We start from the raw sequence: 57,671 nt of genomic DNA, 5'->3' as shown, positions 1-57,671 counted from the left end.
AAGATATATTTTCAAAAACTCGCGTCTAGTATACCTGTTATTGTTATTCAAGATTGGGGGATAAAAATCCAAATAAAGGGATATTCTTTCGTTTGAAATATCTTTTTGCCTCAACGTTACATTACTCTTTTCCATGGCTTTTTGTATTAAATATTATATCTATATCATTCTTGGCTAGATAATTATATTTGCCTACTGCATACTTTACTATACCTTGTCTTTGAATAAGCATGTACAATGCACCAGAAGAAATCCCATACTTTTGCTGTATTTGCGTTATTGTATAGCAATTCTCCAAACCCGGAAATTCTTGAGTTGGGCGAAGAACAGATTGATCCAAAGGAAGCGAAAAAAATGAATCAATATCGCACCTTCTAATTACCGTTCTGGTACCAAATTTTGCTACATCAAGTTCTCCTCTAGAAATAATTCTGTAGAATGTTCTTCGACTAATTCCAAATAAAATGCTCGCTTGGCTTATGCTAAGGAAATCTTTAACTCGTACTATCTCAAGTTCAGGATTTTTGGCACTCTCGGTCTGCTTATTACTTTGTTTGATCTTCGACTGCCTTACGATCGATTTGTAACCTTTGCTATTGCAGCCTTAGGAGCAGTAGCGCGTTCTTGTTGTGCGTGCCATAAATTCATTTTTGCAGAATTCACAGATGCGCGTAATCTTAATGTTTGTACTCATAGTAATGTGACTTTAGGTGTCCCACTGTGACTATGTGTGTCTCTGTGTGCCATAAATTGGTCAAAAAAAAATATTTTTTGTACCTCAAATTTTGAGGTACAAATAAGGTACAAATCTAATCAAAATAAAACATAATATCAAAAAGATAATATAAATAAAAACGAACTAAAATATTGTTTATCAATAGTTTAACTCGTTTATTTGTTGTTGTTTTGTGATTCTTTGTTCTGCTACTTTCCGATACAGAAATTAACAGCCCTGTATTTATTGGGGTTTACAGATCTCGAGGTACAAATAAGGTACTAATCTGAACAAAATAACGAGTCAAAAACAATAAACAAACCTTTATCAAATTTCAAATAAAATATAGCTTTGTAGATTTTGAAGTACTAAATTTCTAAGAACACATTAATCCAGTGGTTATTACAAAAGTATAAAATTTTATATTCATTTATAATATTTTTTAATGGTTCTATAAGATATTTTTAATTCCATAGGCACTATGGTTCGAACCCCTTATGGACCACAATAAAAACAAAAAGCCTGAGAATATAGATTCTCAAGCTTTTTTGATGGTTCGAAAATCCTTTCGAGATTTTTTTACTTTTAACAAAGACAGTGTTTGTGGGTAATTTCGGTTCGAACTCCGACTAGGATCTTCAATCTCTAAACCTAAGTTTTTGTTAAAATATAGAGATTTTCGATCCCTCTTAACTTTACCACTACTTTTTGTTTGCATATCCACTGCTAATAGGTAAAATAAATTACACCCGATTTCACATCCAAAAATGGAAAATCAAGAGCTTAAAATAGAATAGTCAAATGGATAGATTTGAATATTAGTTTGTGGTTTTATTTCAATTTAATCATTAAAGGATATTCACTCAATAAATAGAAAATCATTATTTAAACCAATCCTTGTTTATTCCATAAATCATAATACTTCCCTTTTTGTTCTAATAGTGCATTATGATTTCCAGACTCTACTATGGTCCCATTTTCCATTACCAAAATAGTATCTGCGTTAGCTATAGTACTCAATCGATGGGCAATGACAATAACTGTTTTTCCCTGAGATTTAAAATTATCAATCACTTCTTTTACAATGCGTTCCGAATTAGTATCTAATGAAGAAGTTGCTTCATCCATTAATAAAACTTCCGGGTTTTTATACAAGGCTCTTGCTATAGCAATGCGTTGTTTTTGTCCTCCAGAGAGCATGGCACCATTCTCACCAATTTGGGTTTCAAAACCATTGGGTAATTTTTCAACAAATTCTGTAATTCCCAATTGTTTGGATAAATCTAAAATACGTTGAATATTAGGAAAGGAATCTCCTAAAGCTATGTTTTCGATAATATTTCCCGAAAACAGATTGAGCTGTTGCGGAATGACACCAATACAATTACGTAGGCTTTGATAATGAATAAATTGAGAATCATACTCTCCAATATAAATTTTTCCTTCTTTAATGGGATATAAGTTTTGTAATAATGAGATCAGTGTTGTTTTACCACTTCCGCTTTCGCCAACGATAGCCGTGGTTTCATTTTTCTTGAAAACAGCATTAAAATTTTTGAAAACTTCTGTTCGAGATCCATAACGGAAAGTTACATTTTCGAATTTTATATCGCCTATGTTTTCTCTTTGTAATTCGATTTTATTTTCTGTTTCTTCCCGTTCTAAATCCATTATCTCAAAAAGTCTGTCGGCTGCTATCAGTGCATTTTGTGCCGTTTTGTTCATGCCAATCAAGGAAGCAACAGGCGAAGTAAAATACCCAATCAAAGCATAAAATGAAAATAATTCCCCAGGAGTAATGGCTCTGTCAATAACGTAACCCGAACCAATCCACATGAGAATTACTGTAAATATAGAAGCGAGAAACTGCGTTGAAGTCCCAGCAAAAAGACCATTTAGTCCAGATTTGTAGCCAGTAAAAAGTAATTTGACAAACTTATTTTCTGTTTTTAAGTTTGAAAATTCTTCAATGCCAAACTCTTTAACAGTTCTAATATGGGTAATACTCTCGACCAATTGTGTTTGCAATTCCGCAGCATTCTCCATGATGACGCGTTCCACTTTTTTATTGAACTTATTTAAAATAAAATAGATGGCTCCATAAAATGGAATTACCAACAGAATCACCAACGCTAATTTCCAATAATAGGTAAACATCAACGTAAAAGAAAAAATCACAATGAAGATATTTACAATCATATCAATCGCCACTTCATTGATAAAGGATCTAATTTTTACCGCATCGCCAATCCTCGATGTGATTTCTCCCACTTGCATTGTGTCGAAAAAACGTTGTGGTAGGTGTAGCAAATGTTTGTAGTATCCTAAAATTAATTTGGCATCAATTAATTGCCCCGTTTTCATAACAAAAACACTCTTTTTAGAACCGATGTAGGCTTGCAGTATGATGATTATAATCATGGAAACACTCAGCAGATTCAGTAAGTTTCTGTTGCCTTCCACCAAAACATAATCAGTGATTTTTTGGATGTAAATGGACATAGCCAGTCCTAAAACGGTAAAAAGTATGGCGCCCACCAAAGCCTGAATTAATATGGTTTTATGCGGCTGTACCAAATGCCAAAAGCGTTTTAGTGGAGTAACTTTTTCGTTGTATTCCTTGAAATCATCATTCGGCGCAAAAAGAATTAATACACCAGTCCAGATTTTTTGAAATTCTTCATACGTATAGGTTTCCATTTTGCCATAGGCAGGATCCATTGCTTCAATTTTGGTCTTGTTAACGGAATAGATAACAATGTAATGATGCAATTGTTCTTTTACTATAACGTGAGCGATAGCAGGCAGCGGAATTTTATCAATAGCATCTATGCCTCCTTTTACACCCTTGGTAGAAAAACCCATTTTTTCGGCAGCTTCAATTATCCCCAGCACATTGGTACCTCGTTTATCTGTATTGGCAAATTGACGAATTCGGGCTATTGGCAGATTAACTTTGTAATGATTGCCAATAGAAGCGAGACAAGCAGCACCACAATCTTTGATATCATGTTGTTTTATTTTTATAGAGGCCATTAATAGAAAGTAGATAAGAGAGAATAGACAAAAGACTTTCTCTGAATTAAATTATTGTTTTTATATTCCATTTCCTTTTTGAGGTTATTGGGCTAGTTGTTTCGGGTTGAGCCAATCATCTACTTTGTCAAACAATAAATCAAATAAACTTCTTCTCGTAATGATGTACCGCGTAGTGAGTGTCATTCCTTTTGTAATTTGGGTTTTGTAACCGGATTGCAATTGCATTGCGGTAGAATTCAGAGCGCATCGTACTTTAAAAAAAGCTTGTTCCCCTTGAATAGTAATATTACGGTCAATATCGATTACTTTTCCTTCAAGCAGGCCCCATTGATTGTAATTGAAAGCATCCAATTGGAATTTTACTTTTTGGTTTTTCTTTATCATTCCAATATCGTTAGGTGAAACGGTACTTTCTACAATCAATTGATCTACTGCCGAAATAGTGGCAATGGGTTGCGAAGCATTCAGGAAAGAACCGGTTTGAATCCCTGAGAAATTTTCTATAGTGCCGGATAAAGGCGCAGTAATTACATAATTTTTAGATTCAACGTTAATTTTTTGGAGCGTTCCGTTTAGGTTTTTGAGTTGCTCTTCGAGTTCTCTTTTTTTGTTTTGCCACACACTGCGTTGGTTTTTCTCGAATCCAGAAAGTGCTTGTTGGGCATACGTATAATCGAAGCTGTATTTTTCGAATTCGGCTCTGGCAATCACGCCTTTGTCATACAATTGCTTGTTGCGATCATAGCCTATTTTGGCTTGGGAAATTTTGCTTTGCAGTTCACTTTGTTTACTCGCATAGCTGTACCACTCCTGTTGTATTGCAGGTGTTTTCAGCGTATTACTTCTGCCTAAAACTACAAGCGACAAATCATTAACCTGATCTTGAACAGTTGATGAAACCTCCTGATTGGTGGCTTTCTCCGTATCCAGGTTTTCCTGGGTCAGTTGCACCAATGTATCGCCTTTTTGCACGATACTATTGTTTTTGAGATGAACAAATGTCACTTTTCCATTGACCAGGCTGGTTAACGGAACATTATCGGTGGTACTGCGCACTATGCCACGACTCTGGCTGCTGATATCAATTTTAATAACAGGCAATAGTGCCAGAAAAATAAGTATAGCCAGAATCAACACCAAGTAAATAGAAATACTCTTGGTTTTGTTTTTGGCGATAAGATTTTCGAGGGTGTTTATGGGGTCTGAACTGAAGTTCATTTGTTTGTTTTGTTAGTTTAACTTTGATAAGATGGGTTTTTACTTGTGAAAAATGTTGTCACGCAAATCGAGAGGATTGATAATTTTTTTTTGTATCATCGATAACTAATCTGCAATTTTATATAATTTTTAACAAATCTGACATAATGAATATTGATAAATTATATGAAAAATGAAGTAAAATAGTGTATTTTATTGCTCTCATTTCATCCTTTGTAATCATGACAATTATAAAATAAAAATTTAAGAGAAGTGCTGACAGAAAAGCAAAAACCATATAAAAGCAACTATAATTGTGTAATAATGAAAAAAGAACGCTATTAAAAATTAAAAAAACGAAATTGTTTCTTGTGAAATTTTTTAATATTAAGATAGGAAGATAATTTAGAAAAAGTGTTTCTAAGATGGGCCCAAATATTAAAATTAAAAATAATTTTTCCCAAATCTGAATATTATTAAAATTAGAACCATTTGTTTCTTTTATCTTATCAATTACAAAATCAAATCCAAATGCTAATGAAATTGACATAGCTAAGATTATAAATAGCAATCTTAGAGGATTTAATCCAAATAAATATTTAATTAGCTTTTCTAATACCATTTTCAAATATAAATAAATCAGTCAGCGTTAACTGACTGATTAGTTTTTTTAAATATAAACATATAATTAATAAAACATTACTGAACCATCTGTATAAACAGTTGTTGAAGAGCTGTTACTATGATAAAAATGATGGCTTATATCACGAATTAACCAATACCATCCAGACTCCCCTGCATTTATGTTTTGAACTTCTTCGTTTGACAATTTCTCTAAACCTAATTCTTCTATTTTTAAATTCATTTTAAATATTTTTAATGATTAAACGTATTATTGAAGGCAAATTTTCAATAAGCCAAATTGTAGCAAAAAAAACAAATCCATTAACTAAAATTTTCTTCAATAATTCTATATTAATTAGATTTTTTTTCATTTTTAATATCTTGTAGCACCTGTTTTACCATCTTCCCAACCATCACGAATGTCACCAACATTTTCCCAAGCAGACCAAGCTACGGCGCCTAAAAATGCAAGAACCGCACCAAGAATTCCACCTTCAGTTTCCTTTATTTCCTGAGCATTAAGCTCCACTAAATTCAAATTATCTAAATTCATTTTTTTAAGTTTTTAAAATTAAACATTTATTGTTGTGACAAAAGGAGTTTCTCGAGAACTTTCTTTTTATTTACATTCTTTATTCCGGCAGCTGTGCATTCCGTTTGCTTTGTTTTTAAGGATTACAAATTAGCTTTATCAAATCCCATGCTTTGTTTTTTATAGGGTTACAAAACAGCTGTATTATTCCCTCACAATCGGCCTGATTATAATTTACAAAATGATTCCGTTTTTACAGTAACGTCTTACTAAGAAACTTTGTCACATTTTCTGAAGCCAAAACTAGAATAAGAAGTGGTTCTACGCAAACTGATGTTATCGGAATTCCTGAATTTCGATATGTTTTTCCTGAATTTCTTACTTTTTAAATTATAAAACACTAAAAATCAATAGATTATAATTTGTATTAAAAACGTAGAAAAACCAGTAATTAGTGTTTGATTCTTGTTGTTTGGTGTAGTTTTGTAAAAAACAAAAAACAATGCGTAACTTTCTATGGAATAAAAATTTATTTTTATTTCTATTACCTATTATTTTATCTGCGCAAGTAAAAAAGATGGATCTTACAAGACTCCCTTACGATGAGTTGAAAGAGTTATTTATTAAAAACGATAAAAATAAAAAGAAACAATTAGAATATGTAAATGCATTTTTAGCAAAAGCTAAAAATGACAATAGTCCGATTTATAAAGCAAGAGGTTTCTATTTATTATCATTGTTATACAAAGGCGATAAGGCTATTCAATATTTGGATTATTCAATTAGTTTCTCAAAAAATACGAATGATTTAAAATTTCCAGCATATGCTTATTCAAGAAAGGCATATGAACTCAAATCACAATCACGATATAGAGAAGCAATAGATAATTTTATTTTGGCCGAAAATAGTGCCCGTATAAACAATATTGATTTTTATTTTGATGCCAAATTCTCAATAGCATTATTAAGATCAGAAGAATTAGGTGAAGTGGAAGAAGCATTAGTTTTATATAAAGAATGTTTTAATTACTATAAAAACAAAGAGATTAGGACACCTGAATATTCATTTGTTTATCATGATATTATTTTTGCACTAGCTGACGCGCACAAGGCACTGAAGCAAGCAGATTCATCAACCTATTACAACAAATTAGGGTATCAAGAGGCAATAATCACCAAGGATGAAAGCTACCAATACTTATTTATCCTTAACGAAGGAGCTAACCACGTTTTAAAGAAGAATTACCGAGTGGCTTTAGACAGTATCTACAAAGCTTTACCCAAGATGATCGCTTTTAAAAACCAAGGTAATACAATAGCATCCTATTATTATTTAGGCAAAGCACACGAAGGTTTAGGCAATACACAAGCAGCGGTTCAAAATTTTAGAAAAGTAGACTCCATTTATAAAATAGCAAAACAAATTATTCCTGAGTTTATGGGTGGGTATTCGTTTTTGATACAGTATTATAAGACAAAAGGGGATAAAGAAAATCAATTAAAATACATCAATACCTATATGACTATTGACAGTACTTTACAAAAAAATTATAAAATACTAACTAAAAAATTGAAGAAGGAGTACGATACTCCGAATTTATTACAAGAGAAAGCTACATTAATCGAATCATTGCAAGAAGAAAAAAACCTTTCTTATACCGCTATCGGTATTTTAATTGTTTTGATAGTAGCGACAGGAGGCTTTGGTTTTTATCAACACCAACTCAAAAAACAATATCGTTTCAGATTTGAAGAAATCATGCAGCAAACTACAGAAATTGTGAAGTTTAAAACTCAAGACATCCAAGTTATTGAAAGTGACTATAGCAGTAAACGATATGAATCTATTGGTATTTCTGAAGAAGTGGTGCAGCAAATTCTGGAAAAATTGCAACTTTTTGAAAACCAAAGAGCTTTTTTAGACGCTACCATAACTATACAGAAAGTAGCTACAACTTTAAATACAAATAGTAAATACCTGTCTAAAATTATTAATGAGTACAAAGGCAAATCTTTTGTTCAATACATTAATGACTTCAGAATAGAGTATGCCATAATACAGTTAAAAAATGATCCCAAATTGCGAAATTACACGATACAAGCATTGGCTTTAGAGTTTGGTTTCAATAATGCTGAATCTTTTTCAACGGCTTTTTATAAAAAAAACGAGATTAAACCTACTTATTTTATTAAGGAGTTGGCTTTGATTAAAAATGCCTAAACGGTTTGTAATCATTGTTTTGTGCAATTTATCGATATCGAAATTCACGGAATATCGATAAGTGCAAATTCCAGTGATATTGACCACCCAATTCCAATTTAAAGTGACCACCTGATTCCAATTCAAAATGACCACCTAATTTCGGAGCAAAATGACCACCTCCATTTTTCATTAAAAACTACTTTTTTTCATCTGTTAATTAGTATTCAAATATACTTATAAATTACCCTTTGTTTAACCCTCTTTTTTTTCTCATAGATTCACCATGTAATTCGAGTCGGTGGGATTGATGTATAAGCCTGTCCAGAATCGCGTCAGCTATAGTTTTTTCGCCAATTATATCATACCATCCTTGCACTGGGATTTGTGATGTCACGATTATGGAACCATTATTATGCCTGTCTTCAATGATTTCCAAAAGAGTAATTCGGTTATGACTATCTAATGCTTGTAGCCCAAAATCGTCCAATATAATGACATCTTGTCTTTCAATTTTGGCAAGTTCACGCAGATAAGAACCATCTGCTTTGGCCATTTTTAATTTAGCAAACAACTTCGAAGTATTAAAATAACTCACCTTAAAACTTTGTATACAGGCCTGATAACCCAATGCAGTGCCTAAATAACTTTTACCGACACCGGTACTTCCTGTGATTAAGATGTTTTCGTTTTTTTCTACAAATTCACATTCTGCTAAACGCAGAACCATATTTCGATCAAGATTACGCGATAAATCAAAATTGACACTTTCAATATTTGATTTGTAATGGAATCGGGCATTTTTGATACTGCGTTCAATACGACGATTGTGTCTTTCGTCCCATTCCGCATCAATAATCATTGATACAAACTGATCGAGCGTGTAATGGTCTGTTTTTCCGCTTTCAATGGCTGTTTTAAAAGCATTGAACATGACATAAAGCTTCATTTGTTTCATTTTTGTTACTGTGAATTCATTCATGATTACTTGGTTTTAATTTAATTATAATACTGTTTTCCTCTGATGTTACTGTGACTCGGGAGTTCTTGCTCGGATTCTTGTTCAAAATCAATATGGTCTAAGTTGTTTTCTAAAATATTTTGTATGGTCTTAAAATTGTAAATTCTAAAATCAAGTGCCCGTTTACAGGCATTTATTAATCGCTGCTTACCAACCTTTTTTTCGAAGTTTAATATTCCTAAACAACTTTTATAAGCCTGTTCAGGATGGTTTCTACTTTCGATTATCTGCATAATATATTCTCCTACTGACTCATCAATACTACTTGCCCAATCAATAAATCGAGCAGCACTCCATTGGGCTACAAATTGATGTGTACTGGCTAAATGCTCTGGGATTGTGGTATAGACATAAGGTTTATAATTTCGCTGATGGACAGCTATTCGATTGTATTTATAATAGATCTCCACGGTTGATTTGGTATACAAGAGTTTCGCTTTTTTCTTTACATATTGATATGGAACACTGTAATAATTTTTGTCATGGCTTAATTGAACATGACCATTTTGCATTACCGTTGCAAAGGATTGGTATTTGATTTCAAAGCGTTCTTGTGGTAGTGGGTGTAGGTTTTGTTTCTCATCTTCTAAAAACAATTCTATACGGGAGTAAGGACGTCCTGTGAGTTTTCTACCATTATGAGAATCGAGTAAATTCCATATCTGCTGGTTTAATTCTTCCAGAGAAAAGAATTTAGTTTCTTTAAGATTTACATAAATTCTTCGGTACAATATCTTAACAGCTCCTTCAACTAATGATTTATCCCTAGGTTTATAAGCTCTGGCAGGCAAGATTGTAGTTTGATAATGCTCGGTTAAATCAGCCAAGGTCTCATTAATTGTTGGCTCAAAACGACTGCTTTTTATGACCGCAGATTTTAAATTATCCGGAACAATTGCTGCAGGAGTACCTTCAAAAAAACGCATGGCATTTTCTACCGAAGTAACAAAATCTTCTTTTTGCTGGCTCATAGAAGCTTCGGCATAGGTATACTGACTAGCTCCCAATATGGCTACAAAAAATTGTACTTCTTTGATTTCTCCCGTGTCTTTATCAATGATGGAGAGTGTTTTTCCAGCATAATCCACATACATTTTATCACCGGCTTTGTGATTCATGTGCATCACTGGATTGACTCGTTTACCCCATGTTTTGTAATGATGAGCAAATTGTGAGCTCCTGTATCCATCAGGGTTTACGGCAATATATTGCTCCCACATATGTTGTATGGTAACGCCAACTTTTTTTAGTTCACGTTCCATTTTAGGGAAAAAATTATGAAGTTTCTGCAATTTGGGACTAATTGATTCAACGGTAGTCTGTGAAAACAAAAGCTCTAGTTCTGCATCTGTTTTTTTATCAATTAATTCAAAGCTTAATCCGAGGACTTAAAATAAAGAAATATATTTCTTTACCGTATTTCTGGAAAGGGATAAGTAGCTACTTATAAATAACTTACTCTTTCCATCACAATAGAATTTAATTACTTTTCTAATTTTACTCATGTCTGTTATTTTGTTTGCCATAATCCGTGTTTTTTTTAACGAATGTATGGTTCTAATAACATGAAAAAGTCAGTAGTTTTTAATAATCAATTTGCCCCTAAATTAGGTGGTCAATTTGAATTGGAAAGTGGTGGTCAGTTTGCTCCGGAACTGGTGGTCAATTTACACTGGAAAGTGGTGGTCAATTTGACCGGTTTTTCCATTAATGGCGAAAAAGATCGGGAAGATTTATTCTATTCGATCTTATATCGAGGATTACAAGCTCCGTTTTTAGTTTCGGAAACTGATGGAACTTACAAAGCTATTGATGGTTCCATTCAAAAAGCTACAAGTCCTATATACAACGGTTGGGCCATTTGGGATAATTATCGCGAGCAATTACCCATGCTTTCGCTGGCTTATCCGGAGCGTTTTGGTCCCATTGTAAAATCTATTGCTAATTTATATCCTTATGGGAAAAATAATTGGGCCACAAAATACGAATCCTCACCCACTGTGCGAACGGAACATGCGATTGTCGTTTTATTGGACGGCTATAAAAAAGGATATCCTGTAGATTTTAATACCATCAAAGATTCCTTAATAGCAGAAGTGGACCGACTGGAATACACCTCACCTGATAAGGCTTTGGAGTCTTCGTATGACAGTTGGGCACTTTCGGAAATACTGAAAATTACCAAAGACTCTGTATTGAGTACCAAATATTTGAATAAAGCAAAAGACTATAAGCGCTATTGGGAAAAAGATTTTGCCGATTTATCCCAAAAAGATATTGATAAAATGCCCGCTCGCGGGATGTATCAGGGTACGGTTTGGCAATATCGCTGGTTTGTTCCTTTTGATGTATTAGGACTGAAAAAATTAACAGGCGTAGAAGTTTCTTTTTTAAAACAATTGGATCAATTTTTTGCCGAGGACAATTACAACCATGCGAATCAGCCGGATTTACAAGTTCCCGGATTATATAATGCAAGTTCCCAACCTTGGAAATCACAAAAATTATTTCGGAATATTATGTTGGACACCGTGGTTCAGACTTATTTTAATGACAATAGCAAAGGCATAGATTCCTATATTGGAAGGATCTATAAAAATGAGTCTCAAGCTTATGTCCGCACTATGGATGATGATGCTGGAACCATGTCCTCTTGGTTTGTACTTCGAAGTATAGGGCTGTCTCCGGCAAACATAGGAAGCCCGATTTACTATTTGACAGCTCCGATCTTTGAGTCTGTACAATTAAATTGGGAAAACGGAAAATCATTTCATATTCGAGTGAGCAATTACAATAAAGAACATTTCTATGTTCAATCGGTTCAATTAAACGGTCAGTCTTTAAATAGAAATTGGTTGACGCAGGAAGAAATCAGCAATGGTGGAACCCTAGTCATTGAAACGGGAGCATTACCAAATGAAAAGTGGGGAAAAGAGAATCAGTGGATTTCAGCAGCCGACTAATAAAATGGATTAATAAATTCTTGTCAGTTTTTTTAAAGATTCACTAGCCATAAGGTGAGAAGCTTAGTTGAAAGAGAGGCTTCTCGCATTTATTTATTAGTTGCAATAGCTATTAAAACTAATTATTTTTGACTGGTTTAAAACAATTTTCATCCAATTATCAATGGTTTAACCTGTTTGATTTTTAGGCAAGTGTATTGACAAAATTCCTCGATTGACACAAACTCATTTTGCAGCTTATTTAGGTCCTTTCTTATTATTTGGAGTAGTCTAATGCATTGACGATAATTTTTCCTGGTTATAGATTTTAGATCTTTAGGGTAGATGCACAATCTCCTGTTTTGGGTTTTCATACTCTATTGATAGATTTTTTTTTGACTTTTATAACTTTAAATCCTTTTAACTAGTGTTCGTACAAGGCATATAGGTATTAAATAAGATCTTTGATTCAGAGGCGAAAATTTATTTGCATTAAGAGATTTAAGTAAATAGTCAATACTATTTTTAGTATGGCTATTGTATCGCAAATTTTTTTTATGTTTTTACATAAGCCACACCTTCATTAAAAGAAGCAAGAGTAATTTTGTGAGCTAAGAAGTTGAATTAATTAGTCTAGTTTTTTTTGGACTATATTTAAATTTATGATTCTACAATAGGTATAAGAATTTAGGAACTTAATTATGGGAAATTTATTCAATCATCGTTGTGCAGTTGCTTGATTTCAAACTTTTTATTCTTAAGACTTAAGAGGAAATATTTGCGAGGTGTCAATTATTATGATCGCTTTTAGTTTGTCAAATAAAAAATAAAGACGAATAACACTCTAGCATTTTACAGATCTGTATAGTAAATTCGATAGCAATCTTTTGCACGGTTTTAAACTTTTGGCTGGTCTTCACTTTAAAGCTTCAGACGTTCCATTAAATATCTTAATTATAAAAAGTAAATAGTCGGTGAAAAAAATCGGATAATTAGAAGTGTATGTATTGAAGCAGTCTGCGTATTATTTTACAATAATCTTCGTTATAATAGAAATTGATTCAAGCAAAAGCGCCTCGAAAAGAGTCCGACGCAGTACGGTGCGATTTCGGTGCGGCGAGCCTGTATCAGTGGTTGCTATGTTTTAAAAAGAAATAATTTAATATACTTATACGCAATTATTAGATTGTAAATTGTTATTATACTATCAATTCTAAAAATATTAAAAAGTTATTTTTACTTTATTTTAATTTAATTTTTTTTGAATGATACTAAAAAATTTTTTGTTACTTTTTTTTCTATACTTTGGTTTATCCTGCTCTTCCCAAAAAGATAATATAAACGATACTTTTCATTATGCTGGAAGAGTAGAGTTACAAGAGAATAACAAAGTATTATTAATAGCTTCTGCTTCCTCAGTTTCTTTTGAATTTGAAGGAAGTACTTGTATTATAAACTTGCAAAGTGTCGATACTTATGAGCATCATAATTTTGTTTCATTAGAATTAGATGGTGAATATATAGGAAGAGTTCGAATTGAAAAAGGGACAGCCCAAAAAATTCCTATAACTATTACAAACAAAAATAAAAAGCACCATTTAACCATATATAAAGCTACTGAAGCGGCAAATGGAGCCGTATTATTCATTGGAACTACCGCTAAATTAGTAGAAAGTATAGCGCCAAAGAAAAAGAAAATTGAATTTATAGGTGATTCTATTACTTGTGGTTTTGGCAATGATACGGCTGAAATTCCATGTGGAACTGGGGAATGGTATGATCAACATAATGGGTATTGGGCATACGGACCTATAGCGTCACGAAGTTTAGATGTTGATTATGTATTGAGTGCTGTATCAGGATTTGGGATGTATCGCAACTGGAATGATGAGCATAACGACGAAGCTATTATTCCTGATGTTTATGAAAATTTATATTTAAATAAAGACAATTCTAAACCATACAATTTTGCTTTTCAGCCGGATTTAGTGAGCATTTGTTTGGGAACAAATGACCTTTCTGATGGAGATGGAAAAAAAGAAAGATTGCCTTTTAATGAAGAAAAATACGTGTCAAATTATATTGCTTTTATCAAAACGGTATACAAACATGCACCTAGAGCTAGAATTGTTCTATTGAACAGTCCTATGGTTTCTGGAGATAGAAATGTAGTTTTAGTACGTTGTTTGAAAAAAGTAATTGAGGCTTTTGAGCATGACACACAACATAAAACGATTGCTTTATTTGAATTTCAATCGATGAAACCAAACGGTTGTGGCTTTCATCCTGATATTGCCGATGACAAAATAATGGCCGACCAATTAATTCCTTACTTTAAAAATTTACTTGATGAAAAATAATCTTCTTGCCCTAACTCTTATAGTACTGTTGTCAAATACTGTTTTCTCAAATGTGACGCTTCCAAATGTGTTTTCAGATAATATGGTGTTACAGCGCAATACCGAAGTTACTATTTGGGGTTGGGCAAATCCACAGGAAGAGGTGGTGGTCACGCCAAGTTGGAATTATCAAGAATATAAAATTAAAGCCAACAATCAAGCCAAATGGGAAATTAAAATTCCGACTCCAAAAGAAGGAGGGCCTTACACTCTAATTGTAAAAGGGTATAACGAAATCATATTAAAAAACATCCTAATTGGTGAAGTATGGATCTGTTCAGGACAATCTAATATGGAGATGTCAGCAGCTTGGGGAATTGAGAATGGAGATGAAGCAGTAAAAATGGCAATGAATCCCAACATCCGATTTTTCACGGTTCCAAAATTAACAGCAACATCACCACAAAATAATGTGCCAGGAAGTTGGACCGAAAGTACTCCGGAAACCATGAGAAATTTTAGTGCTGCTGGTTACTTTTTTGCAACGCGATTACAAGAAGAATTAAAAAAAGTACCAATTGGTTTGATATCATCCAATTGGGGAGGAACGCCAGCAGAGATTTGGACTCCAGAAGAAGTTATTCAAAATGACGCAATTTTACTAGAAAGTGCCAAAACAAGAAAAGAAGAATTATATGGACCTAATCAGCCTGGACGTGCTTTTAATGCAATGATTTATCCGCTAATAGGGTATAAAATTGCAGGTGTGATTTGGTATCAAGGGGAATCAAATGTTGGATCTGTAGTTTACGATAAAACATTTTCGGCTTTAATTGCTTCGTGGAGAAAATTATGGAATTACGAGTTTGCTTTTTATTATGTACAAATTGCTCCTTATCAATATGGTGATGATCATTTTGGCGGAGTAGAAATTAGAAATGCACAACGTAAAGTGTTGCAAGAAATTCCTAATACCGGAATGGTACTTACTACTGATATTTCACCAATTGATGACATACATCCTAAAGATAAGAAAACGGTAGGAACTCGATTGGCTAATTTAGCGTTAGTAAAAATATACAAAACCAACTCAGACTTAGTTAATGGACCACTCTATAAAGGCATTAAAATAGAAAAGAATAAAGTAATTGTTGCTTTTGATTATGCTGAGGGATTGCATTTTTCAAATAGAAAATCAAATCAATTTGAAATTGCAGGTGCTGATAATGTCTTTTATGTTGCAGATGCAAGTATAAAAAACAATGCTGTTTTATTGAACTCTAACAAAGTTCCAAATCCATTAAAAGTTCGTTTTTCATGGAAGAACAAAGCACAATCTGATTTATTCAATAAAGCAAATTTGCCTGCATCGTCTTTTATAACAGAATAGTAATAGGAAATTATGAGTGCGTGAGGGATATTAGGCGATATCCCCGTAACGAAGTGAAGAGATAAAGCTGTATAGCCCGACCCGAAGTTTTCACGAAGGGTCACGCCAATAAAAAAACCAAACCAAACCAAACTAAAATAAATAATGAACACAAAAAAATTAATTACAACGGGGATTTTTACCCTGATTACCATTGGAACTATGAATGCACAGAATAAATCTTATTTAGATAAAACAAAGCCTACTGAAGAACGTATCGATTTGTTGATGAAACAAATGACCTTAGAAGAAAAAGTGGGGCAAATGAATCAATACAACGGTTTTTGGGAAGTAACTGGACCGGCTCCAACGGGAGGAAATGCTGAATTGAAATACAAACAATTGCGCGCTGGATTAGTTGGATCCATGTTATCTGTTCGTGGAGTGAAGGAAGTAAAAGCGGTACAAAAAATTGCTGTAGAAGAAACCCGTTTAGGGATTCCATTAATCATAGGGTTTGACGTAATTCACGGCTATAAAACCTTGAGTCCAATTCCGCTTGCCGAAGCAGCGAGTTGGGATATGGAAGCGATTAAGAAATCGGCTCAGGTTGCTGCAGCCGAAGCATCGGCAGTGGGAATTAACTGGACTTTTGGACCTAATGTTGATGTATCACATGATGCACGTTGGGGTCGAGTAATGGAAGGAGCGGGTGAAGATGCGTATTTAGGAAGTAAAGTTGCAATAGCTAGGGTTACCGGTTTTCAAGGTGATACTCGAGCTGATTTGCTAAAAGTAAATACGATTGCGGCTTGTGCCAAACACTTTGCAGCTTACGGTTTTGCCGAAGCAGGTAAGGAATATAATACTGTGGATATTAGTAATTCTAGATTGTATAATGAAGTATTGCCTCCATTTTATGCTGCTAAGGAAGCAGGTGTTCGTACTTTTATGAACTCATTTAATATCTTAAACGGGGTTCCTGCTACAGGAAATGCTTTTTTGCAAAGAGATATTTTAAAAGTAAAATGGAACTTTGACGGATTTGTGGTTTCAGATTGGGCTTCGGTTCGTGAAATGATAATTCATGGTTATGCAAAAGATGGTGCAGATGCCACACAAAAAGCCGTAACAGCAGGATCTGATATGGATATGGAATCCTCTATGTATGTAGTTGAATTGGCAAAATTAGTTCATGAAGGAAAAGTAAAAGAATCATTAGTTGATGATGCCGTTCGTAGAATTTTAAGAGTGAAATTTGAATTGGGATTATTTGATGATCCGTATAAATATTGTGACGAGAAACGTGAAAAAGCTACAATTGGTAATAAAGCCAATAATGAAGGAGTTTTGGACATGGCCAAAAAATCGATCGTGTTATTGAAGAATGAGTCTAATTTACTTCCGTTAAAAAAATCAGGACAAAAAATTGCTTTAATTGGTCCTTTGGCAAATGATAAAAACAGTCCATTAGGAAGCTGGAGAATTGCTTCTGATGATAATACTGCAGTTTCGGTATTAGAAGGAATGCAAAAATACAAAGGGAATCAGTTGACTTTTGAAAAAGGAGCTGATTTGACTATAGGTAAAACTGCATTTATCGAAGAATTGGTTTTCAATACAACTGATAGAACTGGTTTTGCTTCAGCTAAAAAAGCGGCAGCTAGTGCTGATGTGGTAGTTATGGTATTAGGAGAACATGGATTTCAATCAGGGGAGGGACGAAGTAGAACAAATCTTGATTTACCAGGTTTGCAACAAGAATTATTAGAAGAAATTTATAAAGTAAATCCAAATATTGTTTTGGTTTTAAACAACGGAAGACCCTTAGCTTTACCTTGGGCAGCAGCGCATATCCCTACTATTGTTGAAGCTTGGCACTTAGGGACTCAAACTGGAAATGCGGTAGCTCAAGTTTTATATGGGGATTATAATCCAAGTGGTAAATTACCAATGTCATTCCCAAGAAATGTAGGGCAAGTACCAATTTACTATAACAATTACAGTACAGGAAGACCAACTAATGGAGAGGGAAATGTGTTTTGGTCTCACTATACGGATGTGGAGAAAACCCCACAATTTCCTTTTGGTTTTGGATTAAGCTATACAACTTTTGAGTACAAAAACTTAAAATTAGATAAAACTGCTATTGCTTTGGGAGAAGCGGTAAAAGCATCTGTAGATGTTACTAATACAGGAAAGTATGATGGTAAAGAGGTCGTTCAATTATATATTCATGATGAGGTAGCAAGTTTAGCTCGTCCGGTAAAAGAACTGAAAGGTTTTGAATTAGTTGAATTGAAAAAAGGGGAAACTAAAACAATAACATTAACATTGACAGACAAAGAATTAGGATTCTTTGATAATAATGGAAATTACCTTGTAGAACCAGGGACTTTTAAAATCATGGTAGGTGGAAGCTCAGACAAAGGTTTAGAAAGTCGTTTTGAGATAAAATAATTTTATATAATTTAATATTTAAACCCGACAGCTTAAGAAACAGGTCGGGTTTATTTGTATTATAAACTTATGAATGCGAATTTTACGAATGAGAAAATTGAAAAGCAAATCTTTAAATTAATACAATGGAATACAATAGATGCGGAAAAAGTGGTTTATTATTACCACAAATTTCTTTAGGTTTATGGCATAACTTCGGTTCAGTAGATAATTTTGAAAATGGGGAAAATATTGTCAAAGAAGCTTTTGATAAAGGAATAACACATTTTGATTTAGCCAACAATTACGGACCAATACCAGGTTCTGCAGAGACTAATTTTGGTAAAATTTTAAAGAATAATTTCCAAGGCAATTTGCGTGATGAAATGGTGATTGCTACTAAGGCGGGCTATAAAATGTGGGACGGTCCTTATGGAGAATGGGGATCAAGAAAATACTTAGTAACGAGTTTGAATCAAAGTTTAAAGCGAATGAACCTCGATTATGTAGATATCTTTTATTCGCATCGTTATGACCCAAATACGCCTTTAGAAGAGACTATGAATGCATTAGACTATGCAGTTCGAAGCGGAAAAGCGTTGTATGCAGGAATTTCTAATTATCCTGCAGAACAAACGAAACAAGCTACCGAAATTTTACAACAATTAGGGACACCTTGTTTAATTCATCAAGAAAAATACTCCATGTTTGTGCGTACCTGTGAGGAAAGTTTACTGGACGTTTTAGAAGATAAAGGAGTAGGATGTATTGCTTTTTCACCATTGGCACAAGGACTACTGACCGATAAGTATTTGAAAGGAATTCCAGAAAATTCTCGTGCTTTTAATCCTAATGGTCATTTACAATTAGATGAAGTATCTGATGCGAAAGTGCTCAAAATAGTGGACTTGAATGAAATTGCAAAAAACAGAAATCAATCTTTGGCACAAATGGCTTTGGCTTGGCTGTTAAAAGATAACCGAATCACTTCGGTCTTAATTGGAGCGAGTTCAATAGGGCAGCTAAACAACAATATTGATAGTTTGCAAAATCTTGCTTTTACTCCAGATGAGTTGAATGAAATTGAGCAAATTTTAAAATAAACAAACGCTATTCCGTCTTACCAATTTTAAGATTAAAAACTAAGGCTCCGTTTTTTAGAATTGGAGCCTTTTTTAATTTTAGGGTAAATTGATTTAAAACGATACCTAATTTTGAGGTATTGTCTAATCAACTGTATTAGTTTAAAATTAGTCTTTAAAAAAGTGTATTTCGGTAATTTACTTAAATTTGAATTAGAGTTGGTTTTAAAAATAATGGATTGGTTTTTAAATGTTTTTTCTTTTTTCACCTCGTACGTAGCTGAGTTAAATATGTTGTCGATTTAGGGGCGGTGATCGCTTCTTTGGTTCCCCATCACTCATTTATAAATTGAGTAAAAATAAAACAAATAAAAGCCAAAAAAGTTGTGTTTTTTTACTGTATTACAGGCTTGTTAGTTTGAGTAATATGCTTGTATGATTGGTGAAAATTATAGATAAAAAAATAATATCCGCAGGGAAGATCTTATCTGAGAATCAATTGACAAAAAAGTATCATCATATTTAGGTTTATAAGCTTAATTTTTAGAATTCAAATAAATATTTATAATTATGAATAAAAAACGATATTATAATACTCTATGTACAGTAACCTTTTTATTGGTAGGAAATTTTGTTTCCGGTCAGATCGACAAAGATGCAACTAAAGAAACCAAAGCCTTATACAAAAACCTGAAGGATATCTCTAAAAGGAGTATACTGTTTGCACATCAACATGCTACTGAATATGGCCATGGTTGGAGTGGTGATGCCAATCGCTCTGATGTAAAATCGGTTACGGGATCATTTCCTGCAATGGTTGGTATCGATTTTAGCGGATTATCTGGTAGATCAGAAGCAGATATCGAAAAAACTAAACAAGGCTTAAGAAAAAATGTTGTAGATACCTACAATAGAGGTGGTGTAACTACAGCTGCATGGCATTTTTCAAATCCAGCTTCTAAAGATGGGTTTTATTGGAAAGAGGGGGTATCTCTAGCTTCAATGTCACTGATCAGGCCTGGAGGTTCAAAACACGAAGAGTATAAAAAAATTCTAAAGAATATTGCAGATTTTGCTAATTCTGTAAAAGGGAGTAATGGCAAGTTGGCACCTATAATTTTTAGGCCTTATCATGAATTTGACGGAGAATGGTTTTGGTGGGGAAAACCATATACCTCTCGTGAAGATTTTATGGCTGTCTGGCAGTTCACAGTTTCTTACTTAAGAGATACTTTAAAGGTTCATAATTTCATATACGCATTTTCACCCGATAACAAATTTAATACGGAAGAGGAGTTTTTAGAGCGTTTTCCTGGTAATGATTATGTGGATATGGTAGGGATGGATAATTATGGTGATTTTGGAAGAGATGGGAATTATAATATTGAAAGAGCTATCAAGAAGCTTAAAATAGTTTCAGACTACGGTATTAAGAATAATAAATTAGCGGCGTTAACAGAAACTGGATTAGAATCGATTCCAAATCCAATATGGTGGACAGAAACTTTGCTAAAAGTATTGAAGTCTGAAAACATGCAATTGTCATATGTGTTAGTTTGGAGAAATGATACACAAAGTCCAACACATTATTATGCGCCATTTCCCGGGCAAGATAGTGCTCCTGATTTCTTGAAATTTTATAATGACCCCTTTACTATTTTTGAAAAAGATTTAAAGAAAATATACAAGCGTAAATTTTTAGGAATATTCTAATTTTTCAAAATACACTGTCCAGAGCTGAAAGAGGGATAGTGGACTAATAAAAAATAAAAAGCATAATTTTTTAAACAGTAGTAAACCAACGTTAACTACTGTTTTTTTGTGTTATAAGTTCTTATTTTGATTTTAAAATTAACCCATTGGTCATAATTCGAAAAATATTTCTTTTTATTAATGATTTTGGAGAAAGAATTCTTGCTGCAAAAGTAAATTTAAAACTATGTCCGGAACAATAAAAAATTCATGAACTGGAAAAGACTCAAAATGTTGAGTTGGAGCGAGAGATATTAAAAAAAGCAATAGGTGTTTTTGCCAATAGCGGTCGATAATTTATAGTTTCATTAAAAATCGGAAGTGCTAAAAAATAAGAAGGACGACATTAAAACCTATGTTTTTATTTTATGAATTTAAAATAGTGGGCTACCTTTCTATTTAAGTTTCAAATTATATTCTTTTACCAATTCCAGTGTTAATTTGTCTGTCGAGAAAACAGTATTCAAACCTTGTGGTTCTTGCGGTGGATCAGTAGTAAAAGGGTCACCAAAATTCCATTTTCCTGAAGTATTAACAGCTTTTCCTTCGCCGCCAAAACCCCAAAAATTAACACCCTGCAAAGTCTCATTATTGCTGCGACTTAAAACTAATTTTTCAAATAAAGCATTGTAAAATGCGTTTCTATCCAATACCGAGGAATTTGTTAGTAGGATTTCATTGGCTCTTGGTAATCCAAATTCTTCAATAACAATGGGGCGACCTAATTTTTTGGCTACTTCGACATGCTCGTTTATGTATGCTGTAGCTTTTTCAATCGCAATTGGCAAAGTAGTTTTTGCGTCTTCAGCGTTGAACCAACCCCAGTTTTTTGGCCAGATATGCATAGTTAAATAATCAATTTTCGGATTCATATGCGTGCGTTCATAGGTAGCCAAATCATCATTTGATCCCGCTTTACCTTCAGAACCTGTCGAAATCAAATGATTGAAATCTAAACTATCAATCAAATCAACAGTTTTGTTCAACCAAGCAGTAAATTTTTTTTCGTTTTCGATACTAAGAACACGGGGTTCATTGCCTATTTGCCAAGCCATAATCGCATTGTCTTCAGTATATTTCTTGTTCGTATAGGCATTTGTTCGGCCCAAAATATATTTTATATGATTTTCAAAAGCCACCATACAAGGCTCACAACTGTGGTACTGTTTCACATAATCCATGAATTGAGGCCAAGAGTTGGGTTTAATGTTTGGATTCGGAATTTTGCCGAAGCCGTTCCATTCTAAATATTGCGACATCCCACCTGACCATTCCCAGTTGTTGTTGAGGTATAAAACCGCATACATGTTGCGTTTTCCCATTTCAGCAATCAGGAAATCCAAACCATCCAGCAAATCGGCATTGTATTTTCCTTGTTCGTATTGCAAAGCCGGACTAACGGTATAATCATAGGTTCCACCATCAGCACCCACTAAGATTCTTAAATTGTCAATACCATTTTTCTTCATTAAATCCAGTTCGCGAAGTAATCGTTTACGATCACCCACTTTTTTGGAACCTAGTAAACTGCCATACCAATAATTAGCACCCACATACGAATACGGTTTGTCACCTTTGAAAAATTGCGTCCCTTTTACGGTTATTGGCGCTTGTTTTTGTGCTGAACAAACAGTTGCAGAAGCACAAATAGCGAGTAGCATTATTTTTAAAACTAAATTCCTCATATTTTTTTATTTAGGGGATATTTGCAGCTATACTTTTTAATCTTTTATTTTTTAAAGAAAAAAATAAAAGGATTTACACTGCTATCTGGGCTAGGGCAATTGTTGTCGTCAAATATTTATAGGTTCCTTTGTATGCCTAATTTGGTAATACATACATTTTAGGCAATGTATTTACTAATACCGACTTTGGTTTACTGGTAAAACTTATGAAGTCAGGTGCATTTGACAAAGAAGGAGTTGGCACATAATAACCATCTCGAGTATTGTTCCAAAACATTACAAAACTAATCTCGACATTGTTTACAGTTAGAGCATTATATAAATAATTAGAGAACCATCCAGATATAGGAGTATTTGTAGTTGTTACTTGGTAACCAGTTTCGGTCAATGCGGCAATTTTTACCTTGCTTTTAGCTAAATCGGAGACCATTTTCAATTTTGAATTGGCTCTGTCTGAACCGGGTTGTCCTTGATTGTTAAAATCACCATAATTATCCATACCTAAAACATCAACAAAAGCATCGCCTGGATAGCGACTCAAATAATTAGCTGATGTTGTGTATGTATTGTCAGGAGAAAATGCATACAATACATTGTGCAGGCCTTTACTGTTTTTAAGATAATTGACAGTAAACTGAAAACCAGTTTTGTAATCCTCGGGTGAGCAATAATCAGCACCCCACCAAAACCAATTTCCGTCAAACTCATGAAAAGGTCTAAAGATGACAGGGATTAACTCACCATTGCTTCCTTTTAAATTAGAAATTACCGATGCTATTCTATCGAGTTTTAATTTATACCAATCATGCTTTGAGCCTCCCGGCAAAATACTTTTGAAAGCAGTAGCTTTTTCGGCTGCACTCATGTCATTAGCATAGAAACTGTCCTCTTTGTTTGGCTCTCTCAAATGCCAGCAGAAAACATTAATCATACCTTTTGCGTAAGCTTGTTTGGCATCTTCCGTAATCTTTTTTTCTTGTTGGTAAAACCAGTTGTCGTTTTGACCCGTATTATTTTTGTCGGTAATAAACATGAAGTCAGAACCTAATAGTGCAGGATCATTTCCGGTTGTTTTTTTGATGTCGGACATTGACGATGAGCCATTGTTGTAAAAAGAATTGAATGCATCTTGTTGTCCAATGGCAAATTTAGTTTTAGCAAGTTTCTTTAGATTGTAAAATAAAGCAATCGTTTCTGCTGTAGCGCTAGCATCAACCATATATGTTTTTACATTCACGGTAGTTAAAGCATCTGTATCAGAAACTGGTGTATTGACTGGTGGCGATACAATCGTATCAGGAGTATCAAGACCTGAAGAGCAGCCTGAAATAAAGAATGTAAAGTAAAGTACTGGGATTAAAAGATATAATTTATTCATTTTTAATTGTTTTAATGCGGTTAATGATTTCTATACAAGCACGACCATTGTGATACGGGCATTTCCAGAAACCAGCTTTGTCTTTTTTTATTACTGAATAATCAGCATTAATCCCCCAATACCATTCTCCATTTAGGGTATCAAGAATGTATGTTTTAACAAAATCCCAATTTTTTAATACAATATCTAAATAGGCTTTATCACTTGTTAATTGATAAGTATTAAAAAAACCTATCATCAGTTCTGCTTGTGGCCACCAGTGTTTTTCGGCAATTAATTGATTGCTTTCTGGGTCTAATTCATACCATAAACCGCCATCTACATCAATTCCTTCTTTTGTACTGTTAGTGAGTTGAATAGCGTGTATTTTGTAACGTGCAATCATTGTAGCGTCTTCTGAAATCTCGGCACATTGTAATAGGAGCCAGGCAGCTTCAATGTCATGGCCATAAGAAATTACATCGGGTTTTTCTATCCAGTTTTCATCAAAAAATAGCTTTAAATGCCCCGTTTCTTCGTTTATAAAATGAGTGTCGATAACCTGTAATATTTCGATGATATCTTTTTGTAAGGTCTCATCTTTCCACACTTTGTACAAATTAGCATATGCTTCGACGATATGCAAATGGGTGTTCATTGTTTTCTTTTCGTTAGCATCTTTATCGCTCAAGCGTAAATCAGTAATGTTTTTCCAATCCCGTGTAAAAGCTTCTAGATATCCTTTGTTTATTGGATCATAACTGTGCTCTTGAATCTTTTTGTACAAATCAATGGCTACTTCTAGTGCTTTCTCCTCTTTGGAAACAGCATAATATTCAGTCATACCATAGATAACAAATGCTATTGCATAGATTTGGTTTTTGGTGTCTTTTGGAGTTCCATCGGAATGAAGACTCCAAAAAGTTCCACCAAATTCCGTATCATAAAAATGTGATAATATATAATCAAAAGCTCTTTTTGCTATTATTTTATGTTCTTCGTTTTTGGTTATTTTAAAAGCTGATGAAAATGTCCATAGGATTCGTGCATTTAAAACAGAGCCTTTTTCGGCATCGATATTAATAATTTCATTAGAATCAATTTGACCAATGAAACCTCCATTTTTGGTATCCATAGTAAACTTCGACCAATACCAAAGGATAGAATCGAGTTCAGTAGTAAGTTCTGACTGTAATTGATTTATAGGTGTCGACACGTTTATGAAATTGCTTTGTTTTTATCTACTAGTCGAATAATAGTATTCACAGAACCTGCTGATGTAAAAGTATCTTCGGGCGTGTTTATGACATAATCAATCAATTTATCAACGGATGAAACGGCAACATGCATTCTTGTATCTGAAGAGGCATAATAGATATATACAGTTCCGTCGCTGTCTTCAATCCAACCATTAGAAAACACTACATTTGAGACATCGCCAATTCTTTCTATTCCTTCAGGAGCCATAAAGTGTCCTGCAGGTTTATAGATTACTTTTGAAATATCATTTAAATCTGTCATGAACATATATAGTGTATAACGCAATCCTGCAGCAGTATTTCTTACGCCATGTGCTAAATGCAACCAACCTTTTTCTGTTTTTATTGGAGCTGGTCCTAAGCCATTTTTAAGTTCATAAACAGTATGGTATTGTTTTCCGTAGATGATAGCTTCGTTTTGTACAATTGGATTTGTCATATCGTCAACATATCCTAATCCTACACCGCCACCGTTTCCTATGTCAATAAAACCGTCTTGTGGACGTGTGTATAAAGCATACTTTCCATTGACAAACTCAGGATGTAAAACTACATTTCGTTGTTGTCCTGTATTTGAAATTAGATCTGGTAATCTTTCAAAATTAATTAAATCTTTGGTGCGAACAATTCCTGCATTGGCAATAGCGGAACTAGTATCTCCAGCGGGGGCTTTTGGATCTTTTCTCTCAGTACAAAAAATGCCGTAAATCCAACCATCTTCATGGTTGACCAAACGCATATCGTACACATTAGTATCTGGTTCCTCGGTTTGGGGTAAAACACATGGTTTCTCCCAGAATTTAAAATTATCTAATCCGTTTGGACTTTCGGCGATTGCAATAAAAGATTTTCGATCGAAACCTTCTACGCGAACGGCAAGAATAAATTTATTTTCCCATTTTATAGCACCAGAATTGAACGCAGCATTAATGCCAATTCGTTCTAGTAATAATGGATTTGTATTCTCATTTAAATCAAATCGCCATTCAATAGGAGTATGGCTTGCTGTAATGATGGGATTTTTATAACGAACGAATATACCGTTGCCAACAGATGACTGAGATTCGTTTTTTTGCTCGATAAGCTGCTGAAATTCATTTTCAATTTCAGCTTTTCTTTTTTGGAAACGGGTAATTACTGTTTTTGTATTCATAGTTGAAAGTGCTAGAATAAAGTATTAATTAGTTAAATTTCTTTTGCTGTTAAGTTCCTGTTCAATAATCTGTAATTTTTTTTCTGTTAGTGGGTAAAACACAATAAATAGTACTGAAATCACAGCTGCTAACGCTGGAAGTATACTAAGCATTAGTTGGATTCCGTTTTGTGTAACCGCAGTTTGTTCAATATTTGCTTGGAATCCGTAGTATGCCAGTAGCCATCCTGTCGCTGCACCTCCGATGGTCCATCCAAATTTTTGAGACATCGAAGAAGCTGAAAATACAAGTCCTGTAGCGCGTCTTCCTTGTTTCCATTCTGAATAATCAGCACTATCGGCATACATTGACCATATCAAAGGAAAGATACAGCCCGCACAAATGCTTATTAATACTTGGAAAATCATAATTAGTAAAACTTCTTCTTTTCCAAAAAAGTAAAAAATCACACTCAAAATCGCAGCCAAAGACATTGCTCCCAAAAAGGTGTTCTTTTTGCCAATTCTATTAGCAATTGGCGTAGCTGCAATTACTCCAATTATATTTGCTGCTTGTCCCAAAACCAAGTAAAGAGAAGTTGGTGTCATCGCAAAGGTTTCTCCAAAGAGATTAAAACTATAATTTACCGTATTGCTGACATAGTATTTGAAATAATAAACTGCTGCACCATCACGGATTGAATTAAAGATTAATGCCCCAATTCCTGCACCAAGAAGAATCCACCAAGGTTTATTTTTCCAAAGATCTCTTAGGTCTTCTTTTAAGTCAGTTTTTTCATCTGAAATTGGTTGGACTCTTTCTTTGGTTAAAAAAAAGCAACCCCAGAAAAAGAAAGTAGTGATAATTCCAAAGATTATAATGGTATACAACCACCCTTTTTCTGAATTCATGTTGCCACCAAAATAATTCACCAAAGGTTCGATGAGCCATAACGCTAATAAACTTCCTGCGAAAGCAAAAACCATTCTATACGATGAAAGAGTAGTTCGTTCTTTTCTATCGGATGAAAGTACTCCAAGTAATGAGGCATATGGTACATTTATAATAGAATAAACCATCATCATTAGTGAATAGGTAATGTAGGCGTAGATTATTTTTCCTTTTTCATCAAAATCAGGTGTATAAAAAGTTAGAACTCCGATTACTGCAAAAGGGATTGCAGTCCATAAAAGATAGGGTCTGAATTTTCCCCATCGCGTTTTTGTACGGTCAGCAATTATTCCTACTAGTGGATCAAAACAAGAATCCCATATTCTAGTTATCAGAAACATAGTTCCTACAACTGCTGGTGCCAAACCAAAAACATCAGTGTAAAAAAACATGAGATACATACTGAATATTTTCCAGAACATGGAGGAAGCAGCATCTCCTAAGCCGTAACCAACTTTTTCTTTTATACTAATTTTATTGTGCATTTTTTAGGGTTTATAGGTCTAGTTTTAATAAATTATTTTTGATACAGGTTTTCTTTTGCAGCTTCTTTTTCAAAGAAAGTTCGATCAAGATTATAAAAATCTACGAAGTCTTTTTCGCTAATCTGTCCTTTATAAGGTGCATAGTAGTGCATTTTTTGTTCTTTTTCCTGCCATCCGTGGTTTCTCCATACTAAGACATAGGAAATTTTGTAGTCACCTATGGCTTTCATGAGCGTATTAGTCCACCACTTATCATAAGGAATCGCTTCATAACCAGTTTCAGCAAATGCCATTATTTTATTTTGCTCTTTCGCAACTTCATTCATTATTTTAAATTGATTTTGACAATTTTCAACAAAGGAGTTATCTCTGGTAGGATCAGTGTATTGGTATTTGTCAAAGCTCAAGATATCTGCATAATTAGAACCTGGATAATATTCTAAAAATTCATCCTTCGTTTTAAAATCAGCAGTATTGTAGACATAAATTAAATTATGTACTCCTTTTTTTTGTAAATAATCAATGGTGAATCTCCATAAAAGTTTGAATTCATCAGGATTCCCGTTGTTCTTACACCACCAAAACCAATTTCCTGTTAATTCATGGTAAGGACGATACAAGATTGGAATTTGTTTACCCTTCCTATCTTTTAAAGTTAAAATGTATTTTGCAGCTTCATCAAGCCAAGATTTGAATTTTTCATGGCTTTCTCCTCCTGGTAAAGCAGAGACTAAGGATTTTGGAGTGGTATCCCATGCGTTATTTCCAGTTAAAGGATTGTCTAAATGCCAACTTAGTGTTACAACGCCGCCTCTTGTGTGAGCATCTTTTATAAATTGCCTCATTTTGTCAAAAGGAACACCGTCAATATTAGTTGTAGATTTTTTTTCCAAGCCGCCCAGATCCCATCCGTAAACTGCAGGATAATCTCCGGTAACATCTTTTACATCACTTCTTTTCGTTTTGTATTTCCAGTTTACTCCATAAGCTAGGTCGTCTTGATGCCCAAAAAGAATTCCTTTTTCTACATTTAATATCAATTTTTTGTATAGTATTTTCGTTTCTGCAGTCGCATTTCTATCAGTGAGAGACGATTTTGTATCACTATTTTGCGCTTTTGAAGAACAGGATGTCGCAATGCTATTGCAGATAAGAATCAAATAAAATATTTTTTTCATTAGTAGTCAGTTGGGAGGGTTGTTTTTTTGTATACTTGCTTTTTTACAATACAATCAGCGCTAAAATATGTAAAAATTATTTTTAGTACTTTAACTGCTAAAACTATAAAAATAGTGCGTAATAAAAATGATTCATATTTAATATTCATATTCTTTTTAAAAAAATGATAATTGTATTTTTCAAAGATAATTGCAAGACTCGCATTTAATTAATATTATTTTATCAATTATATATCATATTATTGCAGGTAAAAAAAAACGATATGAGCAATTTAAAGAATTTTTATCGAGAAATTCCACCATTATCGTCAGGCGATAGTTTTTTGGTATTTGACAGAGTAAAAGACAATTTTGACTTTCCGGTTCATTATCATCCTGAATTTGAGATAAATTTCATACAAAATGGTAAAGGAGTTAAAAGAGTTGTGGGTGATAATATAGAAGAAATCGATAATATTGAATTGGTATTAATTGGCCCCAATTTATACCATGGATGGGAATTACATAAGTGTACTAATAAGCAAATTCATGAAATTACCATACAATTTCATAATGATTTATTTGATGAAACATTATTGTCAAGACGCATAATGAATCCCATAAAAGACATGTTTAATCGATCTATTCATGGTATTTTATTTTCAAAAAAAACTGCGGAAGAGCTTTCTTCAAGATTGATTAAAATTTCAAAGTTAGATGGTATGGATTATTTTCTTGAAATCACATCAATACTTTATGATTTAGCAAATTCAAGAAATCAAAGGTTATTGTCAACATTTACTGTCGATTACGACACTTTCGACGATTATGATAAAATGAAATTAGTGTATGAGTATGTTCAAAAAAACTTTGCGGAGAAAATATCTCTGGATGATGTATCGAATGTAGCGAGTATGACTAGTATATCGTTCAATCGATTTATTAAGAAGAGAACTGGAAAAACATTTGTTAATTATATCAATGATATTAGAATTGGTTATGCTGCAAGATGGTTGGTAGAAAAAGATCTTAGTATTTCAGAAATAGCTTTTAAATCAGGCTTTAATAACATTGCAAATTTCAATAGAAGCTTTAAGTCTATAAAAAAATGTACTCCAAGTCAGTATAGAGAGGATTTTTCTGGTTTGAAAAGAATTCTATAAGTAATTTGTTCTTGTTTTCCTATTACTACTTCGTTTGAAATTGAAATATATGTGACTGTTGCTCATCTATTAATTTCTTTTATGTCATTTTTTAGTCAATAAAATTACGTTATGTATAATTTATTTGGGTTATTATTTTGATATGTTTTACTATTTGTCTCTAAAGTAAAAATATTATCATTAAATGATATAATACTATTAATTTAATGTTTACATGTGTTATAGATTTGTTAATTATAAATCAAAATAATTAATATGCATTTTATTTCTGAAATATGCTTTTCAGAAATAAACAATCTTAACTAACTAAACATTTATTATGAAAAAACTATTGTCTAATTTAATTCATTGGAACGGCAATCACAGAGCAATTCCTTTGGTATTATTTTTACTGCTTACAAGCAATTTTATTACAGCCCAAACAAAAGTTCAAGGTGTTGTAACTGATGAAAAGGGTCTTACCATACCTGGTGTGAATGTATTAGTCATCGGGTCAAGCAAATCTGCATCGACAGATATTGATGGTAAATATGAAATTGATGCTCCCGTGGATGCTACTTTGTCATTTTCTTTTATTGGATTTGAAACCCAAAATATTGCAGTAAAAGGGAAATCTAAAATCAATGTGTCATTAAAGTCAACTTCGCAAAACCTTCAAGAAGTTGTGGTTATAGGTTATGGTACTCAAAAAAGGGGCGATGTAACTAGTGCAATATCTTCTGTAAAAGCTAAGGATCTTGAAAATTTAAAGCAGGTGTCTGTAGATCAGATGTTACAGGGTAAAGCAGCAGGAGTTACAGTGACTAGTAATTCTGGTCAACCCGGGAGCAACACTTCTGTGAAAATTAGAGGTATTTCTTCCCTTGGTGGTACAAATGAGCCATTATATGTGGTGGACGGTGTACCAATTTCTGGTGATGCCACCAGTAAGTCAACTACAGGTAAACCATTGGTGGGAAATGATTTTAGTGAGGGGAGTACATCGACAGGGAATAGTTCTGTAAGCCCAATTGCTTTTTTAAATCCCAATGATATTGAGTCGATGGATATTCTGAAAGACGCTTCAGCAACAGCGATATATGGATCTCGTGGCGCTAATGGTGTGGTAATTATAACTACAAAATCAGGAAAAAAAGGTTCGGGTAAATTGACTTATGATCATAGCTACTCTATTCAAGAGCAAACAAATTTAATCGATGTTCTGGATTTACAAGGGTACGCCAGATTACAAAATGGATTGATTGATGCTTTAACCCCAACAGCATTAAAAAATGATAATTTTTCACATCCGGAGTTATTAGGCAAAGGAACTAATTGGCAAGATGAAATCTACAGAATTGCCATCATGAAATCGCATCAATTGTCTATTTCTGGAGGAAAAGAAGGAGTGAGTTATTATGTATCTGGAGGGTATATTGATCAGGAAGGTACTGTGATAGGCTCTGGATTTAAAAAATATACTTTTCGAACTAATGTCGATGCTAAAGTTAAGGATTGGTTGAAGGTGGGTGCATTTGTAAATACTGGAATTACAAACGAAAATATTACATTAAATGGAAGTCAAAACGGAATAGTTAGTACTTCATTGTTGAGTACTCCTGATGTAGTTGTGTATAATGCAGATGGAACTTATGCTGGCCCTCCAACAAATTCTCAAGGAATATATTTTAGAAACCCAATCGCTGAAGCTTTATCTAACACAAATAAATTGGTCAGAAAGAATTTTTCTGGAAATGTTTTTACTGAAGCGCGATTAATGAAGGGTTTAGAGTATCGTTTTGAGATAGGCGGATATGCAGAATTTAGTGAAGGAAACGAATTCCGTCCAACTTATAATTGGGGAGCTGCAAGCAATAATACAGCTTCGCTTACTTCAAGAACAAATAGTTTTTATTCGATAAACATTAAAAATTTACTAACCTATAAAACTGAAATAGGAAAGCATAGTTTTAATATTTTAGCAGGCCAAGAGGCTAATGAAGGCAATTGGAAAGGTTTGGCTGTAACTGGAATTGGATTTTTCGATAATTCGTTACCTGAATTACCTGTGGCTGCAGAACTGCAAAAAGTTGAACCAGGTTTCGCCTACAGTGGTTCACAAAGATTGTATTCACTTTTTGGAAAAGCAGTTTATGATTATGGCGGACGCTACAGTATTTCTGGTTCTATTCGGGCAGATGGTTCATCAAAGTTCGCAAAAGGAAATAAATGGGGCTATTTTCCTGCTATTTCGGGTTCATGGAAATTATCTAATGAGGAGTTCATGCAGGACTTTAATGCTGTTAAAAATATAAAAATTAGAGCTGGTTATGGTGAGACTGGAAATCAGCAAATTGCAAATAATTTATATGCTCCGGCATTGACTTTGGTACAATCTCCTTTAGGTGCTGGTTTCCAACTTTCCAGATCTCCAAATCCTGATTTAACTTGGGAGTCACAAAAACAAATAAATATTGGTTTAGACTTCTCACTTTTTAACTCGGGATTAAATGCTTCGATAGATGTTTATAAAAAGACTTCTAAAGATTTCTTGTATCAAATTCCTTTGCCATTATTTCTTACTGGAAGTGCCGATGGTGGTGGAGTAGCCTCAGCTTTTGGAAATATTGGAACATTGGAAAATAAAGGAATTGAAATGTCTGTGAACTATAGTACCAAATTAGATAGTGGTTTTTCTTGGAATTCTACATTAGTCGTGTCTAAGTATGTAAATAAGTTAGTTGAGATTTCTAACAGTTCATTGCTTATTAAATATGCTCTTATAAATGATTATACAAGAAAACCAATTACTAAAACACTAGTCGGAGGCCCTATAGGTACTTTTTATGGATTGAATTCATTAGGAATTTATACCTCGGATGCCGATGCCAGCGCAGGGCCTAAAAACGGTTTTGGTGCCAGCCCGGTTGATTTTATTGCTGGTGATATGAAATATGCAGATAATAATAATGATGGTGTGATAAATGAATTAGATTATACGACGATTGGGGATCCAAATCCCGATTTCACATTTGGTTTTACTAACAATTTTGCATACAAAAATTTTGATTTTTCAGTATTTTTGCAAGGCTCTGTTGGAAATGATTTATTTAATCTTACAAGGAGAGCTGGAACATCAAATTCCAATTTATATCAGAATCAGTTTGCTTCTGCTTTGGATTTTTATTCTCCTTCTAACCTCGATGCAAGTTTACCAAGACCTACATCTTATGATCATCCTAATTTAATTTTTTCTGATCGTTTCGTTGAAGACGGTTCTTACCTAAGATTACAAAATATTACAGTTGGATACACATTACCAACGGATATTATCTCGCAAGCTAAGTTGACTAGACTTAAATTATATGCAAGTGTGCAAAACTTGTACACTTTCACAAAATATACTGGTTATGATCCGGAAGTTGGATCGTTCAATCAAGACGCTTTATTGTCCGGTGTTGATAATGGTCGTTATCCAACTCCAAGAGTTATTTCAGTGGGAGTAAATGTTGAATTCTAATACTTAAAAAAATGAAAAAATATTTAATAAATTATAAAACATTAGTTGTTTTATGTTCGATTTTGGTCATATCATCTTGCTCAGACGAGTTTATAGATGTAGTTCCTAAGGATTCTTATGACGCTGCGACATATTATGATTCTGATGAGAAAGTAGCTTCAAGTACTAATATACTTTATGGAAAAGCTTGGTTTGAATTAACGGTAAAGCCGTATTTTGCTTTAACTGACATGGCATCTGGAAATTTAGTGAACACATCTTCTGAATTTAATCAGTTTAATACATTGTTGTTTCAAACAAGTGATGAGAATTTACTTGGAGCTTGGTCTTCCTGTTTTGGAGTGGTTGCAAATGCAAACACCTTAATTTTGGCTTTACCTAATATTAATAATCCAAAGGTAAGTGAAACAGCCATCAATAATTCTCTAGGTGAAGCGCATTTGATGAGAGCTTTAGCTTATTTCAATTTGGTACGATTTTTTGGACCTGTACCAATTGTTGAGAATGCAGCAGATTTTGCTGCTAATCCTCAAATTAATACTAATCTTGTTTCGGATGTTTATAAGTTTATCGAAAACGATTTGATATTTGCTAAAGATAATTTGAAAGTTAAAGTCAGAGGAGGTAGTTATCAGGATAATGCGAGAGTTTCTTCAGGCTCAGCAAAAGCACTTCTGGCAAAGGTCTATTTATATCAAAAGAAATATGCCGAGGCTAGAGCTCTAGCAGAAGAAGTAATCAACAGCGGAGAATTTAAACTATTTGGTACAGATGTGCCAGCAACTAATTACGGAGATTTATTTCTTCCGAAATATAACAACAATGAAGAATCAATCATTGCTTTTCAATGGATGCCTGGTATTTACTTTTATGGGAATTCATTGAATACACAATTTGCAAGTAATAGAAATCTAACAGAAGCTAGTTATGCTGGAGTTGTAGGTCCCTCTCAAGACTTGATTAATAATGCTTTTGAGCCAGGAGATTTGCGTAGAAAAGAAACATTTATGAAACCTGGAGATAATTACCCTAAATTATCAGCATCAGCAAATTATGACGGAACTGGGGCAATAACATTGGGATATACGATGCCAGATTTAGATCAAGATGGGCAAACTAATTTCGCACAAGGTTCTGGTGCTGCAATGAAAAAATATGTATGCGGTAGAAGTAATGCTGACATTACAGGAGTGTATAATGCTCTTGCAAATGGATTTACTAAGCAAAATACATATGTGATGCGATATGCTGAATTATTATTGATCCATGCCGAGGCAATTTTAGGTTCTCAATCTGGTAGTACATCAAACGGTGCGGCATTGGCCTCCTACAATAAAGTTAGGGTTAGAGCTGGCTTAGCGCCTAAAACTTTGATAACTTTTGAAGACATTTTCAAAGAAAGAAGAGCTGAATTGGCTGCGGAAAATGACTATTGGTTTGATTTGGGCAGGCTTGATTTTGCTGTTGCAAAGGCTAAATTGGAAGCTCAAGACAGAGGTACAAAAATTGCACCAACTAAAATTTCTTCGTTACCCATTACGACACTTATATATCCTTATCCTGCAAATGAGCTGTTGCAAAATCCAAAATTAAGAGAACCTGCAGTTCCTTATGTTTTTAAATAACTAAAAAAATATACTATTATGAAAAATCTTAAAGCAAAATATATATACCCCTTTCTTACCTTGTTTTTAGTGGCAAGTATGTTGTTTTCCTGTTCATCAGATGACAATGAGGGTTCTTCAGGAACATTGACAATTGACAGTGTGAGTAAAGCTGGAGAAGGAGAACTGGTTCCAACTACGTTTGGATCACCTAAAAATGTATATGTAATTCAAGGTTCTGGTTTTGCCACCCTTGAAAAAATTTATTTTAATGATGTGGATACGTATTTTAATCCAACTTTAGTTACCGATAAAGCCATATTTGTTACGATTGATGAAAGTACTCCGTACGCAAATGCATCGAATGAATTAAAAATAGTTACAAAATTTGGTACTGTAATTTATCCATTTATAATTGCTCCACCAGCTCCTACTTTTGGAAGTTACAATCCTATTAATGCAGTTGCAGGCGATATTATAACAATTAGTGGTAAATATTTCTTAAACCCTTCCGTTAAAATTGGTGATATTAACGCTACTGTAATTTCATCATCATTGACAGAAATTAAGGTAACAGTTCCCGCTGGTCTCACACAATATAAGTACGTTACGGTTACAAATATATCTGGTTTCGCAACCTCTACTCAAGCTATAGGGACAGCAATTTATGATGATGCTCCGGCTTCATTTGTTGAAAATTATTTAGGACCGTGGGATGGAAGTGGTTATAAAGTCAATACTACAGAAAAAGTACAAGGTCAAAATTCGATAGAAACCACATTTACCGGATATACGGGTTTCAAATTCCCAATGTTCGCCGCTCCAGTTTCAACAGCTTCTTACAAAGCGCTTAGAGTTTCATTTAAAAGCACGAAGGCAACGGGTAAATTTAAAGTGGTATTAAATGGAAATTTTGGTGCTGGAAAAGAGGTTTCATTTGATAATAAATGGACTAGCGTAGTGATACCATTTAGCGATCTAGGTGGTGCACCTGCAGAAATTAATGAAATTGTTTTTCAAGAATTTGGAAATGATAATGGGGATAAAATTTTTATTGATGATGTAGGTTTTGTTCTAAAGTAAATATTTGGTTTTGTTTGAGTTTGTTTAAGAAATTCCCTAATTCAACAATTAGGGAATTCTTTTTAGAAATAGTTTTTAAATATAAAAATATTAAGATGAAAAAAATAATCTGTTCTTTTTTTATGATTGCTTTTTCTTTGTCCGCCCATAGCCAAGGAAATGTAATAGCACAAAAAAGTACCAAATACAATGATTTAGCCTTAACTCCGCCTATGGGATGGAATTCATGGAACACTTTTGAAACAAATATCGATGAAAATTTGGTAAAAGAAACTGCTGATATAATGGTAGCTTCTGGCATGGCGGCTGCAGGTTACACTTATATTGTACTTGATGATGGCTGGATGGCGAAAGAGCGCGATGCTAAAGGTAATTTAGTCCCAGATCCAATAAAATTTCCTAGCGGAATGAAATCATTAGTCGAATATATTCATGCCAAAGGACTGAAATTTGGTTTGTATAATTGTGCAGGCACGCACACTTGTGCCGGATATCCTGGAACTCGTGGGTATGAATATCAAGATGCCCGGTTTTATGCAGACTTAAATATTGATTTTTTAAAATATGATTGGTGCAATACTGAAGGAATCAATGCAAAAGAAGCCTACACCACAATGAGTAACGCATTGCAAACAGCAGGTAAACCAATCGTTTTCAGTTTATGTGAATGGGGTGACAATCAGCCTTGGGATTGGGGAAAACCTGTTGGTAACCTTTGGAGAATCTCCGGAGATATTTATCCGTGTTTTGATTGTGAATTTAAACACGAACAAGGAAATTGGTCGTCCTGGGGATTTATGAAAATTATCGAAATGCGTAAAAACATTCGTAAGTTCTCCGGACCGGATCATTGGAATGATTTCGATATGTTGGAGGTGGGTAATGGCATGACAAATAACGAAGATAAAGCACATTTCACAATGTGGTCTATGATGTCTTCACCGTTAATAGCTGGAAATGATTTCAGAAAAATGTCTAAAGAAACATTGGCAATTTTATCAAACAAGGAGCTAATTGCTGTAAATCAAGATAAATTGGGGATTCAAGGGTTTAAATATTCTGCTAAGGATGGACTGGAAATTTGGGTTAAACCCTTATCTGATGGAAATTGGGTAATAACTTTTTTGAATCGAAGTGATGTTACAAAGAAGATATATTTCGATTGGATAAAAGAGGTGATACGAGATGTCGATTTCAATCTAGAAACTAATTTTAGTACGACAAATTATAAAATTATTGACCTTTGGCAAAACAAAGAGGTTGGAAATACAAAAAAAATATTTATTTCTGATTTATCCTCGCATGATGTAATTACTTTGAAATTAAATAAAATTTAAAAATGGACGTAAAATCGAAAATTACGGGATTGCTCTTTTTACTCTGCTGCTCCTTTTCACACGCTCAATTTGTGAAAAATCATGGGCAATTGAAACTTGAAGGAACGCAGCTTGTAGATACTAACGGGGAAGATGTTGTGCTTCGTGGATTGAGTTTTGGCTGGCATAGTTTCTGGCCAAGATTTTATAATGAAAAAGCGGTTAAATGGCTAAAAAAAGATTTTAAATGTAATGTAGTTCGCGCTGCAATGGGAATTGAAGTAGGGGACAAACCATATTTGAAAGAAAGTGAATTTTCAAAAGCTAAAGTGAAAGCTGTTGTTGAAGGCGCAATTCAAGCGGATATTTATGTAATAATAGATTGGCACAGCCACAACATAAATTTAGAAGAAGCTAAAGAATTTTTTGCAGAAATGTCGAAAACATATGGTAGGTACCCCAATGTAATTTATGAAATTTTTAATGAGCCTGATTATGAATCTTGGGAAGAAATAAAGGCCTATTCGGAAGAGGTTATAAAAGTTATTCGCGAGAATGATTCAGATAATATTATTCTTGTAGGTTGTCCCAAATGGGATCAGGATATTCATTTACCAGCTGCAAATCCTATAAAAGGATTCGATAATTTAATGTATACCATGCATTTCTATGCAGGAACCCACGGAAAATGGTTGCGCGACAGAACGGATGACGCGATAAATAGCGGATTACCAGTATTTGTCTCAGAATCTGCTGGAATGGAGGCTACGGGGGACGGTTCACTCGACTATGAATCTTGGCAGCAATACATCGATTGGATGGAAAGTAGAAAATTGAGTTGGATTACTTGGTCAGTATCGGACAAAGATGAAACGTGCTCTATTCTAAAAAAATCAGCTAAATCGGAAGGGAATTGGAAAAAGAAAAATTTGAAAGAATCTGGTGTTAAAATTAGATCATTATTGAGACACTATAATGTTGATAGGTAATAATTACGAGTTTTATTACTAATCTTTTAAACGAAGATAATAATCTGCTGAAATCCATAATTAAGAAAATTGTAAAATTATAAATAGATACTCGGTATTGTATCGAGTATCTATTCATTAAAATACATTTTTTAGTATGATTTTAAAAGTCTTTTACCAGTATTTTATCGATTAAATATCCATAATTATAGATGTAATTATACCATGGTTTTTCATTGACATAATAATTATAAATTACTATTAGTGAATAGCAGTATTTAACCGAGTAGGATAGCACTTTTGATTTTACGGAGCTTTGATCTGATCAGTTTACTCAACAAATTAATAAATAATTAGCCTGTAATTTATGGTTTTGACTATTAGTTAGCGTCAAAAATCATTCTTTTTTATTCTCAAGCTGCACCTTGAATTTCCCCCAATAGGGATTATCTGCCATTAGCGAGTGTCCTATTACTAAAATATAATCTCCTTTTTGCTTGAGTAAGATTTTTAAATCCATTCCAAAGGGGCCATCTGAAGATTTATCTGGAAAAATAATTTGGTTGAAACGGATGTTTCCTTTACCTGTAGTTGGAACAATTCGTGCTTCCAATGCGCCTAAATCTTTATTTTTAAATTTGATGAATACTTTTGAACGAATCGAATCTAAGGAACCTTCACCTGTAAAGGAGCCTTTTTCATTTCTAAAATTCATGTGAATGGTGTCGCCAATTTGTTTGTTCTCTTCTTTCTTTTTCTTTTTTACAATTGGATATGGGGCAGCATCAGCAGCATTCTCCTTTTCTTTTTGATGACAAGAAAAAAAGAAAATTGATATTAAGAGCATCAAAAAAATTTTCATAACAGTATTTTTTACTTAAGTTTTTCAAATTTAGTTCTTTTTGGCGGTGTTTTTTTATAAAACAGCATTTGGATTCTTGTAGAATTTAGGTATAAATTTCATCTTTTTTTTCCTGTTGTTTTCTCGAAAAAATGCTTTTTAACATCGCTCATTTAGCTTTCTTTTTTACTGACAATTAATCCATTGTTGTAGGGATTCGGTATTGATTTTGTATCAAATTAGGGGAGCAATAATCATTATAATACATAATATAAATTTTTAAAATAAGTTTTTGGATGTTTCGAAGCAATTTAATATTGTCATTTCTTTGACATTCTTATGCAGATCTAATAAACATCAATATAGTATAACCTCATAGCAATTTTTTGCTGCTCTTCACTTTAAAGCTTCAAACGTTCCGTTAATTATTGTAAACATAAAAAGTAAATAGTCCGTGAAAAAATGTTGATAATTAGAAGTCTTTATATTGAAGCAGTCTGCGGATTATAATACAATAATCTCTGAAATAGTAGAAATTGATTCAAGCAAAAGCGCCCCGAAAAGAGTCCGACGCAGTACGGTGCGATTTCGGGCCGGCGGGGCTATATCGGCGTCTGCTATTTTAAGCAATACATCCGTTAATAGTGATGCTTCTATATTGGCTAGTATCGCGCTGCTGCATATTACCTGTTCATCCAATGGCGTTATAGGGTAGCACCTCGATTGAAGTCTTTTGAAATTTTCCCCAAGTAGAACCATAAAAGCATTCCTTACCGCGGAGCCATTTGTGCAGGGTGGTGCAGAAGGGGAGCTATCCAGCGGTTTCTTCTAGGATGATATTGTCGTGGTCGGTTGTTTTTAACAATGCAGCGTTAGAAATTAGAATACTATATGACATAATAATTAAAAGCAGTTTGATAAAAATGAGGACCGGCAGTATAAACTGCCGGTCCTCATCGTTTAATTAAGAAGTAGTGCATCGGCACCATTCGTTGCAAAATCGGAGCAAAGATTAAATGCCGATTGTACTCGAAGTTGTCCTGTACCACCCATTAAGAGAGAAGCCAGTTTGGCTTCCTCATCCTTGTAGGATCGGACATTTTGGAAATAGCCAGTAATGGCATTATAGGCCCCAAATACGGTGCCTCTGGTGGTGTCTAGTAATTGAGTCGGGTGGCTCATGGCGTACTCAAATGCACAGTCTACCATATTGACAAAACAGGATGAAAGTTCGTCTGCTCTGCCATCTTGCAGGTTTTTAAGCACCTCCTTGCTGGGAGCGAGAGCAGATTGAATGAGTTTTTTTACCTCATTGTCTGCGATACGGACTTTAGACCAATTGTTGAAAATGGCTTCCATTTGTACTGATAAAACATCGGTAATTCCCATTACTTTGTGCGCCTGCTCCAAGCGTTGTTTGGCATTGGCAGTATGGCGAATGCGCACGGTATTGCTTTGGTTGCGCAGGGCAGCGTTCAGGGTGTTGGAGCATACAATGCGTATAGGGGTAAAAGCGGCTGTAATGCTTCCACTTCCATCGTGTGAGGTCGTTAGAAAAAGATACTTTTCGATAAGGTCATCTTTACCTACTCGGATGTAGTTAGGCAGTTTAGCGGTAATAAAAATGCGTTCCCCTTTTCCCAAAGCCCCTGCGGTTTCGTATAGCATACCGTCGCCACCTACAATAGCATCAAAGAATGAAAAGGCATCCCTGTTTTGTACAATTTGATAATCTTTACCGACTACGCCTAAAACGGCATCATTGTCGGAGCGTACGGTACTGAAATAATTCGGTATTTCAATTGTACCATCCTGTATGGGAGTGAAAAGTTTCCTTTTTTCCACTTCGTAGTCCAAGCCTGCGTGTAGTATTGCCTCAGCACTTGTGGGATAGTCTTGAATAATTTGTCCTAAATTGTGCCATGCTTTTTCTTTAACACTAAAAAAACTGTGTTTTGCTGTCTGCTCGTTGAAATTAAGATTGTGTGCCATGATGTTGTGATTTAGATTAGTACTATTAATTTTTGATTTCTTTCATCTGTATCCTTTCCATTCCAAAAAATGTTTTCCAAAGAAAAAACGGAAAAAAAGAAAGCAAGAAAAAAGGGGCTTATGGATGTGGAGAGCTATAAGTCCCGAAGGGTGGCCAGTGCAGCACAGCCATTATGCGCTCGCAGCATCCATGAGACACTATCTTAGCTGCCTTTTAGTCCGTTTGAAATGAAAACAGCAACCAGCAGCAAACCGCATTGATTTAAAATTTAATAGTACCTGCAGTAAGAAGAGACGGTATACTATTTTGTTTAAAGTCTTAACTATTCTAGATCTAATTTTCTTTTCCAGTTGGGTTGCTGAAAGTTTCTTTACTATTGGATAAAATCATGTAAAAAAATTCAATTGAGAAATAGAACCTAGACTAGCAACAGTTGCAATAAGTCATTCAAGTAAACAATCTCCGTTTAACAGCAGTTTACAAAATTTTAGCAAGCCTCTGTACATAATGCTGTAGGAATTGAAAAGATCCATTTTATAGGCATTTTGGCACGCGGAAAAGAAATAAGAGCAACAGAAATGATACTGCTGGAATACAGCGAAACGTAGCCTGCGGAGTATAACGGAATGAAGCGGTATTGTGGATGTAATAGCCCTATCGAAAGGAGAAAATAAGTACATAAAGATGAGTAAATTAATAGTGCAAAAAAAAAAGTAGCTATCCCGCTTCTTTTAGCGGGAGTGCTGTTTTTTTTAATAGAGTGAAGTGTCTGCGGAATGGAGGGAAACCTCACTAATAAACTGAAATAATGAATTGCTTATTTATCAAAAGTATTCTTATGAAAAGTTAAGGTTGACCGACTGGAGCTGCCGAACGGAACAAAGAGAACGACCGAAGAGAGACCGCTTGATTGCCCGTGATGTTAACTATTTATATTGTTTTAATGGAGTCTCTAATTTTACTATTATTTCTTCTTGTAGGCTTTTAGGCTCTATAACTTTTACTTCCTGGCCTAAAGACATCAATTCCATTACACCAAAATCTAACTTCAATTTTTATGTTGTTATTTTCTGAATATTCTATTTCCATATAAATTTGATGCTATTCTCTATTTAATAGGCGGTTAGTTAGTATTGTATCTGGATTCATTAAATCGCTTAATTCAGCAAACGGGATAAATACTTCAGTTGTACCTCCAGTATAAATCCCTATACCATTCCCGTAGGGTTGGAATAAAAATGATATACCATTTCTGTATAATGCAAAATCCTTAGGAAGGTAAAACTTTTCAAGATTTTCTTCTTGTAAATTATACTTTTCCTTGAATTTTTGTCTGCAAATAATTTTTAATTTTTTCAAGTACTTTTTCTGAAAAATATCTTCAAGTTTTATTACAGTATTTGCTTCAAGATCCAAGTTAATATAAGAAATATACCAATCTCCGTGAGCAGCTCCACAATGGGCTTCCCGAGTATATTCTTGAAGTGTCAAAAAATTGTTGTCCAAATAAACTACATCGATATTTAAAACAAAATAACCAAAAGTATGCGGAAGATTTAATTTAATGAATTCTTCATATGTTTGATTTGTCTTTAAACCTATATCTTGTTTTATAGCATTGTTAATGATTTTATCCGAATTATTTTCCTTTGATTTAAAAACCGGCACGCTCAAGTTTATAAAAAAACGAGTACTGTCGCATTCAGCTTCTCCAGTATTTGTTTGTAATTCTTCTTTATAATAATTTTCAGGAAATATTTTGAATTTCTCTTTGATTTCAACTAATTCTATGTTAGAAAAAAATCCCTTTTGCGAGTCTAGATATTTGATTTTAATTTTTGAGACCGAAACGAATTTTCCACTGATACTAATTCCTCCTTTATTATTTTTAAATTTAAAAGAACCGTTGGGAGTCATTTCTCCTGTAAACATTCGTGGTTTATTACTATTTGAATCATCAATAACGCAACTCAAAATAGTGTCTCCATCTGTATCATTAATAGTATTTACGCTTTTTGTTAAATATAAATTGAGTATTTTGTTGTTAGACAATGAACCTCTAAATTTTTTAAAGAAAACTTTTGGAATAGCAAAATGATGACTTGAAATCTCTTTTTTATTGTTAGAAATAATTTTTTTATCATTAGAATTACAACTGCTAATTATTATAATTAAAAGAAGTTGAATTAAATATGAGCTGGCTTTATTTTTCATTACTTAATCTTGTCAAAATATTTTTCTAATTTATTCTGCGATGTAATCATTAACAATGTCAAGAAATAGTTCGTCTATTTTTTGAAAAGCTGCTTTAAAACCCACGTTTCCGTACTTTTCTTTCAGACTATTATTTTCGATGTACTTGAAATTATCAAATGAACTTAATTTTTTTCTTGTGTCTTCTGCATATCTTGTTCTTTCACCTTCAAAACTAAAAGGGAGAGTACATATGATTAAAAAAGTTTTTCCATTCTTCGAAAGATAATTTGCAGTGTCTTCCGTGAAAAAAGAGCTTATATAACCACCTAGCCCAGAAATAATAATGAACTTATCGTCTGATTCTAAGTGTTTATAAATAGCATCAGGCATTTGAAGTCGATTATTCATATCAATAGAAACAAGCTTATCTACAAATGTACCGCGATCTATCATTACTTCTTTTTGTGGTGGTGCAAAATGGATAAATTCAATTGTAGAGTCTTTAGGAATATTTCCTGACTCTGATGATACAGCTGTATATTTTGCCTTAACTCCATGATTATAAATAAATCTTAAAAAATTACATCCAGCTCCTCCCAGGGCTATAATATGTAATGGTTTTTTATCGATTTTGGATGTATCTTTAAGGGAATTGTTAGTTGAGCCTAAAACTTCTAATTCTTGTGGTTTTTTATTATACATAGTTTGTTCTTTTATTTACACCAAAATTAATTGGCATTAACGCCAAACGATGTCGCCTTAAAAACAGTTTCAAAAATATCTTCTAGATATTGAATTGTTTGAGAAGATTAATTAGTGAATAAAGTTTGAGATTTTGTTTTGAGTAGATTCGAGATATAAAATCAAGTCGATTAATCTTAAAATCAGACAACATTTTTGCAGCTGTAGGATATGTAAATTCCGCGATGACTTTCCAATCGCATTCAATTGTTTAATTATCTTTAATTTCCAATAGGCCCCATTTCTGTTCGCAACGATCCAGCGGAAAAGTAGTAAATCAATTTTTGGATCTATAATCTAGTTAGCACCTATGCTAACCCTTCTATATATGAAACTTCCCTTTGTATCGATCCATTTTATGTAGGGATTTAAAAGCTTAGTATTAAAACAATAAAGACCAATTGACTACTTTTTCCACAAAAAGAGTATTTGTAGATATATCCTGCAGTTCTAGGTTATTTCAAAGCTGTTCTGAAAAGTAATTAAAGTATCTTTCTTTTTGCTTTTTAAAACTTGGTTATTATAAACCAATCCTTTTAAGAGCAAGTGTTTGTTTGATTGTAATAGTTGAAATTCTAAATCATTTAGATTGAAGTTATCTGTCTTGATTTCAAAACTCCCAACTAAATCTATTTCCTTTTGTTATACATACAAGCCTTTTTCTAAACAGGGTTTCATTTTTTGGATTGTAGTGTTGTGTAATGGAAAGAGTACTAATTCTTCTTTTAAATCATTGCATTTTAATTTTTGCACTTTCTGGTTTCTATACCAAATCTCTATTTGGTTTTTTGATGTGTTTAAAAGCCCTTCAATGCAGTTTACTGCCAAATCTTCGTCTGATAGGATTGCTTTACTTTTGAGTAAGTAGTAAAAATATGGATCAATAATAACTTCTTCTAATGGCTGCTTCATTCTTTGGGCTATCACTTCGAACTTTATTTTTTGATCTTTAGTGAGTAATAATTGGTTCAATTTCCAAGCTTCTCCATAAAGATTTATTTTCAGTTTGCTAGTTGTCAATTCAGTACCTATTATTAAGTTTTTATTTGAGTTTATTCACTGTTCCTTTTACTTAATTTTTCCTCCAGTTCTTTAAGTAAATATTTATAATTATTTGTTTTTGCTATTTTTAAAAATAGTTCAAAAATTATCTTTATTTCAAATTCAAATTTTTCACAAAATCCACGTAGGATTAATTTAAATGTCTCAAAATCAAATCGACTCCTAAAACCATATCCACCACAATCAACTTCATAATCATCACCGTAAGTAAATGATTCATATGATGTAAGACTATTTTTAAAAATAGGGTAGTTTCCACAAAAATATCCGACAGTTTCATCATCAACTCTTCCATTATAATATCCAAAAACAAAAATTTTTTCTAATATCCAAAATTGTTGGGTAAGTCTAGCATTGTGTATTTCATAATCCTGGATAGGAATTGTTTTTTTTAAATGATTTAAAAAAATATCTCTTACTCTTATTCCTAAATTTTCCTGTCTTTCAACAACTTCTTCGTTTTCAAGTGTTGCTGTTTTTTCGATGAAATAAAAAAGAATATTATAGTTTAAGGATTCAATTTCACCATAATCCTGATCAGTAATACCTTTACCTACTATTCCTCTGTCAAATCTTTTAAAATAAGGTTCAGGCTGAATGGTCCCATCATCCCATCCATTTAAATCAGCATCAACAAAATAAATAATTCTACAATTTTCATAACGTTCATATCGTTTAAGCAAATTTAATTCCTCAATAAAATTATCTCCCAAATAATTTCTAAAAGAAATATGTTTTTGGCTATTTATCTGTTTATTCTCATAATTATATTCTTTGAAATTTTTATATTCATGTCTAGGAAATTTGTAAAGGTCTATTGTTGAATTGTATTCAAAATCAAATAATTCATTTAAATAAAAATAGGACGCATCGGTACACATCTTTATATTTTCAAGGTAGAAGTAATAGTTATTCGTTACAGAAAACGATGCGTCAGCAGGTATACCTTTCCATTTTGTCAGTAATGTTAATTCTCCTTGATTTTCCATCTCTTTAAAAAAGAAAAACAAACTTTCTCTATCAATATCGCTGAAAAACTGATCATAATAGAGATCTTCTGGAAGTTGATTAGGGTTGGCAACATATTCCCATTGTTGTGTTTCTTCATCAAAAATCTCCAAGTAGCAATAATACACTTTCATATACACTAACTTCTTCTATGCCAAACCTTTCCTTCGGTCGAAGAATAATATAGCCCTTTTGATGTTGTAACTAAAATTTCGTCACCACTATCCATTAAGTCCTGTAATGTTCCCATGCTATGAGATTGACCGCTTCTTCTGTGCCATACTTTTCCATTATTGGAGGAATACTCAATGAAGTTTTTTGCCACATTAATTCTTAATAATTCTCCTTTGTGTGAAACCATCTGTCCCATAATTTTATTTTTAAATTGTTATAACGCAAAAATATTTGGAGGAAAAGCCAAAGTGTGTCAGTCTGAAATTTATTATATATAAAAAAACGACACTTTTGTGGAGTGTCGTTTCGTATATCGTAAAGTTGTTTTTTATTATGGATTTGTTTTCCGATTTTATTCTATTGAAGTGTCAAACCCTGTTGCGATTATTGTAATTGCAATTGATTCGCTAAGATTTATATTTTCAGTAACAGACATAATTATATTGGCCTCGTAACCAGCTTCTGATTGTATGTAATCATTGATTTCGCCAACTTCATCAATTGTTGTTACAATTGTGCCACTTGTGACCAATAGCAAAACGTTCTTGGCTTTGGTAATTTTTTCCTCTTTCAACAGCGGAGAAAATAATGCCGACACAATTGCATTTTTTGCCCTGTTTTCACCGGAAACGACAGATGACCCAACTAAAGCGGAGCCACTATTACCTAATACTGTTGTGAAATCTTTTAAATCAAATCTTCGGTTATATACTATTTCAACTATTCCTTTTACAATGTTTGTGATAGTATCATTGATAAACTGAAATGCCGATTCAAAATTAAGATTTTCATTGAGGTGATTTGATTTGTTATTATCAATAACTATTAGCGAGTCAAATTGTTTTCGCATATTTTTAATCTCTGAATGTGCTTTTTCATAATTTAATTTTCCTTCAGAAAGGAATGGAATTGAAACAATACCTATTTTGATATTATCTCTTTCTTTTGCCAGATGTGCGATTATTGATGCAGTTTCCGTTTCTGTCGCTCCTCCCATTTCAGCAATTATCACAGCCATTTTGGTGCTGTTGCCCAGCTGAGTTTTGTGTGTAATCCTCTTATTCTCGATTACTTTAGCATCACTACTGCAAACCATAAAATCAACACCCTTAATCTTCTGCTGAATCATATCGTTTACACTATTGTCACCCGCAATTCCTATACCGATTACGTTAATCGTATTTGTACAGTCATATGTTAAATCCATTGCGAAGCCCGAACTGGTTATGGAGTTAATTTTCCTGATAACTTTTTTTGTAAACTCGAGTGTTATTTCTTTTTTATTAAGTTGTAATTCTGAAATCAGATAATGTAAACAACCTTTAAGGTCTTTCAAATTTGAATTTATATTTCGGGCGATACAGTCTATGATTTCTTCGGTTATTTCTACATTCGTGGAAAGCAATAAATTTCTTAGGATATCGATTCGGGTTACATAATCAAGTTGTTGAAGTTCTACCGTTAATCCTCCCTTAAAACGAGACAATAGTTGGGGATTAATATCTTGCATGTCGATTAGTGCCCGGTCAGCTGTTAATATGATTTGCTTGCCCTTTTGACAGAAATTATTAAATACTTCTAAGATAACTTCCTGCACTGTGGTTTGACCGGATAGGCATTGAATGTCTTCCAATATTAAAACATCTATCGATTGGAGCCAATTGACAAATTTATCACGGTTATTGTTATTTTCTGCATCTAAGTATTGTTGTCTAAAGATTTCTGAAGAAGTATATAAGACGCTTTTCTCAGGATACTGCTCTTTTATTTCATTACCCATCGCATGAACCAAATGCGATTTTCCCAAACCCATTCCTCCAAAAATAAACAAAGGATTGAATAATTTTTCTCCCAAATTACTCGTGACAAAAATTCCTGCCGATAATGTACTTTGATTTGAATCGCCAGCAATAAAATTATCAAAGCTGTATTTTTCATTTAGCTGAGATTCTATTTTAAATATTCGCGTTATAAACGTTTCAATCGGTTTTTGGATTTTTTTTCTTGAATTTGCCATCTTGCTATTTTTTGGTGTCTGTTTTTTTGTCTTTTTCGGAGCCATTTATTAAGCAAACATAGCAGCAGACAATGCCAAAGGGTGTCGGATATAAATTATTGTATAAAAAAACGACACTTTTTTTGAAGTGTCGTTTACAAATGTTTCTTGAATTAACTTAGAGAATCGTAAAGTCTAATTGTTTAAAATTGTTTTCTAATTCAGGAAGAAAATATTCTACTCCTTTAGTGAAATCATATTCTTTTTCAAAGTCCAAATCTTTAATTTTTACTTTAACTATCTCTCTTTTGAAAATTAGTGTAGTTCCTTCTTTAAGTAGTATTATATCGTCACCTGTGTAAAATTTTCCACATCGATTAACATTCTGATATTTTAGTTTAAATCCGAGTTTTTCAATGAAATAAGTTATAACCTCATTTCTATTATTTTCAATTAGAATAGCATTTGCATTTGCATTAAATTTTTGTTGTTCGTATAAATTTACACCTCTCCAGTCCTTTTTGACTCTGCCATAGCAAGTATAATTGAATAAGCCAGGATTTTTCAGTAATATTAACTTCCATTTTGGAATGTTATTTTCTTCTTCTGCAATCTTGTAAATGTTGGATTCTAGTATTTCGGTAAATTTTTCAATTTTTTGATCCAATAATAAATCAATTGTGTTTAAAATATAAAGGTTTGTGTTTTTGTTTTGCAAATACTCTTTCCAATACTGATGCCATTTCCCTCCTAACCATATTTCATAATCTCTAATTAAGTCTAATCCAAATGCCAGCATAGATCGACCTAATAAATTGCACTCTTTACCCAAGTTTACACCATTTTCATTAAACAAAATCATTGCAGCGTTTTTCCTTAAAATGAATTTATCTAAAAGAGAATTTTCCTTTTCAGGTAAAAGAAAATCAATACTACCTTTGAATAACAAATGGTTTTCTACTTCAATTATTTCATTTTCCCAATCTAAATTTTGCAAAATCAAAGTTGCTTTTAATTGCTCTTCGGTAGTTTGAGATCCGCTAAATCCTGGCAGTTTAAGATTTTCGTTTGAAATATATATTAAAATATCCTCAGTTTCAACTAAATTATTTACAGAAATTAAGATGTTTTTTAAACTTGAAGCATTAACATCTGAATTGATAACGAGATTTCTTAAAACTCTAAAAAATCGAACCACTTCTGATTCCTTATTTTCAAAATTATCACTGTTTTTTAAAATATATTTGAACAACCCAAAAAATAATACTCTTTGCGGGAAAGTTGGTTTTTGAATAAATTTAAGGAATAAATTTGCCTCTTCATCTTTCCAAAAATTGATTTTTTTGAGTAAACGTAAAATAAGATTTTCATTGTCGGAATAAAAATCTAAAAAGTAATTTATTTTGCTAAATACAACATCATTATCTTCTTCAAAGAAAATATTTTCAAACTCTTCATTTGACACATATTTTTCTAAATCATCTAAATCTCCAATTCTTTTCTCAAAATATTTTTTATTCTCATTAGATACTTCACGCTTTTCTACATAGCTAAACATAGCCATTCCTCTGAAAAAATTTATCATTTCTTCGTCGATAGAAAAGTCTTCATTATCATTTCTCCAAAATAAATCAGTCCAAACGGTATCCAATTTTAAAGACCATTCTTTTTTAAAGCTTTCGGTTGTCTTTTCCTCTAATTTTTCATCTAACCAAGATTTAAAATTTTCAAAATCAGACAATGCCTTTCCTCTAGCATTCATTTTTACGTAAAGTTCATCGGTTAAGTTAAATTTGTCTAATGGCAAAAATTCAAATTCAACTAAATTTGTAGTTGTTAATTTTTTCCAAAATTCAATTTCACCTTTAAATTTCACATTAATTGTGTCAAGCATTGTTAACATTGCTTTAATAGTAGGGTCTTTTTTCCACGTGAAATAAAACCATGAATTATCCATTATTTGTAATGATAATTTTTTGCTGTCATCAATTGATAGGTTGTTATTCACTAATGCTTCGCAAAATCTTCTTGAGCTTAATCTTGTTTCATAAGTAAATTTCAAAAATATTTCTTTATTTTGTTTTGATAAATTTCCAGAAATAGAAGCCAAATACCAATGTAATAAAAACAAGGTGGTTAATCTTTGTTGTCCATCTAAAGGGATTAACTTATTATCCGTTGTAACAGTACCATAAACAAAATCTAAATTCAGTTTTTCTCCATTTTTTATAGCTTTTTTGAATGCTTCTAAAATATTATTTCTAATAATATTTGTTTTTTCGCTTTCTCTTCCTTGAGCATAATCTCTTTGAATTTTTGGGATTTCAATGGAGTACGTATTTAATAAGCTCCAAAAATCCATTGTTTTTATTTCTTTATTATGCATTTTCAGTTATTTTTTCGGTTGATTTTAGTCCTAAAGTATTTTTCATAATCTCCAAATAATCTTCCCGATCCTTGCTGCTCCAAAAAAATATATGTTTTGGTTTTTCGGAATAATACTTTAGAAATACATTTTTTGTGCAAATTGGTATGAAAAAATTATTTTTTTCTGCATTAATAATCATATTCCTTTTCACAGCAAAGATATTATTGCTGATGGAACTGTTAGTTTTTCCGTCTAATAATGCCAAGTTATCTAAACTATGTAGCTCTTCGTGTGAATCCGTATCCGATGTTATTTTTTGAACTTCTGTGAATAAGCTTTCAAATCTCTCTTTTGAAAGCTCTAAATTGTTTTCATCTTCAATTTTTTTTATTAATTCAAAAGCCTCGTGCTTATCTATATTTTTCAACCCATCAATTGCCTCTTCTAACCATTGCTTCCACTGTTCTTTTGTGTTTAATCCATCAGAATTTTGAGCGTGAATGTGTTCTACCGTCCATTTATTATTTTTGTAAGATTTGAAAGGAAATCGTTGAAAATTATCTTTGCTCGAAATATTAATTTGAGTTTTAATATTGAATAATAATAGAACATTCTTTACTAAACCTAAATCTGAATCATATTGTAATTCATCAAATCTCGTCATAGCATTTGAATTCATTATTTCTTTTTCAATTTGACACAAGAAATTCTTACTGCTGTTTTCTTTATAATATTTGTTGATTAAATATTTAAGCTTGTTTTTTCCAGAAGTTTCAATACTATAACCTATTAGGTGAAACAATTCTACATTATCAAACCAATCCTGAAATAGGGATATTAACTTTGTAACTTCGCGCCAATATTCCAAAGTTGTTTCCCTTTTTTCATTGAAAAATCTAAAAGAGAATAGTTCGTCAGTTTTTTTATCGTCTCTATTTTTATCACTTATCAGATCAAAAATTAAATCGATTCTTGTAGTAGGATAGGATTTTTCGTCCGAAAGAAAATACCAAAAAGTATCATTTTGTAAAGTGTTTTCTATTATATCCCATTCCATCGCAATTTCATTTTTTACAACTTCACCAATATTTTTATCCGATAAGAATAACGCTTTGATAAGTTCTGAATTTGTTAGAGGAATTTTTCCAATATTAATTCTAGCAAATAATTCTTGTGATTTTATTTTTTCATTGTCATCTTCGCCTTCAATAACCTCATACCAAATTACTTGAGTATTACAAGTTAGTTTGTTGTGAAAAAAAGTTTTATCGCTTTCACTTTTATCTTTGAACCACTCTTTTACAGCTATATAAGCATTAAAAAAATGATAGTTGTCTATGTTGTCATATTCTTCATTTTTGAAGTCCTTCCATTCATTAACCTGAATTTTATTGTTAGAGATTATACTATTCAAAAAGGTGGCACTTTTTTCTCTTGTTTGGTAATCGATAGTGAATTTTTCTTTATCTAAAAACGACAGAATGATAAAAATAGTGGTCATTCGTTGCTGACCGTCAATAAGTTCTATTCTGTTGTCTTTTTTCTTTACAACAACTGGCTGTAGACAATAAAAGTCATCTTTGCCAACAATTTCGAATTCATTAATATCGTTCAACAAATCATTTACTTGCTGTTTATCCCATTTGTATCCTCTCTGATAGGTATCAACAAAAAAATGAGTTTTAGTTGTAATTATTTCGCTAATTGGTTTTAGTCCTAAAATATTGTTTACCATATATGTTGTTTTTTAATTTATTTCAAATGTAATTTAATGTGTTTTTTTATTTTGATTCCAAATGTCTCAAATACAACTCTGCACAAGCTTTAGCATCGCTCAATGCATCATGGTGATTTAGCGGAATGTTATGTTCTTGGCACAATGTAGCTAAATTTGACCTATAAATCTTATAAGTACAGTACTTATTGTAATCCGGTGCCGACATTCCATAATATTCTAATGTTTTGCCTAAAACAGGAAAATCAAACCCAAACCCATTGTGCGCAATTACATTTTGGTTTTCTATAAATGGCGCAATTTTGTGCCAAATTTGATCGAAAGTGGGGGCATTTTTGGTATCTCTTGCCGAAATTCCATGAATTTCTGTAAAACGCTGCCAGTAGTAGTTGTCGGGTGGTTGCACCAACAAATTGATTTCTTGGGTGATAATTCCATTTTCGACTCTTACCAGTCCAACCTGGCAAATGCTCCAACGGTAACCTTGTGCTGTTTCAAAATCTATAGCGGTATAAGAATGGCTCATTAATTATATATTTTGATCATTTCTTCGATGCGGATTTTTACTGCTTTGCGTAATGTTGAAGGTTCATATACTTCAACTTGATCACCATATTTAAGCAATTCCATGATCAAATCATTGGTTGGATGCATGTATAATTCAATAAGGAGTTCTTCTTCTGTATCGTGTACAACTTTTTGTGAGGAATGGAGCGGGAAAGATTTTATATAATTTCCTTGCTGCCACGTAAAAGAAAGTACGATTCTTTGAACAGGTTCGTAGGTTTCAATGCCAAAAGCATGTTGGTAATTTTTATCCATATCAAAAACGATGGGCTTGAATTTGTCAGCTGAAATTTTCAAATCAGTGATTCTGTCGAAACCGAAGTTCTTTATACTTCCGTTTTTGTTGTCTTGGGCTATCAGGTACCAGCGGTGTTGGGATTCTTTAATCGCAATGGGTTTTACCGTTCTTTGGGTAATTTCCATACTCCAAAATTTGGTATGGGTAAATGATATTTCAAAATTATTTTGGATCGCATATAAAATGCCGTTTATCAAGGTGGTTCCTGAGGCTTTGCGGCTTTCCAAATAAATACTTGGTGCTATTTTACTTCCCTCTTTGAGTGCTTGATGAATTGAAAATGCCTCTATCATTCTAGACACCGAAGGATCTTCTACATCCTCATCGATATAATACACCTTATCCTTGCGGTTGTACTGGATCAGAATACCAAACAAATCCAGTATGTCTTTTTTATCTCTATCGAAAGTACGAGCTGAAAATTCGAAATTAGTACTCAAATCCTCATTTGCAAGTTTAGTCATTACCAATTTGTGTAAATCCTTAAAATTACTAGGAGCAGATTTTAATCGATCCACGATGTATAAATAGCGTTTGTAAAATATTACTTTTGCCATAGGTTTCTTTTTTTATTTTGCTAAAGTATTATTTTAGTCCGACAAAATGTGACGGTTAAAAAAACGAATAATTTTTATTTTATATCCATTCTAATATTAACAAGAGCGTTAAAAAAAATAACCTTTTATCTACAGAGAATATCAATTGTCACCTATCGTTGTTGGTGCCCGTTCTTTATAGTTTGTTATTTCTAAAACAATAAATAGTAAATCAATACTTTTTTGTCAAAATCAATATTAAAGTAAAATATAAAATTAATGCAATGTAAAATTGAATCCTTACGGGAAACCGTAAAGGGTGAAAATAACTTAATAAAGGAATTCAAAATTGTGATTTTTTCCCGGTTCATGTTTCCGCTGATTTAAGTTAAAGAATTGGAGTATCAACTCAGATTTAAAACTATGGATCACTACATGTCCAGTACGTAATTTACTAATCTAATATATCATCCGGTTTATTGATTAATGGATCAACCCAATCTGCTTTGTTAGTTGCCCAATCAATCCATTCTAGTTTTTCAGGAGTTAGATTATTGGTATTGATTGCCTTTTGTTTTACAGCTTCAATATATTGTCTAATTATGAGGGTTTTGTCATATTGTTCTGAAAGTTTAACTAATCTATTAAATTTATCAACTTCTTCATCCCTACGTTTATTAATTTCTGCTTTACGTTTTTCCTCTTCTTCTCTTTTTAAATTCGCTATTCGAGAACGCTCTTCCCATTCTTTTTCTCTTTGTGCAATGAGTTCTAGTTTGGCCACTATTCTAGCTAACATTCCTTCTAATTTAACCTTGCCATCACGCCATTCTCTTTCTCCTGAGTATTTACCTACTTTAAAAATAAATTCTCCTGTTGGAATGTATTCTGAAGAACCATATTTTGTTGTTGGCGGGATTCGTTTTGATGCTTCCCTTAAATCAATTTCGACATAAATATTATCTATAAGTACACAATCATAACCGTACTGTTTTGATAAAGTATGTCCTCTATATCGAAGTAATTTGGTAAGTGTGTCCATAAACCTCAACGCTCTTTCTCTATTGTTTTTTTCAACCCTGATTGGATATTTAATTCTACTATCCTCTCGATATGAAGTGAAAGAAATTTTGCCTTGCCAATATTGTTTGGTTTGTATGGTCAGAATATCCGGTTTTATGATTTTATCGGGAACAATTAAGGGAGCATTAGGATCATTCTCAATTTCGTGGGTTATTATCGTTAACGGTGTTTGGGCAACATTTACAGAATTACCTTCTTCCCTTAGGGTCAAAACGATTTTATCCACACCACCAAAGACCGGATTCAGTTTTTCTTTTTTGAATTTTTTATTGAATTTGAGTTTTGACCAATAACTACCGTCAGGCATTGGGATTTCAAATTGTTTACACAATTTTTTTATTCCGTCATTGCTGTATGCATATTGCTGCGTCAACTTTGAAAGTGTTGTCGTCCATACGATATCGTATAATTCTTTTCTAGTTAATTCGATGGTTTCCATAAAATATACCTCTTTAAAAATTATAATTAAAGGTACAATATGTTGTTTTAAAAGTGAAATAAGCCCTTCGACGTTGTTTATGATGAATTTGAATTGATAAATACTTCGACTAAAACAGGATTTTGCGAAGCTGAATGAGGTAATTTCTGATGTAGATTTCGATGTCAGGATACTTCTAAAAACTAAGTTTCTGTAGATACTATCATTAATTTAGATTAATATCAACTTAGAAGTGAAGACACTTCGGAGTTTTAACTTGTCGATTTTTGACTTTTTCCTTGATGGAAGAGGCACAGATTAGAAATCTGCATTATCGGGCTTTATTAAAAATAAAGACTAATTGCTACTGCTGATAGAGATTGTTTATGATTAATTGGAAAAGACGTGGAATGTAAGTGCGCGCTAGCAGGCAACTGGTTATGTTGGTCAAAAAGTGCTACTTGATGCTGTATTTGTTTATAGCATGTTTGAGGTTACAATATAACGTGCCATAGGATGATTCGTGCGGGAGCGACATGTAATGAATGTAGCGATTAGGGTAAAAGGATAAGGTTGGGACTCCTTGTTATGGATGGTTTTAAGGGGTGGATTTCTTGTTTAGCAGCCAGAAAGGTCCTTTCATCGGCTAGAAAGGTACTTTGGCAAGACGAATGATTTTATAGGAATAGAAATTATATTTTTGGTAAAATACAGGCTATCAAACCATAAAAATTATAAACTATGGCAAATTATTGTTTTGAATACTGCAGAACAAAAAGTTCCCTCATTTCGAGCCTTACGGCTAATTCTTGTTCAAACATTTCGAGCCTGACCGGATCAGTAAATTAGTATTTGCAATAATGAATTATTGTTTTATTCGAATAATAATATTTTAAAAATAAATTTAATATTCATTCCTCAATGATAGATTCTGACCGACCGTACAGACGTACAGAAATTGATAAGATTTTCACGAAAACAAAAGCCTCAATGCAACAAGCAGCTCTGAAAAGAGGTGGTGATGGAATTGCACTATATATTGATGTTTACACTGGAAAAACATTACGAGGAGGTGACTCCTACGATTATGAGCACCTTAGATCCTCTGAAGCGGTTCATACCCAATACAAATCATTATTAACGGACGAACAGATCGCTTTGGTAGTTAACTGTCCCGAAAATGTTGCTGTTACACTTAGATGTATCAATCAGTCTAAAGGCAAAAGGAAAATGGAGGAGTGGTTATCTAACCCAGCAAATATAACAGCCAATGGGATTGATTTGAAATTGACATTGGCTAATTTGAAAAAAGCGGATGAGGGGATAAATAGAATAGTAGTTAGTCTTATTTCTAACTAACTATTAATCAACAATAAAAAAATAATTAGCCGTGATAATTAATTTTATGGTACATCTAAAAATAAAGAACTTTTAATCAGTAATATTATAAAAAGATAAAGTAAAAGGTATATATTACTCAAAACTTACACGAAAAGAAAAGAGTATTGAAGGCAAAAAAAATTAAGCGGATTTTACAAGATACAGTGTATATGACAGAATCAATAAAATCTTCAAACAATGGTAATTTGAACTTGAAGGATATTATTAACGAATTAATTGAAATTTTATCATCTAAAAGCAATTTTGATAATTATTTTAAAGCAGATATAGAAATATTTGCTAAAATAAAGGAAAATTTTGATAATGGAATTATTCGTGTTGGACTAATTGGTATTACAAGTTC

At 33.0% G+C, this 57,671-nt stretch carries 45 protein-coding genes (2 of these 45 running past the window's edge); 16 read left to right on the top strand and 29 right to left on the bottom strand.

Annotation, left to right across the window (positions count from 1 at the left end):
• Positions 1–135: the beginning of a tyrosine-type recombinase/integrase gene (locus IWX80_RS13045; protein WP_196853805.1), read on the bottom strand. It extends 894 nt beyond the left edge of the window; 135 of the gene's 1,029 nt are visible here — the first part of the coding sequence; the start codon lies at positions 133–135; its stop codon lies off the left edge, out of view.
• A gap of 102 nt (positions 136–237) precedes the next feature.
• Between IWX80_RS13045 and IWX80_RS17050 the strand changes: the two genes are divergently transcribed.
• Positions 238–378: a hypothetical protein gene (locus tag IWX80_RS17050; RefSeq protein WP_334682358.1), complete on the top strand. Its 141-nt coding sequence runs from the start codon at positions 238–240 to the stop codon at positions 376–378.
• A 1,222-nt stretch (positions 379–1,600) separates the two neighbouring features.
• Here the strand turns inward: IWX80_RS17050 and IWX80_RS13035 are convergent.
• From IWX80_RS13035 to IWX80_RS13015, 5 genes are all read right to left on the bottom strand, one after another.
• Positions 1,601–3,751, bottom strand: coding sequence for a peptidase domain-containing ABC transporter (locus IWX80_RS13035; protein ID WP_196853804.1), 2,151 nt, complete (start codon positions 3,749–3,751; stop codon positions 1,601–1,603).
• Between the two features lie 84 nt (positions 3,752–3,835).
• Positions 3,836–4,972, bottom strand: a complete 1,137-nt coding sequence (locus tag IWX80_RS13030; protein WP_196853803.1) for an HlyD family secretion protein — start codon at positions 4,970–4,972, stop codon at positions 3,836–3,838.
• Positions 4,973–5,090: 118 nt separating this feature from the next.
• Positions 5,091–5,501 carry a CPBP family glutamic-type intramembrane protease gene (locus IWX80_RS17095; RefSeq protein ID WP_196853802.1) on the bottom strand — a complete coding sequence of 137 codons (411 nt, stop codon included), beginning with the start codon at positions 5,499–5,501 and terminating at the stop codon, positions 5,091–5,093.
• Positions 5,502–5,639: 138 nt separating this feature from the next.
• Complete coding sequence (locus IWX80_RS13020; protein ID WP_196853801.1) at positions 5,640–5,816, bottom strand: hypothetical protein; 177 nt, start codon at positions 5,814–5,816, stop codon at positions 5,640–5,642.
• A gap of 132 nt (positions 5,817–5,948) precedes the next feature.
• On the bottom strand, positions 5,949–6,128 hold the full coding sequence (locus tag IWX80_RS13015) for a bacteriocin (protein ID WP_196853800.1): 180 nt from the start codon (positions 6,126–6,128) through the stop codon (positions 5,949–5,951).
• A gap of 481 nt (positions 6,129–6,609) precedes the next feature.
• On the opposite strand from IWX80_RS13015, the gene IWX80_RS13010 reads away from it, so the two are divergent.
• Positions 6,610–8,328 (top strand): helix-turn-helix domain-containing protein, encoded by a 1,719-nt coding sequence (locus IWX80_RS13010; protein WP_196853799.1) that lies wholly within the window; start codon positions 6,610–6,612, stop codon positions 8,326–8,328.
• 28 nt (positions 8,329–8,356) lie between these two features.
• Here IWX80_RS13010 and IWX80_RS13005 read toward each other — a convergent pair whose 3' ends face one another.
• From IWX80_RS13005 to istA, 3 genes are read right to left on the bottom strand one after another with little or no spacing between them, the layout of a single operon-like run.
• Positions 8,357–8,500, bottom strand: coding sequence for a hypothetical protein (locus IWX80_RS13005; protein WP_196853798.1), 144 nt, complete (start codon positions 8,498–8,500; stop codon positions 8,357–8,359).
• A gap of 51 nt (positions 8,501–8,551) precedes the next feature.
• Complete coding sequence (gene istB, locus IWX80_RS13000) at positions 8,552–9,289, bottom strand: IS21-like element helper ATPase IstB (protein WP_196853797.1); 738 nt, start codon at positions 9,287–9,289, stop codon at positions 8,552–8,554.
• A 17-nt stretch (positions 9,290–9,306) separates the two neighbouring features.
• Positions 9,307–10,620: an IS21 family transposase gene (gene istA / locus IWX80_RS12995; protein ID WP_196853796.1), complete on the bottom strand. Its 1,314-nt coding sequence runs from the start codon at positions 10,618–10,620 to the stop codon at positions 9,307–9,309.
• 273 nt (positions 10,621–10,893) lie between these two features.
• Here istA and IWX80_RS12990 point away from each other — a divergent pair, with 273 nt between their 5' ends.
• The 6 genes from IWX80_RS12990 (at position 10,894) to IWX80_RS12965 (ending at position 21,212) form a co-directional block, all read left to right on the top strand.
• Positions 10,894–12,291 (top strand): glycoside hydrolase domain-containing protein, encoded by a 1,398-nt coding sequence (locus IWX80_RS12990; RefSeq protein WP_334682357.1) that lies wholly within the window; start codon positions 10,894–10,896, stop codon positions 12,289–12,291.
• A 1,244-nt stretch (positions 12,292–13,535) separates the two neighbouring features.
• Positions 13,536–14,630, top strand: a complete 1,095-nt coding sequence (locus IWX80_RS12985; RefSeq protein ID WP_196853795.1) for an SGNH/GDSL hydrolase family protein — start codon at positions 13,536–13,538, stop codon at positions 14,628–14,630.
• The gene (locus IWX80_RS12980; protein WP_196853794.1) at positions 14,620–15,999 is read left to right on the top strand and encodes a sialate O-acetylesterase; all 1,380 of its coding nucleotides are present in this window, start codon (positions 14,620–14,622) and stop codon (positions 15,997–15,999) included. Before IWX80_RS12985 ends, IWX80_RS12980 begins: the two co-directional genes overlap by 11 nt.
• Before the next feature lie 144 nt (positions 16,000–16,143).
• A complete protein-coding gene (gene bglX, locus IWX80_RS12975; protein WP_196853793.1) occupies positions 16,144–18,438 on the top strand; it encodes a beta-glucosidase BglX in 2,295 nt (764 codons plus the stop codon).
• A gap of 125 nt (positions 18,439–18,563) precedes the next feature.
• Entirely contained in the window at positions 18,564–19,520 is a 957-nt protein-coding gene (locus tag IWX80_RS12970) for an aldo/keto reductase (protein WP_196853792.1), read from the top strand.
• A gap of 549 nt (positions 19,521–20,069) precedes the next feature.
• Positions 20,070–21,212, top strand: a complete 1,143-nt coding sequence (locus IWX80_RS12965) for a glycoside hydrolase family 26 protein (protein ID WP_334682356.1) — start codon at positions 20,070–20,072, stop codon at positions 21,210–21,212.
• Positions 21,213–21,646: 434 nt separating this feature from the next.
• Here IWX80_RS12965 and IWX80_RS12960 read toward each other — a convergent pair whose 3' ends face one another.
• The 6 genes from IWX80_RS12960 to IWX80_RS12935 all read right to left on the bottom strand — a co-directional run bounded on the left by IWX80_RS12960 (position 21,647) and on the right by IWX80_RS12935 (position 29,299).
• Complete coding sequence (locus IWX80_RS12960; RefSeq protein WP_196853791.1) at positions 21,647–22,936, bottom strand: glycoside hydrolase 5 family protein; 1,290 nt, start codon at positions 22,934–22,936, stop codon at positions 21,647–21,649.
• Between the two features lie 136 nt (positions 22,937–23,072).
• The gene (locus IWX80_RS12955) at positions 23,073–24,314 is read right to left on the bottom strand and encodes a glycoside hydrolase family 26 protein (RefSeq protein ID WP_196853790.1); all 1,242 of its coding nucleotides are present in this window, start codon (positions 24,312–24,314) and stop codon (positions 23,073–23,075) included.
• Complete coding sequence (locus IWX80_RS12950) at positions 24,307–25,509, bottom strand: AGE family epimerase/isomerase (RefSeq protein WP_196853789.1); 1,203 nt, start codon at positions 25,507–25,509, stop codon at positions 24,307–24,309. Before IWX80_RS12950 ends, IWX80_RS12955 begins: the two co-directional genes overlap by 8 nt.
• A 2-nt stretch (positions 25,510–25,511) precedes the next feature.
• Positions 25,512–26,705 (bottom strand): glycoside hydrolase family 130 protein, encoded by a 1,194-nt coding sequence (locus tag IWX80_RS12945; RefSeq protein ID WP_196853788.1) that lies wholly within the window; start codon positions 26,703–26,705, stop codon positions 25,512–25,514.
• A 24-nt stretch (positions 26,706–26,729) separates the two neighbouring features.
• Complete coding sequence (locus IWX80_RS12940; protein ID WP_113637148.1) at positions 26,730–28,121, bottom strand: MFS transporter; 1,392 nt, start codon at positions 28,119–28,121, stop codon at positions 26,730–26,732.
• Between the two features lie 32 nt (positions 28,122–28,153).
• Positions 28,154–29,299, bottom strand: coding sequence for a glycoside hydrolase family 26 protein (locus IWX80_RS12935; RefSeq protein ID WP_196853787.1), 1,146 nt, complete (start codon positions 29,297–29,299; stop codon positions 28,154–28,156).
• Positions 29,300–29,562: 263 nt separating this feature from the next.
• Here IWX80_RS12935 and IWX80_RS12930 point away from each other — a divergent pair, with 263 nt between their 5' ends.
• The 6 genes from IWX80_RS12930 to IWX80_RS12905 all read left to right on the top strand — a co-directional run bounded on the left by IWX80_RS12930 (position 29,563) and on the right by IWX80_RS12905 (position 38,932).
• Complete coding sequence (locus IWX80_RS12930; RefSeq protein WP_113637154.1) at positions 29,563–30,441, top strand: helix-turn-helix domain-containing protein; 879 nt, start codon at positions 29,563–29,565, stop codon at positions 30,439–30,441.
• A 319-nt stretch (positions 30,442–30,760) separates the two neighbouring features.
• Entirely contained in the window at positions 30,761–33,940 is a 3,180-nt protein-coding gene (locus tag IWX80_RS12925; RefSeq protein ID WP_196853786.1) for a SusC/RagA family TonB-linked outer membrane protein, read from the top strand.
• Positions 33,941–33,951: 11 nt separating this feature from the next.
• Positions 33,952–35,565, top strand: a complete 1,614-nt coding sequence (locus IWX80_RS12920) for a RagB/SusD family nutrient uptake outer membrane protein (protein ID WP_196853785.1) — start codon at positions 33,952–33,954, stop codon at positions 35,563–35,565.
• Positions 35,566–35,583: 18 nt separating this feature from the next.
• On the top strand, positions 35,584–36,627 hold the full coding sequence (locus tag IWX80_RS12915) for an IPT/TIG domain-containing protein (RefSeq protein ID WP_113637162.1): 1,044 nt from the start codon (positions 35,584–35,586) through the stop codon (positions 36,625–36,627).
• A 95-nt stretch (positions 36,628–36,722) separates the two neighbouring features.
• Positions 36,723–37,964, top strand: a complete 1,242-nt coding sequence (locus IWX80_RS12910) for a glycoside hydrolase family 27 protein (protein ID WP_196853784.1) — start codon at positions 36,723–36,725, stop codon at positions 37,962–37,964.
• A gap of 2 nt (positions 37,965–37,966) precedes the next feature.
• Positions 37,967–38,932 (top strand): glycoside hydrolase family 5 protein, encoded by a 966-nt coding sequence (locus IWX80_RS12905; protein ID WP_196853783.1) that lies wholly within the window; start codon positions 37,967–37,969, stop codon positions 38,930–38,932.
• Between the two features lie 376 nt (positions 38,933–39,308).
• Here IWX80_RS12905 and IWX80_RS12900 read toward each other — a convergent pair whose 3' ends face one another.
• From IWX80_RS12900 to IWX80_RS12840, 14 genes are all read right to left on the bottom strand, one after another.
• Positions 39,309–39,773, bottom strand: a complete 465-nt coding sequence (locus tag IWX80_RS12900; RefSeq protein ID WP_196853782.1) for a hypothetical protein — start codon at positions 39,771–39,773, stop codon at positions 39,309–39,311.
• A 939-nt stretch (positions 39,774–40,712) separates the two neighbouring features.
• Positions 40,713–41,744, bottom strand: a complete 1,032-nt coding sequence (locus IWX80_RS12895; RefSeq protein ID WP_196853781.1) for a DUF932 domain-containing protein — start codon at positions 41,742–41,744, stop codon at positions 40,713–40,715.
• 927 nt (positions 41,745–42,671) lie between these two features.
• Positions 42,672–42,767, bottom strand: a complete 96-nt coding sequence (locus tag IWX80_RS17090) for a hypothetical protein (RefSeq protein ID WP_442899843.1) — start codon at positions 42,765–42,767, stop codon at positions 42,672–42,674.
• A 79-nt stretch (positions 42,768–42,846) separates the two neighbouring features.
• Positions 42,847–43,959 carry a DUF3298 domain-containing protein gene (locus IWX80_RS12890; protein WP_196853780.1) on the bottom strand — a complete coding sequence of 371 codons (1,113 nt, stop codon included), beginning with the start codon at positions 43,957–43,959 and terminating at the stop codon, positions 42,847–42,849.
• A gap of 30 nt (positions 43,960–43,989) precedes the next feature.
• The gene (locus IWX80_RS12885; protein ID WP_196853779.1) at positions 43,990–44,643 is read right to left on the bottom strand and encodes a hypothetical protein; all 654 of its coding nucleotides are present in this window, start codon (positions 44,641–44,643) and stop codon (positions 43,990–43,992) included.
• A gap of 681 nt (positions 44,644–45,324) precedes the next feature.
• Positions 45,325–45,702: a hypothetical protein gene (locus IWX80_RS12880; RefSeq protein WP_196853778.1), complete on the bottom strand. Its 378-nt coding sequence runs from the start codon at positions 45,700–45,702 to the stop codon at positions 45,325–45,327.
• A 32-nt stretch (positions 45,703–45,734) separates the two neighbouring features.
• Positions 45,735–46,886, bottom strand: a complete 1,152-nt coding sequence (locus IWX80_RS12875) for a hypothetical protein (protein ID WP_196853777.1) — start codon at positions 46,884–46,886, stop codon at positions 45,735–45,737.
• A gap of 5 nt (positions 46,887–46,891) precedes the next feature.
• On the bottom strand, positions 46,892–47,122 hold the full coding sequence (locus IWX80_RS12870; protein WP_196853776.1) for a hypothetical protein: 231 nt from the start codon (positions 47,120–47,122) through the stop codon (positions 46,892–46,894).
• 156 nt (positions 47,123–47,278) lie between these two features.
• A complete protein-coding gene (locus tag IWX80_RS12865) occupies positions 47,279–48,943 on the bottom strand; it encodes a DnaA ATPase domain-containing protein (RefSeq protein WP_196853775.1) in 1,665 nt (554 codons plus the stop codon).
• A gap of 157 nt (positions 48,944–49,100) precedes the next feature.
• The gene (locus IWX80_RS12860) at positions 49,101–51,308 is read right to left on the bottom strand and encodes a GmrSD restriction endonuclease domain-containing protein (protein ID WP_196853774.1); all 2,208 of its coding nucleotides are present in this window, start codon (positions 51,306–51,308) and stop codon (positions 49,101–49,103) included.
• A complete protein-coding gene (locus tag IWX80_RS12855; RefSeq protein WP_196853773.1) occupies positions 51,301–53,025 on the bottom strand; it encodes a DUF262 domain-containing protein in 1,725 nt (574 codons plus the stop codon). The genes IWX80_RS12860 and IWX80_RS12855 overlap by 8 nt, the downstream gene beginning before the upstream one ends.
• Positions 53,026–53,071: 46 nt before the next feature.
• Complete coding sequence (locus tag IWX80_RS12850) at positions 53,072–53,551, bottom strand: 3'-5' exonuclease (protein WP_196853772.1); 480 nt, start codon at positions 53,549–53,551, stop codon at positions 53,072–53,074.
• Positions 53,551–54,447: a helix-turn-helix transcriptional regulator gene (locus tag IWX80_RS12845; protein WP_196853771.1), complete on the bottom strand. Its 897-nt coding sequence runs from the start codon at positions 54,445–54,447 to the stop codon at positions 53,551–53,553. The genes IWX80_RS12850 and IWX80_RS12845 overlap by 1 nt, the downstream gene beginning before the upstream one ends.
• Positions 54,448–54,880: 433 nt before the next feature.
• Positions 54,881–55,948: a hypothetical protein gene (locus IWX80_RS12840; protein WP_196853770.1), complete on the bottom strand. Its 1,068-nt coding sequence runs from the start codon at positions 55,946–55,948 to the stop codon at positions 54,881–54,883.
• Between the two features lie 900 nt (positions 55,949–56,848).
• Here IWX80_RS12840 and IWX80_RS12835 point away from each other — a divergent pair.
• Together IWX80_RS12835 and IWX80_RS12830 are read left to right on the top strand one after the other, a co-directional pair.
• The gene (locus IWX80_RS12835) at positions 56,849–57,286 is read left to right on the top strand and encodes a hypothetical protein (RefSeq protein WP_196853769.1); all 438 of its coding nucleotides are present in this window, start codon (positions 56,849–56,851) and stop codon (positions 57,284–57,286) included.
• A gap of 146 nt (positions 57,287–57,432) precedes the next feature.
• Positions 57,433–57,671 carry the beginning of a dynamin family protein gene (locus IWX80_RS12830; RefSeq protein ID WP_196853768.1) on the top strand. Its footprint extends 2,281 nt past the window's final position, so 239 of the gene's 2,520 nt are visible here — the first part of the coding sequence; it begins with the start codon at positions 57,433–57,435; its stop codon lies beyond the right edge, outside the window.

Origin of the sequence: Flavobacterium sp. CAN_S2, from assembly GCF_015752255.1 — a bacterium.
GTDB lineage: Bacteria > Bacteroidota > Bacteroidia > Flavobacteriales > Flavobacteriaceae > Flavobacterium.
This window is presented reverse-complemented; position numbering and strand designations above follow the sequence as displayed.

Coding starts and splice junctions, on each gene's coding strand:
- IWX80_RS17050 (WP_334682358.1), top strand. CDS start 238: ATGCACCAGAAGAAATCCCATACTTTTGCTGTATTTGCGTTATTGTAT.
- IWX80_RS13035 (WP_196853804.1), bottom strand. CDS start 3,751: ATGGCCTCTATAAAAATAAAACAACATGATATCAAAGATTGTGGTGCT.
- IWX80_RS13030 (WP_196853803.1), bottom strand. CDS start 4,972: ATGAACTTCAGTTCAGACCCCATAAACACCCTCGAAAATCTTATCGCC.
- IWX80_RS17095 (WP_196853802.1), bottom strand. CDS start 5,501: ATGTCAATTTCATTAGCATTTGGATTTGATTTTGTAATTGATAAGATA.
- IWX80_RS13020 (WP_196853801.1), bottom strand. CDS start 5,816: ATGAATTTAAAAATAGAAGAATTAGGTTTAGAGAAATTGTCAAACGAA.
- IWX80_RS13015 (WP_196853800.1), bottom strand. CDS start 6,128: ATGAATTTAGATAATTTGAATTTAGTGGAGCTTAATGCTCAGGAAATA.
- IWX80_RS13010 (WP_196853799.1), top strand. CDS start 6,610: ATGCGTAACTTTCTATGGAATAAAAATTTATTTTTATTTCTATTACCT.
- IWX80_RS13005 (WP_196853798.1), bottom strand. CDS start 8,500: ATGAAAAATGGAGGTGGTCATTTTGCTCCGAAATTAGGTGGTCATTTT.
- istB (WP_196853797.1), bottom strand. CDS start 9,289: ATGAATGAATTCACAGTAACAAAAATGAAACAAATGAAGCTTTATGTC.
- IWX80_RS12990 (WP_334682357.1), top strand. CDS start 10,894: ATGAAAAAGTCAGTAGTTTTTAATAATCAATTTGCCCCTAAATTAGGT.
- IWX80_RS12985 (WP_196853795.1), top strand. CDS start 13,536: ATGATACTAAAAAATTTTTTGTTACTTTTTTTTCTATACTTTGGTTTA.
- IWX80_RS12980 (WP_196853794.1), top strand. CDS start 14,620: ATGAAAAATAATCTTCTTGCCCTAACTCTTATAGTACTGTTGTCAAAT.
- bglX (WP_196853793.1), top strand. CDS start 16,144: ATGAACACAAAAAAATTAATTACAACGGGGATTTTTACCCTGATTACC.
- IWX80_RS12970 (WP_196853792.1), top strand. CDS start 18,564: ATGGAATACAATAGATGCGGAAAAAGTGGTTTATTATTACCACAAATT.
- IWX80_RS12965 (WP_334682356.1), top strand. CDS start 20,070: ATGAATAAAAAACGATATTATAATACTCTATGTACAGTAACCTTTTTA.
- IWX80_RS12960 (WP_196853791.1), bottom strand. CDS start 22,936: ATGAGGAATTTAGTTTTAAAAATAATGCTACTCGCTATTTGTGCTTCT.
- IWX80_RS12955 (WP_196853790.1), bottom strand. CDS start 24,314: ATGAATAAATTATATCTTTTAATCCCAGTACTTTACTTTACATTCTTT.
- IWX80_RS12945 (WP_196853788.1), bottom strand. CDS start 26,705: ATGAATACAAAAACAGTAATTACCCGTTTCCAAAAAAGAAAAGCTGAA.
- IWX80_RS12940 (WP_113637148.1), bottom strand. CDS start 28,121: ATGCACAATAAAATTAGTATAAAAGAAAAAGTTGGTTACGGCTTAGGA.
- IWX80_RS12935 (WP_196853787.1), bottom strand. CDS start 29,299: ATGAAAAAAATATTTTATTTGATTCTTATCTGCAATAGCATTGCGACA.
- IWX80_RS12930 (WP_113637154.1), top strand. CDS start 29,563: ATGAGCAATTTAAAGAATTTTTATCGAGAAATTCCACCATTATCGTCA.
- IWX80_RS12925 (WP_196853786.1), top strand. CDS start 30,761: ATGAAAAAACTATTGTCTAATTTAATTCATTGGAACGGCAATCACAGA.
- IWX80_RS12920 (WP_196853785.1), top strand. CDS start 33,952: ATGAAAAAATATTTAATAAATTATAAAACATTAGTTGTTTTATGTTCG.
- IWX80_RS12915 (WP_113637162.1), top strand. CDS start 35,584: ATGAAAAATCTTAAAGCAAAATATATATACCCCTTTCTTACCTTGTTT.
- IWX80_RS12910 (WP_196853784.1), top strand. CDS start 36,723: ATGAAAAAAATAATCTGTTCTTTTTTTATGATTGCTTTTTCTTTGTCC.
- IWX80_RS12905 (WP_196853783.1), top strand. CDS start 37,967: ATGGACGTAAAATCGAAAATTACGGGATTGCTCTTTTTACTCTGCTGC.
- IWX80_RS12900 (WP_196853782.1), bottom strand. CDS start 39,773: ATGAAAATTTTTTTGATGCTCTTAATATCAATTTTCTTTTTTTCTTGT.
- IWX80_RS12895 (WP_196853781.1), bottom strand. CDS start 41,744: ATGGCACACAATCTTAATTTCAACGAGCAGACAGCAAAACACAGTTTT.
- IWX80_RS17090 (WP_442899843.1), bottom strand. CDS start 42,767: ATGTCTTTAGGCCAGGAAGTAAAAGTTATAGAGCCTAAAAGCCTACAA.
- IWX80_RS12890 (WP_196853780.1), bottom strand. CDS start 43,959: ATGAAAAATAAAGCCAGCTCATATTTAATTCAACTTCTTTTAATTATA.
- IWX80_RS12885 (WP_196853779.1), bottom strand. CDS start 44,643: ATGTATAATAAAAAACCACAAGAATTAGAAGTTTTAGGCTCAACTAAC.
- IWX80_RS12875 (WP_196853777.1), bottom strand. CDS start 46,886: ATGAAAGTGTATTATTGCTACTTGGAGATTTTTGATGAAGAAACACAA.
- IWX80_RS12870 (WP_196853776.1), bottom strand. CDS start 47,122: ATGGGACAGATGGTTTCACACAAAGGAGAATTATTAAGAATTAATGTG.
- IWX80_RS12865 (WP_196853775.1), bottom strand. CDS start 48,943: ATGGCAAATTCAAGAAAAAAAATCCAAAAACCGATTGAAACGTTTATA.
- IWX80_RS12860 (WP_196853774.1), bottom strand. CDS start 51,308: ATGCATAATAAAGAAATAAAAACAATGGATTTTTGGAGCTTATTAAAT.
- IWX80_RS12855 (WP_196853773.1), bottom strand. CDS start 53,025: ATGGTAAACAATATTTTAGGACTAAAACCAATTAGCGAAATAATTACA.
- IWX80_RS12850 (WP_196853772.1), bottom strand. CDS start 53,551: ATGAGCCATTCTTATACCGCTATAGATTTTGAAACAGCACAAGGTTAC.
- IWX80_RS12845 (WP_196853771.1), bottom strand. CDS start 54,447: ATGGCAAAAGTAATATTTTACAAACGCTATTTATACATCGTGGATCGA.
- IWX80_RS12840 (WP_196853770.1), bottom strand. CDS start 55,948: ATGGAAACCATCGAATTAACTAGAAAAGAATTATACGATATCGTATGG.
- IWX80_RS12835 (WP_196853769.1), top strand. CDS start 56,849: ATGATAGATTCTGACCGACCGTACAGACGTACAGAAATTGATAAGATT.